The organism is Carnimonas nigrificans ATCC BAA-78, assembly GCF_000526695.1.
Lineage (GTDB): Bacteria > Pseudomonadota > Gammaproteobacteria > Pseudomonadales > Halomonadaceae > Carnimonas > Carnimonas nigrificans.
Genome location: NZ_JAGO01000012.1, coordinates 115,343 through 173,013, shown reverse-complemented (window position 1 = coordinate 173,013; position 57,671 = coordinate 115,343). Strand labels below are relative to the sequence as shown.

Below are 57,671 nucleotides of genomic sequence, written 5' to 3'. Positions count from 1 at the left end.
TTGTGAGTACCTGTCGTACATGCCGTTGCAATGGCAATATTGGGGCCGGTCAGACCGTACTGAATCGCCAGGTTACCCGCCACCATGTTCACAATGGAGCCAGGCACGAAGAAAGGAGAAACGCGACGTGCCCCACCATCAAGCAGCGCCGAATGGTTGACTTCGATCATCGGCAGGCCGCCAATCCCGGAACCGATAGCGGTACCGATACGGTGGGCGTTCTCTTCGGATATCTCGATGCCCGAATCCTTGATCGCTTCCGCAGAGGCTGCCAATCCATACTGGATGAACAGATCCATCTTGCGTGCTTCCTTGGGATCAATAAAGGGCGACGCATCGAAGTTCTTGACCGCACCACAAAAACGCGTTTTGAACGTGGACGCGTCGAAGTGCTCGATGGGGCCGATGCCACTTTTGCCAGCAACAATGCTTGACCAGGTATCTGCCACGTTGTTTCCAACCGGCGTAAGCATTCCCAAACCGGTTACCACGACTCTCCTTCGAGCCATCCTTTCCTCCAAACTGAATTTTGCGGTGCGCTGGCTAGCGATTGATGCCAACGAGCGGCACCTCAGGATCGGTAGCTATTCACACGCGGTTCTACCACACGACAACGCTCTCTTGAAACCGCAGCGCAAGTACGAAAGGACAAGCGTGCAAGGCAGGTGACCTGCCCGAGCGTCGGCAAGCGCTTGATTCTCGCCTGCATTACGCATGATACAAAGGCCCCAGTATACCCCATCTTCGAGTAATGCGATGGTTGAGCCATTACTTTTCATCAATGCCTCAGGTACATGGGCGCATTTATCAATGCCCGATCAAACGCATTCGTATTACATGAAAAAGCCGCCCCTTGCTTGGAGCGGCTGTTTTCGCGTACCGGACTGCGCCTTTCATCAGAAAGGCGCTGCCCGGTGACTACATCAGGTCTTACTGATGAGAATTGATGTAGTCGATAGCTTCTTGCACGGTGGTGATCTTTTCTGCTTCTTCGTCAGGAATTTCAGTATCAAATTCCTCTTCGAGAGCCATTACCAGCTCAACAGTGTCGAGCGAGTCGGCGCCCAGATCTTCAGTGAAAGAAGAACTGTTCTGGATTTCTTCTTCTTTAACGTTCAAACGCTCGGCAACAACCTTTTTGACGCGCTCTTCAATGGTACTCATGTTGTCTGTGCTCCTAGTGGTACGTAATCCGCCTTAAAGACTGACGGTAGTTTATAGACCGCGAATGAACGGCGCAACAGCACCGCTCTCGATCATCGCATATTCATGCCGCCGTTAACGTGTAACGTCTCGCCGGTGACATACCCCGCCGCATCGCTGGCGAGGAAGCCAACTGCGGCTGCGATCTCTTCTGGCTGCCCAAGACGGGCAACCGGAATTTGAGCCAGTAGCGCATCACGCTGTGCTTCAGGAAGCACATCCGTCATGTCGCTGGCGATAAAGCCGGGGGCAACACAATTGACGGTGATATTACGTGATGCAATCTCGCGCGCAAGCGAACGGCTGAAACCTTCCATGCCCGCCTTCGCAGCAGCATAGTTCGATTGTCCCAGATTTCCCAAGGTGGCGACAACTGAACTGATGTTGATGATACGTCCAAAGCGCGCCTTGGTCATGCCACGCAGGCATGCCTTGGAGAGGCGGTAGACAGACTTCAGATTGGTGTCGATAACCTCATCCCACTGATCTTCCTTCATACGCATCAGCAGGTTGTCGCGAGTGATACCGGCGTTGTTTACCAGCACCAGCGGAGCACCGTGCTCACTGGTCAGGCGCTCCAGTACGGCTGCAATAGAGTCAGGATCATTGACCTGTAGCTGGAACCCTTCGCCAGCCACGCCCTGCTCGGCCAGATCAGCGGAGATGCGCTCGGCACCTTCGGCGGAGGTCGCGGTTCCTGCGACGTAATAGCCTTGCTGCCCCAATTGACGGGCTACCGCACGACCAATACCACGGCTCGCACCTGTGACCAGCGCCACTTTCCTTTCGTTTGTCATGTTACTGCTCGCTATCTGAGTCTTCGCTGCGCGCACGCTCCAGCGCTGCGCTCAAACTATCGGGATCGTTCACCGCCAAACTTACCAGTGAGCGGTCGATGCGCTTGTTCAGGTTGGTCAGCACCTTGCCAGGACCACATTCGATGCACACTTCAACACCGCTCTCGGCCATGCGGGTCACACAGGATGACCAGCGCACCGGACGATAAAGCTGCTCAACAAGGCGCTCACGCAGTACATCAACGTCCTGATGCACTTCAGCATCGACATTTTGCACTACCGGATAGCGCGGTGTCTTGAGGTCGATATCGCTGAGCGCCTGAGCCAGCTTTTCGGCTGCCGGACGCATCAGCTCACAGTGGGAAGGCACAGAGACAGGAAGCGGCAGCGCACGCTTGGCACCCGCTTCCTTGCACAAGGCAATGGCGCGCTCGACAGCATCACCTTCACCGGCAATCACGACCTGACCGGGCGAATTGAAGTTGACTGCCGAAACGATCTGCCCCTGAGCTGCGTCGGCACAGGCCGCTTCTACCTTGGCGTCATCCAGACCGATGATAGCGGCCATGGCGCCAGCACCTTCAGCCACCGCTGACTGCATCGCTTCACCGCGCAGTCTGACCAGCCTGACACCATCGGCAAAGCTGATCGCTCCCGAGCACACCAGGGCGCTGTATTCGCCCAGGCTATGTCCGGCCAGCACTTCAGGACGAACACCCTCAAGCTCCTGCCACACGCGCCAGATGGCAACGCTGGAGGTCAGCAACGCAGGCTGCGTTACTACCGTTGCATTGAGCTCTTCGGCACTGCCCGACTGCACCAGCTGCCACAGGTTATACCCCAACGCAGTAGAAGCTTCTTCAAATGTGCTTCGAACGACACTATAACGCTCGGCCAGTTCACGCAGCATACCAATATGCTGAGAACCCTGACCGGGGAAGACAAACGCAATCCTGGCGGTCATCTATTCATCCTTCCGTTTTATTTCGCATCGACACTGCTGACTGGCCAGGTTCGATACCTCTCTCCAAAAGCCCGCCACGTGCCCCTTAAACCGCGAGGCTCGCCTTCAGGCGCTGTGGCAGCTGTTCGTGAACTTCCTTTACGGCACGCTCGACAGCGTAGAAGAAGCCCCGTGAATCGGCAGCACCGTGGCTTTTCACCACCGTACCTGCAAGCCCCAGTAACGAGGCTCCATTGTAGCGCACCGGATTCATCTCTTCGCGAAAACGCGCGAGCGCCGGACGCGCCAACAAACTTACAAGGCGTGCCACCAAACTGGTGCTGAAGGCAGCCTGCAAACGATCAGCCAGCAGGCGAGTCAACCCCTCACTGGTCTTGAGCGCGACATTCCCTACGAAGCCATCACACACCACCACATCAATGGCGCCATTGAATATTGCATCACCTTCGATAAAGCCACAGTACTCAAAGCAGTGCTCAGTACGGGCATTCAGCAACTCATGGGTGGTTCGCTGCAATCTTCCACCCTTGTGCTGCTCGGAGCCAATATTCAATACCGCCACGCGGGGGCGTTCAACGCCATCAAGCAAACGCACCATTTGACTACCCATCTCGGCAAACTGCACCAGATGGCGCGGCTGGCAGTCAACATTGGCACCCAGATCAAGCAGATAACAGCGCTTTCCCAACGTTGGGATCGGCGAACTGATCGCCGGACGCGCAATACCTTCCAGCATCCCTACCCGCTGGCGGGAGAGTGCCATCAATGCCCCCGTATCGCCACCACTGACGCAGCCGTCGGCATCACCATCGGCAACTGCTCCTACAGCAGCATGCAGACTGGTCATTTCAGTCGTCGTACAGGAAGTATTACGGAGCACTGCGGAGGGTGACATCGACGTCGAAAGCACACCAGCGATGTGTTTCAGCGTGATACGTTTGCCAAGCGCTGACAGGGAGGACGAGGACAAATAGTGCTCAAGCGCGGCCTGCTGCCCATAGAGGGTGAGGGAGAGGCTGGGATATTGGCGCAATGCCTGAAGGCACCCTCCGATAGCAGCGCGGGGACCTTGGTCCCCGCCCATCGCGTCAATCGCGAGATGCATATATCGACTGCCCCAGCGTGTTCAGTCGAAACGTCGAATCAGGACTCGACGTCAACAACCTTGCGGCCACGGTAGAAACCGTCAGGCGCAACGTGGTGGCGACGGTGAGTAGTACCGGTTTCCTGGTCAGTGGCCAGTGCTGCGGTGCTAAGGCTATCGTGAGCGCGACGCATGTTGCGCTTGGAACGGGATTTGCGGTTCTGTTGAACAGCCATGTTAAATCTCCTGCAAGTAAATTCCGGGAACAACCCCGGCACATCAGTTTTTTGACTTCAACGCATTCAGTACGCTGAAAGGATTGTGCGTTTCTATCTCATCACCGCTTTGCAACTGCTCTTTCGACACCGGGCACTCACCCTCCTGGTGATAAGCCACTTGCGGAAGATCAAGCAACAGCTCTTCTTCGACAATCGACCAGAGATCCAGTTGATCATTCTCAATGATCACGGGATCGTAGCGTTTCGGAAGATGAGCCGCCTGGCTATCGCCGGCCAAAAGCCCGAGCAGGAAGTCGGCACTGATATCTACCGGCAGCTGCTGCAGACAGCGCTGGCACTCCATCATCACCTGAGCTTCAATAGCTCCTTCGATGTAGCGCTGCGCCTGCTCATCGACGCCGAACTGCAACCGCACAGCACATTCCCCTTGCTGCTCGCCCACGGCTTCAAGAAGACGCGGCATCTTCTCAAGGGGGACATTACCCTCAAGGTATTCTGCTGCGGCCGCTAGCCGATAAGGCTCAACGGTGTGAGGAATTCGCGTGATAGACATAGGCGCGCAATGATAGGGACTCCCCCCTTTCCTGTCAAAGTTTACATGCGTTTAGTGTTCAGGCAAGCGTGCCATTTTCCGGCACGCAAACATTCTTATATAGAAGCGGCTAATAGCGGCGGCTAAAAGTACCGCACGTCTTCGCCGCTTAAAAGGCACCGTAAAAATTCGAATGCGTTCTATTTAATCGGCAAGTAAACACGCTCTTCTTTAGCGAATTTCCACAGATTACCGCACCTTCTGCAAGAAGCCTTATAGAGTGCGCTATTTCCTTGCTGTTTCCCCTCTCATCTTCTAAAGGTAATGTTCAGCCAGTTTTTCTACCGACATACCCTGCCCAGCACAGCACAACAGCACTCAGCGCATCACCTCGATAAAAAAGGCGGCCCTTCTCAGGCCGCCTCATTCACCACTATTCGCTATATAGCTATGACTATTTCATTTCGGCACGCAGCGGTGTCACTGATGAAGCAGTACCAAGGCCAAGCGCCGACGACGCCATCACGCCGAGACGTTTGCCAATACGCTCGAAAGGATCGGAGTTCGGGGTGAAGTCAACGGTATTGTCCAGACTGCCCACCTGCTCACGGATCACCTGATCGAAGGTTTTCACTTCATCAATCAAGCCAAGCTCGCGCGCCTGCTCTCCACTCCATACCAGCCCACTGAACAGCTCGGGGTCATCTTTCAAGCGATCACCACGGCCTGCTTTTACATCGTTAATGAACTGCTGATGGGTAATATCCAGCAAATGCTGCCAGAACTGCTGTTGCTGCGGTGTTACGCCCTTGAAGGGATCGAGGAAATCCTTGTTCTCACCGGCAGTGAATACGCGACGCTCCACACCTGCCTTTTTCAGGACATCTTCAAATCCAAAGCCAGAGTAGATCACGCCAATCGACCCAACCAGACTCGATGGAGAGGCGTAGATCCTGTCGGCCCCAGAAGCGACATAGTAGGCACCGCTCGCACCGATATCTTCGATGACCGCGTAAATGGGCTTGTTGCCCTCCTTACGCAACCGCATGATTTCATCGTAGATTCTGGCGGCCTGCACCGGTGTACCGCCGGGGCTGTTGATGTGCACCACTACCGCCTTGGCATTGCTGTCGTAGGCTTTATCAATGCCTTTTATCATGCGCTGGGCACTGGCTTCAGAGTCGCTTGAAATAACGCCTTCCAGCTCAACGACACCGACAAAATCGCCGCCATCGGGAGACGAACTCGATCCTGAACGTGTCGCGGTGTAGATACTCGCCGCCACCGCTACAATCACCAGCAGCCACACCAGCCGGAAGAAAATCTTCCAGCGGCGGCTACGGCGTTTTTCCTTCAACGCTTCCTGCGCGAGCGAATAGAGCGCTGCCTGAGCTTCACGCTCTGCCCTTGAGTAGGATGGAGCGGCCTCAGGCTGCCGCTCGCTACCTTCGTTCCAATGATCGTTACTCATCGTCGTAATACACTTCCCGATGTAGGCGACATAACACCTTGCCATGCCGCAAAGTCATATAAAGGCAAGCAGAATACGCCACGCGCTTCCTCACTACCTATGGCCCGACGCTGAATACGGAGCCTGTAGCGCCCCTGCATCATGTCATTACGCTGAAGCAGTGAGCCACGCTGACAACTCTTCTGGCGTGCCGGCCACGCGCTGCACACCGTTTTCAAGCAGTTGGCCGCTGCCATGTACTCCCCAGGAAACACCGATGGCGGCAGTTCCCGCACGGACAGCCATCTGCATATCGTACATGCTATCGCCAACCATCACCGCCTCGGCAGGCGCCACGCCAGTTTCATCAAGCAACTGCTGCAACATCAACGGATCTGGCTTTGAACGGGTAATATCCGCGCTCTTCAAGGCGCTAAACAGCGGCTGTTGAGCAGGATGCGCCGCCAGTGCCCGCTTCAGCCCCGGCATTCCTTTACCGGTAGCGATTGCCAACCGTACGCCCTGCTCAGAGAGCGCAGCCAGCATGGTGTCGATACCGTCGAAGAAACGATCGGCAGCCTCGTTGGCTGCAATTTCACCGAAACGCACAACATAGCGTTGGCGCAATTGATCCGCCTGATGGGCATTCAGCGTCGGTGCCAGCATGGCAATGGCCTCCGGCAACCCAAGGCCGATGATATCCCGCACCTGGCGGTCGCTGAACACGTCGATACCGATATCCCGGGCGGCCCACTGCATCGCCTTGACAATACGCGGCACCGAATTCATGAGCGTGCCGTCCCAATCAAAGACTACCAACGAATATCGCATCGTGAATCACGCTCCCTTTTCCAGCGCTATCCGGCACATCGTCCTCCCCTTCATCCGCATCCTTTTCACCTGCACCCACCCGCTATTGCGGCTGGCGCGCCCGCTCGATCACGGCTTGCAACGCTGGATCAAGGCGCGCTTTCAGCTCGATGCGTTTTCCCGTAAAAGGATCATCAAAGGCGAGGGAGCGTGCATGCAGAAACAGCCGCTCCAACCCCCACTGGGCGGCCAGACGCTCACCCTGGCGACTGCCATATTTGGCATCATGCAGAAGAGGATGACCGCTATGAGCAGCATGCACACGAATCTGGTGAGTACGCCCGGTAATCGGCGACGCTTCAATCAAGGTGGCGCCTTCAAAGGTTTCGATCACATTGAAGGTAGTGCGTGAGCGTTTGCCGGTTTTATCAACCTTGACCCGACGCTCGCCATTGCCCGATTCGTAACGCAACAGCGGCGCCGACACCCACTCCCGCGTAGCAGGCCAGCGGCCTTCTACCAGCCCCATATAGCGCTTGTCCATGCGTTTGTTCTTGATATCATCGCTTAAGCGCAACAATGCCTCGCGGCTTTTGGCAATCAGCAGACAGCCCGAGGTATCGCGATCAATGCGATGCACCAGTTCGATAAACGACAGATCGGTTCGTACCTGACGCAGCGCTTCGATCAGACCGATCTTGACGCCGGTCCCACCGTGCACCGAAAGCCCCGAGGGTTTGTTGACCGCCAGCCAGCCATCGGTTTCGGCAATAACGCTCGAGAGCAACACCCGCCGCAGGTTATCCGACACCTCCTGCACTGCCTCCTGAGGCGCCATGCGCAGCGGCGGTACGCGCACAACATCGCCTTCGGCAATACGGGTATCTGCCTTGGCCCGCGACTTGTTAACGCGCACTTCCCCCTTGCGGATGATGCGATACACCAGGGTGCGCGGCACCCCCTTGAGGCGCGCCATCAGAAAATTATCAAGCCGCTGCCCTGCTTGATTGCCATCTACTTCGAGCCACTGAACCTGTTGACCCGTTCCTGCTTGTTTAGCGCTATCATTTAGCGACATACCGACACCCTGCACCGCATTCATTTGGCGACATCACCGACATTCGATCGCCGCAAGCTGGCTATCTTCCCTGAAAACGCGCCTCATAGACAACTCGCCGCCCAACTTCTTTTACGCATGGCAAATAACGCCACTTTCGTTAACCTTTATAAACATTGCTCGACGTAACAAAGATTGCTATATTCCGAAGGCCTCGGAAAGCACATCGAAATACGTGCCAAATACCGGAAAGCGCCCACGAAACAAGCACATGCGGGCCAGGCAACAGATACAACAGCACGCCAAGTGCGTGGATACCAGCAACGCCGATTGCAGGCTGGATAGTTATCGAAAATATCAATGCTGAAGGCGTCACCCACTGTACGCCCTTGCCCACACAACGCCGCCAGCTCGCCAAACAAGCAGCGCTCGGGTCGCGATGGGCCAGCATCGAGTCATTTTCGCGTTCACTAAAGGTAAGGAACGCCCCGCCTGTCATCAGCATTGGTCGGTCCACGTAGACTGGGTGCCAACGACCGGTTTCGACAATCACGGAACTCAACTTTTATTTCCGTACCGGAATCGGCGTCTTCGAATCGACAGATGCCAGGTGTCTGGCGGCAAGCACTGAAACCGGTTGGCCAACTGCCACCGCATCATGTTTCTGGTGCCGCTGCGTACTCAACATGACCATATTTGAGCGCTTGTGACCACCTCGTTAGATTAGCCAAACAGCGCTAACGGTGTTTTCACAAGGCCACTGACCAACATGCACTGAGCACAACACAAAGCAAGTAGCGGTTCGCCGACGCCCTCGCCCGGTGCGACAAGTCAGCGAGACGACATGAAAAGAATGCTCATCAACGCGACCCAGCCGGAAGAGCTGCGCGTCGCCCTGGTGGATGGACAACGCCTTTACGATCTTGATATCGAATCCGGCGCTCGTGAGCAAAAGAAAGCCAATATTTACCGAGCGCGCATTACGCGTATCGAGCCTAGCCTGGAAGCGGCCTTTGTTGACTTTGGTGCCGATCGCCACGGCTTTTTGCCGCTCAAGGAAGTAGCACGCGAATATTTCGTCAAGGAGCCTTCGGGCAATGGCCGTCCCAGCATCAAAGAGGTGCTGAAGGAAGGCCAGGAAGTCATCGTTCAGGTTGACAAGGAAGAGCGTGGCAATAAAGGAGCCGCACTCACTACCTTCATCAGTCTGGCGGGACGCTTTCTGGTACTGATGCCCAACAACCCTCGCGCTGGCGGTATCTCACGCCGTATCGAAGGGGATGATCGTGCCCAGCTCAAGGAAGCGATGGGCGAGCTGAACCTGCCCGAACGCATGGGCGTCATCGTGCGCACCGCAGGCATTGGCCGCTCCACCGAAGAGCTGCAATGGGATCTCGACTATCTTGTGCAGGTATGGGAAGCCATTACCGGAGAAGCACAGCGTCGCCCCGCCCCCTTCCTTATCTATCGCGAATCCAATGTGATTATCCGCGCGATGCGCGACTACCTGCGTCCTGATATCGGCGAAGTACTGATCGACGGCGAAGAGGTGCACAACGAGGCCCTGTCGTTCGTTACCCAGGTCATGCCGAGCTATCAGCAGAAGATCAAGTTCTATCAGGACGAAGTACCGCTCTTCTCGCGTTTCCAGATCGAATCTCAGATCGAAACCGCCTATCAGCGCGAAGTCAAACTGCCGTCGGGCGGCGCGATTGTCATCGACATCACTGAAGCGCTGGTCTCCATTGATATCAACTCTGCACGCGCCACGCGCGGTGGCGATATCGAAGAGACCGCCCTGCAAACCAACCTTGAAGCAGCCGACGAAATTGCCCGTCAGCTACGCTTGCGCGACTCCGGCGGTCTGGTGGTAATCGACTTCATTGACATGTCGCCGTCCAAGAATCAGCGCGAAGTCGAAAACCGCATGCGTGAAGCGCTTAAGCTGGACCGGGCGCGCGTACAGGTCGGCCGCATTTCGCGTTTTGGCCTGATGGAGATGTCGCGTCAGCGCCTGCGTCCTTCCCTTGGCGAAACCAGCGGCCATGTCTGCCCACGCTGTAACGGTCAGGGCACGATTCGCGATGTACGTTCACTGTCGCTGTCAATTCTGCGCTTGATCGAAGAAGAAGCGATGAAGGATCGCAGCGCCCAGATTCGTGCGACCCTGCCGGTGGCGGTTGCTACCTACCTGCTGAACGAAAAGCGTAATGTGCTTGCCGATGTCGAACGCCGTCAGCAGGTGCGTGTCATGCTGCTGCCCGAGCCTGAGATGGATACGCCTCACTACGATGTGCAGCGTCTGCGCGACGATCAGCTTGAAGAAGATGAAGTGGGTAAATCGAGCTTCGAGCTGGACACTCAGCATGAAGCTCCCCAGACCGAAAACTCCGTGAGCAAACTGGTGCCGCGTGCGGAAGCTGCCGTGAAGTCGGTCTCCCACAACACCCCTGCGCCCGCATCACTCAAGCAGGACACTCAGCCTGCCAGCGAAGAGCGCCAGCCGCTGCCCGAACACGACACCGGCTTCCTCTCCCGAGTAATGCGCAGCCTGGGCCGTATGCTGGGCAACGACAGCAGCTCCAGCAGCTCCTCCGAAGCGCGTAACAGCAGCGCCAGCGACACTTCTGCGCAGGATAAACAGCGCTCCGCTCAGCAGCAAAACAGCGCCAACAAGCGCAACGACAACCGTCGTACCAACAACCGTGCCAAACCGACCGAGCAGAAGCGCGCAGAGAGTCAGCCCAATCGCAGCGACAACAGTGATCAGCGTGACAAGCCCTCTGACAACCGTAACCGGTCAAAGCGTAGCGATGATGCCCAGCAGAATGGCAAGCCGCGCAATGGCAATAATCGCGACCAGAACCAGGGCAAGCAGCGCTCTGCGCAAGGCAACAAGGATAGCCAGCGCGAGGCGCCGCAGCGTGATAATCAGCGCAATGGCGGTCAGGCCGACAAGAAACGCAACGAGCAGCAGGACGCCAACGGTACGGCACAGGCGAACGCAGGCAAGGAAAACCAGCCCGCCAACGCATCGAATAACGGTGAACAGCAGCCGCACCACCCCAAGCGTACCCGCAACAATCCGCGCAAGCGCAGCCGTAATCGTGCGCTGAACAAGGATGCGGTTGCCGAGCAGCAGGCGCTGAGCGATAACGCCAATGCCCAGCAGACAGCACCTGCGACTCCTGCCGCTACTTCAACTTCCCGCGGTGCTGCTTCATCGCAGCAAAACGAAGCTAAAGCTGAAGCGAAGCAGCCCAGCAAAAAGTTTGTTGAGGAAGTCCACGAGCACGAAGACGTGCACAACGGACTGGTAGGCGTAGAAGCCAAGCGTGTCGAGCAGGTAGCACCGGCCCGCGAAGCTGCTCCGGCCACCGCAGCAGGCGGTAATCGCACCTTTGGCCGTGCCGCTGCCGAACCGGACTACCAGCCTGCCCAGCGCAGTGCCAAGGCTGTCGATAGCAGCACTGCACAAGCCGCTTCAGTGCCCACGAAACCGCAAGGTAAAGCGACACAGCAGGCTTCGGCAAGCGAGCAGCCCCACAGTGGCGCCTCCAGCGAGACCTCTGATGACAAACCAGCCAAGGACCGTCAGTCGGAAGAGCCTGCGTCAAAGACTACTGCTCACAAGGCATCTGCGCCGGTAGACACTACCACCGCTGCAACGCCATCGGCTGCCGAGCAAAAGCAACCATCCGCCGTAAACGCGAAGGGTTCAGCAGCAGTGCAGCCAGTTGCGCCCAAAGAAGAGAGCAAGGCAACTCCGAGTGCTGATACCGCTACGCCGAGTGACAGCAATGTTGAAGAGGCAGCTTCCACTGCCAAACGGGATGATACCTCCGTCAAACCAGCGACCACCGAGCAGACCGTAAGCGCCAAAGCCCCTGCTGCACAGAAGGAAGTCGCGCCAGCGCAGGCTGAAACCACTGCCACCGCTGCTGCGCCTGCCGCCAAGGCGCAGGAAAAGGCTGATGTGGCTCCAGCCAAGGCCGAGCAGATTCCGGCTAACAAGGCAGCGGAAAAGGCAGAGAAAACAGCAGCCGTAAAAGACGTGAAAGAAGTTGCCCCGTCTCAGGCTGACACTACTGCCACCGCTGCTCCGGCACCTTCCGCCAAAGCGCAGGAAAAGCCTGATGCGGCTCCGGCTGACAAGGTTGCGCAGCAGGTGAAAGTGGAGAAAACAGAAGCCGTAAAGGACGTGAAAGAAGCCGCTCCGTCTCAGGCTGAAACCGCTGCCACCGCTGCTCCGGCACCTGCCGCCAAGGCGCAGGAAAAACCTGATGCGGCTCCGGCCAAGGCTGAGCAAGCGACCAGCGAAACGAAGCCGGTTGAGGTAGCAAGCAAGCAGGAAGCCAGTGAATCATCTCCTGCGAGCGACCTTAGCAACGACGAGTCAAACGCAGCACCGACTCGCCGGCGTCGCAGTCGCGCCCACAACGATCCTCGCGAACAGCGTCGCTCTCAGGAGCACTCTTCCAGCGAGTAATGGCGTCCCGCCCGCTGCGTGCGGGCGGTTTCGTCGCACAAAAAAAGCCCCCGACTGAGCCATAAACTCAGCCGGGGGCTTCTCGTTGTGCTTATTGCATCGGATTATCGCAGTCTGAATGAGCGCATTCCTACGCGCTGCTACAGCCTCTGCACCACTGCTACCTACTCAACTGGGCGTATTCGCAGGCTAGGCTGGAAATCCCAGGAAGCGCGGCTCCTGCTCTAACTGCACCCCAAAGCGCTCCTCGACCTGCTCCGCAATAGTGTTAGCGAAAGCCCCCAGCTCCTGCGCGGAACCACCGCCAACATGCACGATCACCAGCGCCTGACGTTCATGAATGCCAAAATGACCACGCTTGAAGCCTTTTAAACCACAGCGGTCAATCAGCCAACCCGCGGCGAGCTTTACACCGCCAGCGGCGGGATAGCGCGGCATATCGGGATAACGCTCGGAAAGAGCAGCAGCCAGGGATTCAGGCACGGTAGGATTTTTGAAAAAACTGCCCGCGTTTGCCAGTTGTTGAGGGTCAGGCAACTTGTCACGCCGAATAGCGGAGACCGCATCAGCGACTGCCATTGGTGTAGCTGGCAGTGCAACGCGCTGGGCAAGATCGGCGTAGTCGAGTCTGGGCAGCGCGTTGCGACTAACGCGCAGCACAATCTCGACAATGATGGCGCGCTCTGACAGAGCGTGTTTGAAGATGCTATCGCGATAGCCAAAACCGCACTCTGCCGCCGAGAGCGTTTTGACACTAGAGTCCTCTCGATCAACGTAAACAACACGCTCGATCAATTCGCCTATTTCAACGCCGTAAGCGCCGATATTTTGCACCGGAGCAGCCCCTGCACTGCCGGGAATCAGCGCCAGGTTTTCAATGCCCCACCATCCGGCTTCCGCCGTCGTTGCCACCAGGCTAGGCCAGTCCGCTCCGGCTGAGGCATGCAGCAACCCGCTGCTTCCATCGACCTCCAGATGCGTATCGGCACCGGCATAACGAATAACAAGCCCTTCTATGTAAGGCGCAGGAATAACGTTGCTGCCGCCACCCAACACCGCAACCGGCCAGTGTTGCCTGTGCGCTTCAGCCAGCAGCTGTTGCAGCTCGCCAATAGTGGTCGGCTCGGCATAATGCGCGGCGATCACGGGCAGGCCCAGAGTATTCAGCGCGCTTAAATCAACCTGTTGCGCAATGTCCATCGAAGCTGTCACCGCCGTGTCGCCTCAATATGCTCGATCAGGCCCTGACAGCCCTGCTCCACCATGGCGAACACCTTGCTAAAACCATCATCGCCGCCGTAATAGGGATCGGGCACGGAAGCGCCGCGATACTCCGCCGCGAAATCGAGCAGCTTCACGATATGACCATGAAAGCCCTGCGGCGCGGCATTCTTGAGATCGCGATAGTTCGCGTCGTCCATGGCAACCAGATAGTCGAAACACTCGAAATCACGCTGCTCCAGCCCACGGGCACGCAGCCTATCCAGCGATAGGCCGCGCCGCTGCGCCTCTTGACGCGCCCGTCGGTCGGGCGGCTCACCAACATGGTAGGCTCCGGTACCGCAGGAGTCGATGCGATAAGCGTGCTCCTGCCCGCACTGCCTGACCAGATGACGGAAAACACCTTCCGCCGTAGGCGAGCGGCAGATATTGCCGAGACATACAAAAAGAACGGAGGTCTGCTGCACGGATTCACTCACGACTGCATCTCCAGCCAGTGGCGAACACGCTCCAGATCCGCTGGCGTATCCACGCCCGCCGGGTATTCAATGTCAGTCACTTCGACCTGAATCCGGTAACCATGATAGAGCGCGCGCAACTGTTCCAACTGCTCCATCATCTCCAGCGGCGCAGCAGCCAGTTCGGCATATTCCTGCAAAAAGGAGGCGCGATAGGCGTAAAGCCCGATGTGGCGAAACCACCCGCTCGCGGCACTATCAAAGGCAGCGCGGGCATCACTTCCCAACGGACCTTGATCGCTCCAGGCATCGCGCTGCCACGGTATAGGCGCACGCGAAAAATAGAGCGCGCGGCCGTAGGTATCACGCACCACCTTGACCACGCTCGCACGGGACAGGGTATCCAGGTCAGAGATCGGTTCGGCCAGGGTGGACATCGCTACTTCTGGATGCTCTGCCAGGCTCTGTGCAACCACATTGATCAGCGCGGGAGGCAGCAACGGCTCATCCCCCTGCACATTGACCACGCGCGTTGTCGCGGGCAGACCGAGCCTTTTCACCACTTCCGCCAGCCGCGATGTGCCGTTTTCGTGGTCAGCGGAGGTCAGCACCACCTCGGCACCCAACGCCTCAACATGACGCTGAATACGCTCATCTTCAGTGGCGATGACCACCCGCTCGGCACGCGATTGCAGGGCCTGACGCCACACCCGCTCGATCATCGTCTGGCCGGCAATATCCACTAACGGCTTGCCCGGCAACCGCGACGACGCATAGCGCGCCGGAATAACCGCTACGAAGCCCCCTGCGCCGCCCTCACTCTGCGACATGGGCTTACTCGCCTCCTGGTGCCGGCGCCTCAACGCGCGGCTTGCCCAGCTTTTCTTCCGTCTCGAGCTGACGCGCTTCGTTGACCAGCATCACCGGGATACCGTCACGAATCGGATAGGCAAGCCCACTCTGTCGGCACACGAGTTCGCTGCGTTCTTTATCATACTCAAGCGGTGCCTGACTCTGCGGGCACACGAGCATAGCCAGAAGTTCCTTGTCCATGACGATTCCTCATATCAATAAAAGAGAGAGCTGAGCGACGCCTTATTCACCGGCACCGCTCAATGACTCAAGCTGACCATCCAGCCAGTCGGAAAATCCTGCTTCCGGCATCAGCGCGACATCCAGCGCCCAGCTGGAAGCACGCCTCGTGTCGCTCAATAACGGCTGACACTTTACCGCATCCTTGGCAGTCATCACGATGGGTAACTGATCACCAAAGTCGAGATCCTGCTGAGTGAACTGATGATGATCCCCAAACGGATGGCGAATCACCTCAATACCGAGTGCTTCCAGCGCAGTAAAAAAACGCTCCGGATGGCCGATACCCGCCACCCCATGCACTTTGCCCGCAAACGGCAGCGGCGACAACGGCTGTCGCGCGCTATCGCTCAGACGCCGCAGATGCAAGGGCGTCAGGCGTGCTGACCAGGCGCCGGGGAGTTCACCCGTGCGCATAGTGCCATTGATTAACACCCCATCAACATCAACCAGCCGCGCCGCAGGCTCACGCAACGGTCCTACCGGCAGGCAGTGTCCATTGCCAAGCCCGCGTTCACCATCGACGACCACCAGCTCAATATCCCGTTCCAGCGCATAGTGCTGCAAGCCATCATCGGTCACGATAATGCTGCACCCTTGCGCTTCCAGCAGCCGAACGGCTTCTGCCCGCTGAGGCGCTACCGCCACCGGCACGCCGGTCAAGGCGCGCAGCATCACCGGCTCGTCACCTGCCTGCACGGGGGAAGTGGTTGACTCCACCAGCAGTGGATAGCTCTCGGCACGCCCACCATAGCCTCGCGATGCGATGCCCGGCTGCCAACCCTGTTCGCGCAGATGCGCCACCAGCCAGGCAACCGTGGGCGACTTGCCGGTGCCCCCCACGCTGATATTGCCGACAATGATAACGGGAAGTGGCGAGCGATAGCGCCGTTCAGGGTGCTCAGCGTAGCGCTGACGCCGCCGGCGGGCGCACGCCGTGTAGAGTAATTCAAGCGGCAGCAGCAGCCTCAATAGACCGGGCTTGCCGTACCAGCGCCGCGTGATCCACTGCTTGATGCTCATTCGCCAGTGCTGTCTTCACTGAATTGCACACGATGCAGCGCAGCATAATTGCCATCTTTGGCGAGCAGCTCTGCGTGCGTGCCCATCTCCACCAGCTCACCTTGATCAAAGACCGCGATACGGTCGGCATTTTCGATGGTCGAGAGACGGTGGGCAATCACCAGCGTGGTACGGCTTTGGCGCACGCCTTCCAGCGCATTCTGGATATAGCGCTCTGACTCGGTATCAAGCGCCGAGGTGGCTTCATCGAGGATCAGTACCCGCGAGTTGCGGTAGATCGCACGCGCGATGGCAATACGCTGACGCTGGCCGCCGGAGAGCGTGATGCCGTTATCTCCAATCACAGTGTCATAGCCGTCGGAGAGCCGTTCGATAAACTCGTCGGCGTAGGCCGCCTTGGCTGCCTCGATTACGCGCTCACGCGACGGCGATATATCTCCATAGGCGATGTTGTTCGCAATCGACACATTGAAGAGCGTGACCTGCTGGCTCACCAGTGAAATCTGGCTGCGCAGTGCCTTCAGGCTGTATTCATTGACATCGTGACCATCAAGCAGAATACGGCCTTCCGTCAGGGGGTAAAAACGCGGCAGCAAATTGACCAGCGACGTTTTACCGCTGCCTGAGCGCCCTACCAGAGCGACCATTTCACCCGCCTTCACCTCAAAGCTGACATGCTTCAAGACCGCCTTGTCATCCGGGCTATAGCGCAGCGACACATTGTCGAAGACCACGTCACCTTCGATCTGCTCGGGCGCATAGGTGCCATCGTCACGCTCCTTGGGAGCATCAATGACCGCAAAGATGGATTCGCAGGCCGCCAGCCCCTTCTGAATCTTGCCGTTGATCTCGGTCAGAGACTTGACCGGTTTGATCAGCATTGCCGCTGCCAGAATGAAGGAGATGAATTCACCCGGCGTGATATAACCCATCACCCCAGGCGTGAGCGCCAGCCACACCATGAAGGAGAGCGCCAGTGCGACCAGTGTCTGAATCAGCGGGCTTGCAATCGCGGTGGTCTTGGATTCCTTGAGGTTCTGGCGGCGCGTATTCTCGCTGGCCTTCCTGAAGCGGGCCAGCTCGTAATCTTCAGAGCTGTGGGTACGCACCACCCGATTGCCGCTCAACGCTTCCGATGCCACATGGGTCACATTGCCGACCGCATTCTGGATGCGGTGCGACAGCCGACGTACCCGCTTTCCGGCATACGCCACCACCACCCCGATAATCGGTGTAATACACAAAAATACCAGCGTCAGTCGCCAGTTGTTGTAAAACATCAGACCCATCAGAAAGATCACCGTCATTCCCTCTCTGACGGAGATGGTCAGCGCATCGGTAGCAGCACCGGTAACGCGCTCGGCCTGATAGGTCATGTGAGAAAGCAGGTGCCCCAGCGAGTTCTGATCGAAGAAGCTGCTGGGCAGGCGAATCATGTTATCGAAGACGTTGACACGCAGCGCATAGACCACCTTGCCGCCCACATAATCCATGAAATAGGAGCTAAGGAAGGTGCCCACGCCGCGCAAAATAAAGATCGCTACGAAGATCAGCGGCATAACGAAGCGGAAGCTATCGGAAGGATGCTGGATACCATCGACCATGCGCTGCATGGCCTGGGTTACCCACGCCTGCGATGACGCATACAGGATCATTCCCAAAATCGCGAGAGCAAACGCCTTCCAGTAAGGACGCACATACCGCAGCAGGCGCGAATAAAGAGCCCATGAACCGTGTTTCAAAGGTGTCTCCTGAAATCATCTCAGTCATTGGTGCGAGATGCGCATATATGAACGTATAAAGCTATGAAGCTAGCTATGAATGGTCGCATCAAAGCGCGGATGATACCTCAACACAGCTACGCTCGACAGCACGGTGACGTCGCAGCGGCAATACCCGGATACCCTGTAGGGAGATACGCGCTTCAAGAGTACCGTCTTCTGCCGTCCCCCATTGGCACGCAGCGTGATGGTCGGTACGCCTTATTACTTCCTCAGCGGGATGATGATAGGCGTTGAAAAATCCGTAGCTATGAATCACATGACGCGGTCGCGCCCGCACCAGCAACGAATAGGATGATGAGGTCTTGCTGCCATGATGGCCGCTGATGAGCAGCGCAAGGGGCCGATCAAGGCGAGAAAGCAGGTGATACTCCACCGCCTTGGGCGCATCACCGAGTATCAACGCCCGCTTCTGATGCGCTTCGATCAATAGCACGCAGGAACGATGGTTCTCGTCATCCGGCAGCGGCATACCAGGCAGCGGCCACAAGATCGTGAAGAGAACGCCATCCCACTGCCACTGCTGCCCTGCACGACAAGCGACAACATTCAGTTGATCTACCGTCTGTACCGGCAGGCCGAAGGTCGTGCTATCAGGAGCAAGCCACTGATCCACCTGATGCAGCTCATGCAGCGCCGCCACACCGCCCGAGTGATCCAGATCGGCGTGGCTGAGCAGCAGCATGTCGAAGTGCTGCCCGGGCGGCCACAGCTCGCTCAATGGCATATAGCCAGAAAAACTGCGCGGGCCGGTGTCATACAGCATGCGGTGGTGGCGTGTACGAATATCGAGCAGTTGGCCCTGTCCAATATCTTCCACACGAATCACGACATCGCCCGGCACGATAGCGCGCTGCCCGCTACTTCCCGCCAATAACGGCAACAGTGCTGCCGTAAGCATCAACCGGAAGCGACGGCTGAAACCCGGCAATAGCCACAGCAGCGCCGCAAGCATCATCGCGACGGCAATCGGCAAGCGTCTCTCCCAGGCCAGGGGCACAGCGGGAAGCGGCGTGGTCAGTAGCGATAGCCACCACTCATAGGCCAGGGTCGCCCAGTCGAATAGCTGCCAGAAGAGACCAGCCCCACACTGCCCCGGAGCCAATGCCACTACCAGCGCGATTAATCCCAATGGCAGCATCACGCTGGAGACCCAAGGAATAGCCACCAGATTGGCCAGCAGCGACACCGGCATCCAGCGGCCAAATACCAGCAATACCGCGCCGTCAAGCAGCAGCCCCAGCGTCAACTGGGTACGCAGCAATCCATACCAGCGAGAGGGCGTGGGCCGCCAGCGCCAGGCGAGCAGTAGCGCAGCCACCGCCATAAAGGAGAACCACAGCCCAGGGCGAAACACCAGCAGTGGATCGCCAAGCAGCAGCGCTCCCAGCGCCAGCCACCACCCGCTGAAAGGCGGCGGCGCATAGTGGCTTGAGACATACCACACCATCACCACTGCCATCAGCCAGGCCCTGACCGCTGGTGGCCCACTTCCCGACAACATGACATAGCCACCCGCCAGAGCCAATGCCACCAGCCAGGGCCAACGCTGAATATGCCAATGACGCGGCGCCAGCACCTTAAGCAGCCGTCGCGATAGCCACATCAGGCAGACCATCAGAATGCCCACATGCATGCCGGATACCACCACCAGATGAACCGTGCCGCTATCGTTCAAACGCTGCCAATCACTGTCGTTGAACAACGACGCATCCCCCAGCAGCAGCGCATGTGCCCAGCGCTCGGCAGGACTGTTTTCAATGAAGGGGGCAATACGGCCAGCCACGCTACTGCGCAATGAGAGCCGTGCCGCTGACAGTTTCTGCGGCGCGGGAGAGCGCTGTACGCTGCCGGTAGCTCCCAGTGCCTGTGAGAGCATCCGCGCATTGCCCACCCCACCGCCCGAATTGCTGCGACTGTGCGCCGGAATCAGGCGCACCCCAAACTGCCAGCGTTCACCTACCGCGACGGGCTGCGGGCTAAACCAGCCAAGACGTACCCGGCGCAGTTGATCGCAGCTCGGCATTGCACGCTGCTGAGGGCGGCAGCGCTCCACCTTCATCACCAGAGAAACATTACCCTGCTCACCCAACGAGACCTGCTCGATACGCCCCGCCAGCACCAGCGGCTGGCGCGCCAGCCCCAATGGTAAACGGTGATCCAGGGCGTGCAGCATATTCACCCAGCCCACAAGTAGAGCGACCAACATCAGTAAGGCCAGCCATTTTCGCCAGGCCAATAGCAGCACGCAGGCGATACACAAAACGCCAACGCCTTGACTCAGCCAGTGCGCTGCATGGGGTAATGCTCCCAGCCCTATGCCGACGATAAGTGCCACCACGCCCAGCGCCAGCCCGCCACCATGAAAATAAAGAGACATACCGATACCCGCTGCGGAAAAGCCAGTGTATCGGCAAACGGGCAGGTGGTTTTAGTGCGCCAGTCTTGCGAGGTAGACACGGATTTCTCTTGTATAGGCTTCACAGCACTATCCGCGTCTGCTTCTCCATGGTACTGACACAAAAAAACGCTGCGGGAGTCATTCCCACAGCGTTCCAATAGCTAATCTGATCGTGAAATTTTCCTGCCCGCAGCGCCAACCACGCTCACGAGGCAGCGACGGCTACTCTTCCAGAGCGGCCTCTTCGACCTGAATCAACTGTCCGGCATCAAGGCGCATCACCCGATCCTGATGCTGCGCAATGTTGGGATCATGGGTCACGATCACAAAGGCACACCGGCTTTGGGTGGCAAGCTCATCAAGCATCTCCAGAATACGTCCTGCCGTATCCTGATCGAGATTGCCGGTAGGCTCATCCATCAGCACCAGACTAGGATCAGTGACCAACGCACGCGCAATTGCCACGCGCTGGCGCTCGCCCCCCGACAGCTCGCCGGGCTTGTGCTGGCCGCGATCCGCCATGCCGACACGATCAAGCAGTTCGGCGGCCCGTTTGCCCGCCTGTTTGCGGGTCTGGCCGCGAATCACCAGAGGCATCGCGACATTTTCCAGCGCCGTAAACTCCGCGAGCAGGTGGTGGAACTGGTACACGAAGCCGATGTGCTGGTTCCTGAAACGCCCTAGCTGCGCTTCATTCAGCTCAGCGATATGGGTGCCTGACACAATCACATCACCGTGGGAAGGCGTATCCAGCCCGCCCAACAAGTTCAGCAGGGTGGTCTTGCCGGACCCCGAACTACCGATAATCGCTACGCGCTCGCCCGATTCAACCACCAGGTTCAGGCTTTTCAGCACCTCAAGATCCTGCGGCCCCTCTTTATACACGCGGGACAGTTCACGACATTCAAGCATTACATCACTCATAGCGCAGCACCTCCGCCGGACGGACACGAGAAGCGCGCCATGCCGGATACAGCGTAGACAGGAAACTCAGTACAAAGGCCACCACAATCACGGTAGCCACATCAGACATCTCAAGGCGTGAGGGCAGATAGCTGATGAAATAGACCGAGGGATCAAGGAACTGAATGCCAAAGACGTTCTGAATCCAGTTAATGATGTCAGAGATCGAGAGCGCCAGCGCGATACCGATAATCAGCCCCAGTACGATGCCGATAACACCGATGGCAATCCCCTGCACCATGAAAATGCCCATGATGGTGCGTGGCGTTGCGCCAAGGGTGCGCAGAATCGCAATATCGGCCCGCTTGTCGGTAACCACCATGACCAGCGTCGAGACAATATTGAAGGCTGCGACCGCGACAATAACCGTCAGCAGCAGCCCCATCAGGTTTTTCTCCATCTGGATGGCCTGGAACAGATTCCCCTGGGAGAAGGTCCAGTCAGAACCCATGTAACCAATCGGTAGCTGGTTGACAATATCCTGGGTAACCGGACGCGCATTGAAGATATCGTCGAGCTTCAGGCGAATGCCCTGCGGCGCATTAAGGCGTGCCAGTGCTTCCATATCTCCCAGGCTTGCGTAGGCCAGGCTGCCATCAAGCTGCGCACCCACCTTGAAAATACCGCTGACGGTAAATGAGCGCATGCGCGGGAACACCCCCGCCGGATTGACGGAAGAGCCTTGCGGAATCAGCAGGGTTACCTTGTCGCCCACGCCCACATGCAGCTGTCGCGCCAGCAATTCGCCCAGTACCACATTCCAGCTTCCCTTGGTCAGATCATTCAGGCTACCGGCCTGCATATGATCCGCAATGATCGAGACCTTCGGCTCGGACTTTGGATCGACCCCCGTGACCTGCGCCCCCGCAGTGTGGCCGCGAGCCGCCAGCATCCCTTGCTGCTCGACGTAGGGAGCCGTGGCAACCACATGAGGATTTTGCTCGATCTGCCGCGAGAGCTGCTGCCAGTTGTCGATGCCCCCTTCGTCTTTCTGAATTTTGCTGTGCGGCACCATGCCCAGTACACGATGCTGCAATTCATGGTCGAAGCCGTTCATCACCGACAGCACCAGAATCAGCACCGCAACACCGAGCGTCAGGCCCAGCATCGACGTCAGCGAGATGAAGGAGATGAAGTGATTGCGCCGCTTGGCGCGGGTGTAGCGAAGCCCTATCAAAAAAGGGATACGATCCAGCATAGGAGGAAATTCCTGCAATGGGCCAGGGAAGCAAGCCGCAAACCACACCACTTGCTGCCCTGGCTCGGGTCATCTGCTACAACAGAGCTGTAGCCGCCAAATCCATCGTCGCTTGCCGGTTTTCCAGCAAGCACCTTATAAAAGAGCGACCATGGTACGCACTTGTGCGCCACGATGCAGCAACTAGCCATGCAATGCCCGTGCGTCGCGCATTACACCTGCGCAGCACGCCCCTCATCAGCCATGCATTTGCACGCTGGCGCTCGGCTCCGCAGGCATTTCCCTCTCTACCTTCTCTGACAACCGGCATCATCTGATATCATTTGCCGTCCGTCAGGATAACGGTATATATAGCGGCTAACGCATTGAGGGCACTTTTTCATGGTATCGGAATATCATCTGACCGCGCGTCTGGAACACGCTTTCGACGCCCTGATCGAGGCAACGCAAGCACTGCTCGGCCTCTACGATCCTGAACAGCATCCTACCTGGCAATTCAACTCTTCTGCCTCTCCCCGGCAGTGGCTTGAGCTCGCACTTACCGATTACTGGTATCAGGATGGACAGGATGGTCGCACCACGCGCCCCTATATAGGAATGGTTGCCGCCGACCAGCCGCTGCTCGATGCAGTGCAACAGGTCAACCAGCACAAGACAACGCTTTCTGAACTGATAAAGCAGCTACGCCAGCACTCTCCTGCCACCATGAAAGAGATCAAGGCGACGCTGCCATTCCGCCACCCGGCCCTGCATGCTCATCTGAAAGGCGCGGGATTGACTCGCTTGCATCTCAAGCAGTGCTGGCGCCATGTGCCTATGGCCCCCGCGCCGCTTTCACGGGTCAGGTTTGCCTGGTATGCCAGCGGCCGCTCGATCACGCGCATCTCTGTTGAAGAAGCCGAGCGCCAGCTCACCACCTTTGATACCCAGGCTCCCCATATCGCGCTCCAGCTAAAGCGTCTGGCGGCACTGCCCAGCAGCGAGATGCTGGCCCAGATTCAACCGCAGGCACCGTTGATGCGCGCCAATCTGTTCTTTGCCGAACCGCTGGATGATGGCCGCCAGCGCCAGGCGCTCAACGTCGCGCTACCGCTGTTTGTTCCCGCCCAGTATGCAGAAGGCAGACTGTTGCTCCCTCACCGCAACCAGCCGCCGGAGCAGCCGTCCACTGAACGCCAGCGACTCAAGCGAAGCGATGCTCAAATCGACGACGAGGCGTGGCTGCCCAGTATTCGTGTGCATCGCTACGTCACCTCAGGCTAAGCCCAGAGACGCTATGGCGCTGCCCTGGCAGCAAAGCCCCCGTCATCAAGAGGAAAATGAGCGGGATAGGTAAGAACGCTTCACGTCAGCCGCCGCTGCCAGCACAGCGACGACTGAAGGAGAACGCAGCAGCGCTACGCGAGTCCCGCCACGCGGTTCAGGCCATTCAGGGCCGCAGTGCGATAGGTTTCGGCACGGGTGGGATAATTGAAGGTAGTGTTGACAAAGTAGTCGATCAGATTATTGCCCGAGGGCTGATTCATGATCGCTTGTCCGATGTGCACGATTTCCGACGCCTGATCGCCAAAGCAGTGAATGCCCAGCAGTTCGTGCGTATCCGGATCGAACAGCAGCTTCAGCATGCCAACCGTATCGCCGGTAATCTGCGCACGCGCGGTCTCCTTGAAGTTGGCAACGCCAACTTCATAAGGGCGACACTGCTCGGTCAGTTCACGCTCGGTCGCCCCCAGCGAGCTGATCTCGGGAATGGTATAGATACCGGTAGGCACTTCATCGACCAGCTTGAATTCAGGGCTTGAGAACATGTCAGCACAGGTGGCGCGGCCTTGCCCATAAGCGGCGCTGGCAAGACTCGGCCATCCAATCACGTCGCCCGCCGCATAGATATGCGGCACCGCAGTGCGATAATGCTCATCCACATGCAGTTGGCCGCGGTTATTCGCTTCCAGCCCGATATTTTCAAGCCCCAGATTTTCGGTATTGCCAGAGCGGCCGTTCGCCCATAGCAGTGCATCGGCGCGAATGCGCTTGCCGGATTTGAGATGCAGGGTAACGCCGCTATCGGTGGCTTCAATGCGGTCATAGGTCTCATTGTGACGCACCCGCACGTTGAAGCTATTGCTCAAGTGGTAGGAGAGCGCATCACTGATTTCATCATCAAGGAAGGAGAGCAGCCGCTCACGGTTATTAATCAGCTCTACCTTTATGTCGAGACCTGCAAAGATGGATGCGTATTCGCAGCCAATTACCCCGGCACCATAGACAATTATGGTGCGCGGCGAAGAGCTGATATCGAGAATCTTGTCGGCATCGTAGATACGCGGATGGTCGAAATCGACATCACTCGGGCGAAACGGCCGCGAGCCGGTAGCGATGACCGCATGCTCGAACTGGAGCACGGTATGCGCCTCATCATCGGACGTTTCAACACGCAGCAAATGCTCATCAATAAAGGAAGCGTGCCCTCTGTAAACATCCACCAGATTGCGTGAATAGAAGTTCGAGCGCATTTCGACCTGAGTATCGACAACGCGGAAGCTGTAATCCATCACCTTGGGCAGATCAAACACGCGGGTATCCGCGATAGTATTGCACAAGGGGCCACTGCGATAATCAATGATCTGATTCACCGCATAACGCAGCGCCTTGGAGGGAATAGTCCCCTTGTGCGTACAGTTGCCGCCGACCTTGTAGCGATCTTCGATCACCGCCACGCGCTTGCCGTGCTTCGCCGCATTAACGGCAGCGCTTTCGCCGGCTGGACCTGTACCGATCACTATCACATCGTATTGAAACTCGCTCATCTCTCGCCTCGAACCTTTATAAGAATGGTTTGCTGCTCTTCTCTACACAACCGCCGCCTCTCAAGGCAGTAGCTGTACAGAAAACTTGTCGCTCATCATGGTATGACCATCGCGCCACGTCCAGAGTGCCCGCCACTCATGTGCGTTGGCTACCTCCACCGCCTGCTGCACCGGCAAGGCCGCCAGCACCGCCGCGGCGCGTAACGCTTGCTGCGAGGAAGGCGCCAGTACCCAAAGCCGGCCCGCTTTTCCCCACTCAACGCTTGCCAGCGTGCGATGATCAATCGTTACCGAGGTGCCGGTGGGCAGCCCCACCCGCCAGTGACCGCCGCGTGCGCGCATCACCCCGTTGATTTCGATACGGTAATCGCTCAGATGAAAGGCTTCGAGCACTGCGACTACTGCATTCTGGCGCTCATTGGCAAACGCCGCCTGACGGTAGCGCTGCTGCTGAACCGCTGCGAAGGGTGTTGGCTCCGGAGCGCAGGCGTGGGGTAGCCATTGGTAGCGCGGAACAACGTGCTCTGCTTCATCATCAGCGCGTACCGCTTCATCGGTAACCGGCGCTGGCGCACTCTCGGCCAAAGGCCGCAGTGGACACGCTTCGCGACCATCGACATACCACTGCACGCGGGTAGAGGAAGCTGATTCTGCTGAAGAGGCAAGCAGAGCGGCGGCGCTCTGGGCGGTGTGCTCAAGCTGCTGAGCAGCAAACGCCTGATCGAGCGCCTGCTTGAGGGATTCCACCTGCTCACTGGAATACTTCCCCGGCAGCGTTAGACGGTAACCACCATCCGGCAGCGCACCGGCAATACGCAAGGTTTGCGGCGTTTCAGCAGGAGAATGAAGAAACCCCGCGAACCCTGCCGCCACCCCCAGATTGAGCACGACGAGAAGCACCAATGCCACTGCTAGCTTACGCATTGCACCTCTCGAACGCTGTAAAGGGTGGGGGTCATGATACGTCCTCGCTCACTATTGGCACCTTGTTGACACCTTCCTTGCGGCACAATACTAGCCGATAACGCGCCTCTCCCGCACCATTGCCAAACGCCTGTCCATTAAGGCTGGAAATGCCCGATCTCTGCTGAATACGCACGCTTCCTCCATTCACTCCCCACCCATCTGAAAGAACAGGCACCGTACAGATACGCGGTCGTCAGCGACATTACGCCAGCGGATGGGTATGATGCAGAACAATCGTAAGCAGGCAACACGCTTTCTGCCTCACGAACTCATTGCTTGCGTCGTTCCAGGCGGCGCCTTTTGTTGGAATCAACGCTCGGTATCCCATCGCCCATGTCTGTCAGCGCCTCTGATACTGTTTCGCTACTGCACCCACCTCACGCTCGCGACGCGGCCCGCGTCTGCTATTGGCAACAACCCGCCGGCAGTGCCGAGGCACTGGCGCTGGCGCGGCTGGCCGAGCAGAGCGACGGCCCGCTGCTGATCGTTACCCCGGATACGGCGACAGCGCAGCGGGTGGAGGCGGATCTCGCCTTCTATGTAACGCCTGCGCAACGTGTGCTCGCCTTCCCCGATTGGGAAACACTGCCCTACGACAGCTTCTCGCCCCACCGCGATATTGTTTCTGCGCGTCTGCGCACCCTGCGTGCACTGCAAAACAACGCCGCCGATATTGTGCTGGTGCCGGTGAATACCCTGATGCAGCGCTTGCCCCCCACCGACTTTGTGGCGGTGCAGGCGCTACAGTTAAGGGTGGGAGAAACCCTGGATCGCGAGCAGTTTCGTGCCCAGCTGGCGCGCAGTGGCTACCGTGCGGTTGAAACGGTATTCGAGCCGGGGGAGTACGCCTTTCGCGGGGCGTTGATCGACCTCTACCCCATGGGCGCGGAGCATCCGCTACGCATCGACCTGTTCGACGACGATATTGATACCCTGCGCACCTTCGACCCGGAAACCCAGCGCTCCCTTGACCGTATTGAGCAGATCGAACTGCTGCCGGCCCATGAATATCCGTTGACGCCAGAAGCGATTGCACGCTTCCGTGAAGGCTTCGAAACGATGTTCGACGTAGACCCCAGGCGCTCCCCGCTCTATGTCGATGCGCTGGCAGGTATTCCCTCACCGGGGCTTGAGCAGTATCTGCCGCTCTTTTTCGACCATACCGCCCATCTGTTTGAACACTTCGGCAAGGGCCTGAATGTCGCGCTACTAGCGGGCACCTACGAGGCCGCCGAAAGCCACTGGGCCGCCATTACCTCCCGCCATGACAATCTGGCCGTCGATCCAACCCGGCCACTGCTGCCGCCGAGCAGCGCCTTCATTCCGGTGGAAGAGCTGTTTGCTGCCGTCAAGGCGTATCCTCGTGTGCAGCTGGTCAATCAGCCGCACCCTCACGCCGCCCACTTTGCCGTGCAGGCGCTGCCGGAAGTGATGCTCGATCCACGCAGCAGCAAGCCCCTTAACAAGCTTGAGCGCTATCTTCAGCAATGTCGCGAACACCAGGCGCGCATTCTGCTGGTCGCCGAAACACGCGGTCGTCGCGAATCCCTTGAAGAGACCCTTGCGCCGCTGGCACTCAAGCTACCGGTGGTGGAGAGCTGGCACGCATTTCTCTCAAGCGACGCCGAACTGATGCTGAGCGCCGGTGCCATTACCAGCGGCATGGCGATTGATGACGAAGGCATTGTCGTCATCACCGAAAACGAGCTGTTTGGCGAAGTCGTGCGCCAGCGCCGGCGTCAAACCAGGGCCACCGATGACAACGAGCTGGCAGTACGCCACCTGTCTGAACTACAGACGGGCGCTCCGGTGGTACACCGTGCCCACGGCATCGGCCGCTATCTCGGGCTTGAGATGATCGAGGCTGGCGGCCAGCGGGCAGAGTTTCTGGCGCTGGAGTACGCGGGCGGCTCCAAACTGTATGTTCCCGTCGATGCGCTGGATCAGATTTCACGCTATACCGGTGCCTCCGATGAGCACGCACCTCTCAGCAAACTGGGCAACGACCAGTGGGAAAAAGCGCGCCGCAAGGCCGCCGAACGCATTCGCGATACCGCCGCGGAGCTTCTTGATGTCTATGCTCGCCGTGAAGCGCGCGAAGGTTTTGCCTGCCCACCGCCGGACGCTGATTACCAGCATTTCGCGGCCGCCTTCCCGTTCGAAGAGACGCCCGACCAGCGCGTCGCCATTGACGCCGTGATCGCCGATATGACCGCCCCGCAGCCGATGGATCGCGTTGTGTGCGGCGATGTCGGTTTCGGCAAGACCGAAGTAGCCATGCGCGCTGCGTTTCTTGCCGTGCACGCGGGGCGACAGGTGGCAGTGCTGGTGCCAACAACACTGTTGGCGCAGCAGCACTACGACAATTTCCGCGACCGTTTTGCCGACAGCGCCATCAATATTGACCTGCTGTCACGCTTTAACAGCGGCAAATCCCAGGAGAAAGCGATCGAGCGCCTGCGCGAAGGCAGCACCGATATCGTGATCGGCACCCATAAGCTTTTGGGACGCGGTATTGAATTCGGCAACCTGGGGCTGGTGATCATTGATGAGGAGCACCGTTTCGGCGTAGGCCAGAAGGAGCGTCTGAAGGCCATGCGCGCAGAAGTCGATATCCTCACCATGACCGCCACGCCCATTCCGCGCACGCTCTCAATGGCGATGAGCGGCATGCGCGATCTGTCGATTATCGCCACCCCGCCGCCGCGACGTTTGGCGGTTAAAACCTTCGTGCAGCAGCGCAACGATGGCATTCTGAAGGAAGCCATTTTGCGTGAGATTCTGCGTGGCGGGCAGGTGTATTACCTGCATAACGAAGTCAAGAGCATCGAGAGTGCGGCTGAAAAACTGACCGAGCTGGTGCCCGAGGCACGTATCGGCGTCGCCCACGGCCAGCTTGCCGAGCGCGGGCTTGAGCGAGTGATGAGCGACTTCTATCACAAACGCTTCAATCTACTGGTGTGCTCGACCATTATCGAAACCGGTATCGATGTCCCGAGTGCCAACACCATCATTATCGAGCGCGCCGACAAGTTTGGTTTGGCCCAGCTGCATCAGCTGCGTGGCCGTGTCGGACGCTCCCACCACCAGGCCTACGCCTACCTGCTGACGCCGCCGCCGAAACAGATCACCAGTGATGCCACCAAACGACTTGAGGCCATTACCCAGTCCGACGCCCTAGGTGCCGGCTTCAATCTGGCCAGCCATGACCTTGAAATCCGTGGCGCAGGAGAGCTGCTGGGTGAAGAGCAGAGCGGCCAGATCGAAACGATTGGCTACGGGCTTTACATGGAGATGCTGGATCGCGCCGTTAACGCTATCCGTGCGGGCAAAACGCCCAATCTGGAAGCCCCCATCAGCGAAGGGGTGGAAATTGGCCTGGGCGTGCCTGCGCTGATTCCCGATGACTATCTGCCGGATGTTCAGCAGCGACTGGTGATGTACAAACGCATCAGCAGCGCCCGAAACGACAGTGAACTGCGCGAGCTACAGGTGGAGATGATCGACCGCTTCGGGCTGCTGCCCGATTCCGTGAAGAATCTATTCCGGCAGGCGCGCCTGCGACCAGTGGCTGAATCATTGGGCATTACCCGCATTGAAGCGGGGCCAGAGCGCGGCCGCGTGATCTTCGGCAGCCAGCCGGCCATTGATCCGATGGCGCTGGTCGGGCTGATTCAGCGCGAGCCTACACGCTACAAGCTGGATGGTGCGCAAACCCTGCGCTTTTTTGAAGATATGGAAGCAGCCGAAGCGCGCTTCAAATGTGTGGAAGCCGTGATGAAAAAGCTCAGCAAGCACCGTATCGAACGCTAGCCGCTACACTGCCTGGTAGCAGCGACCCCACAGGGCACCTTACCAGGCAGTAACGGCATCCATACAGCAGATCACGAGTGCTGTTGGCTCACCAGATCAGCAATGTCATCGAGTGCCCGCGCCGGATCTTCACCAATCGGCAGAATCAGATAGCGCGGGCGAATCACAGGCGCAAAGAGCGCTTCGAAGTGCACCAGGCTCCCCTCCCTTGCCAGGGTTTCACCACGGCTCAACACATATTCGTTGACGGCACGCGCCAGACCACCGGCTCGCCCTCTGCTGATCTGCGCCACCGGCAAGGTGGCAACGCTCAGTTCAGCGAAGCCTTCATCGGCCAGTACACGCATCAGCCCACACAGCAGCCAGTCCAGCGAATGTTCGCAAAGCCCCGGACGCCAGCGCACCAGATCAATCACGACGCGGGGAGAGTGCTCGGTTTCCATGATACTGGCGAATGCCAGCACCCTGCCGCCACTGCTCACCGTCGCAATGCGAAAATGGCTCAGGTAGTCCGCATCGAAGCGGCCACACGAGTAGCGTCTTTCGTTGATCCCCTGCTCAGCGACCCATTGATCGGAGACTTCCCGCAGCGTATCAAGCGGCGCTTCACCCGCGGCGTAGCAGGCAAACGCCAGCCCTTGCTCGCAGCCTTCACGCCATACCGCAGACAGCGCCTGCTCGGTAGCCGCGCTACGCTGTGTCGAGTCCAGCATCACCAGATGCTCCTGAGCCACCTTGACGGCAATCTGACCCGCATGCAGATAAAGCCCCAGATCGTCATGATGAGCCAGATATATCAGCGGCGTTAACCCGCGCAGCTCGCCAAGATCACGGAAATCCCACACCAGCCCCGCCCGGCAAGCGGTCTCCCCGACAGGATCGCTCAGCGCCACCAGATAGCGATGGTGCTGCCGGTAAGCGATGAAGGCATCCTTCCTTTTATTGAACAGCAGCGATTTGCCGCCCGTCGCAAGCAGCATGCCTTCTGGCTGGCACGATGTCCTGACAATCGTCAGCGCCTTGTCCATCGCCTTTTGTGAAGCAGGCCCCAGCGCCTTCACCGGACGGAGCAGCCACCACAGGGTAATCCCCACCAAGAGCAGCGCACTGATCACAACGCCCTGTAGCGAGCGCGACAGCAGCACATTGTAATCAGGGTGCCACCACAACACGCTGGCAAGCGGTAGGCCACGATGCGTCAGCAGCATCAGCCAGGTACTTATTACCACCACTCCCACGCACGACAGCACAAAGCGCCATGACAGCGGCATCGTCAGCAGCGCATTATCGCGATAGAAGGTGCTGCGAAACACCAGCAGCGCCAGCAGGGAGGGAATAATGAGCGCAAGATCGACCACATCCACGCCCTTGAGCAGCGCACAGAACGCCCCTACCAGCAGCGTGAGCACCGCCCACCGCCATGCACTGGCCATGCGCCGCACCAGTCCTCGTGCCAGTACCAGGGAGATCAGCCCCAGCACGCTCAGGGCGAGCGTACTCACTTCGATAAGCGCCGTGGGTGCCCAGCGCATCACGAACCCACTGAACAGGGCGGCTTCGGGCACAACATTCGACAGCAGCTCGGCAATCCCCACCGCGAACAGCATCAGTGCCAGCAAGGGTGCCACCAGACTCACCATGGTGCTGTCCGACAGCCGGTCAGCCACCTTCCTTGCTTCATTGATCAGCAGCGCCATAAAGGCCAGCAGCAGCGGCAGCAGCACATAGATGACGCGGTACAGCAGCAAGGCAGCGGTCAATGCAGCAGCGCCCACCTGACCCGAAAAGGCCGACAGAATGATCGCTTCAAACACGCCGATACCGCCCGGTACGTGGCTCAGCACCCCGGCCGCCAGCGCCAGCAGATAGACCAGCAGGAAGGTGGCAAACGGCGGCGCATTGGGCAGCAGCAGATAGAGCACCGCCGCAGCGCAGGTGACATCCGCCAGCGTAATTACCAACTGAAACAGCGACAGCCTGAGACTGGGCAGCCGCCACAGCGATTTACCCAGCCGGTGCATGCGGGCATCAGGCGCTGGGCGCTCGGATTGTCGGGTGCGGTATAACAGTGCCAGCGCCAGCAGATACAGCAGGATGACGGTATAGCCGATCGCCGCAACAGCCCAGTGTGGAAGGTGTAGCGCCTGGGCGGCGGTATCCTGATGAACAAGCGCCGCCACCGCTGCCAGCGGCGGCAGAGTCACCCCCAGCGCCAGACTTACAAACACCGACATTCGCGCGACATCGGGCGCATGCAGGCCCTGCGGGAAGTAGAGCCGACAGCGAACTGCGCCCCCCGACAGCATCGACAAACCAATGGCATTGCCGACCGCCGTAGCGCAGCTTCCGCCCAGAATCAGCAGCGGCCAGCGTAGCCTGACACCGGCAAAGCGGGCTGCCGACCACTCATAGCACACCAGCGCCAGATAGCTGCCCACCGCGGCCAGCAGCGCCCCCAGCACCGCATAGATCGGCACCTGCATCAACGATGCACGCACGAGTCGCGCGTCGATCTCCGACAGCATATGCCAGCACACTGTCAGCGCCCCGACCAGCACGATCAGGGTGGCAAGAATACCGAGCACCTGGCGGTAAGGTGCCATACGCCGCTGCCAGCGCAGCATGCGAATACGCAGCCGCGAGCGCTTGCGGCGTCGATTGCTAATGGTTTTGCTCATCTGCGCCTGTCCCGAACATCAATCAGCGTGCCAGCAAGCCATCAGGCTTGTGTGCAGGAAGGCTCAACTACAGCCCTTTGGGAGCGTAAATACCAGGAGCGTTACGCCAGAAGCCCTTGTAGTCCATGCCGAAGCCAAACAGAAAACGATCGGCCACCGTCAGTTCACAGAAGTCGGCGCTCAGGTTCTGCTGGGCTTTGCGATCGTGCTGCTTGTCCACCAGTACCGCAGTGGTCACCGAAGCGGCACCGGCCTGTTCGCAGTGGCGCTTGATGGCGCAGAGCGTGGCCCCTTCATCGAGAATATCGTCGATAATCACCACATGACGCCCCGCCATCGGCGTTTCCGGCGAGACCCGCCAGAACAGCTCACCGCCGCGCAGCTTGTCGCGATAGCGAGTGGCGTGCAGATAATCAATCTCCAGAGGGAAATCAAGCCGCGTCAGCAAATGACCGGAGGTAATCAGCCCACCATTCATGACACAGAAAAACAGCGGCAGCTTATCGCCAAGCTGCTCGGTAATCTGCTCGGCCATGCGGTCAAGTGCCGCTTCGATGGCAGTCAGGGGAATCAGGCAGTCGGCGTGCTGTTTGAGCGACGTCATCTCATCGCGAAGGGTTTCTAAAGCAGTCATGAAAGCAATCTGGCAGTGGTTGGAAATTAAATAAAAAGACGGAGCACTGCCAGGGCAGCCTCCGTTGCGCAGCCAAGGATACCACTCAATAGCCGTACTGAGCAGCCAGCGCAGTTAATCTGTCGTGCGCCTCTTGCCAGCGCGGCAGTGTCTGAAGCTGCTCCAGTGACGAGAACGGCTGGGCGCGGCGCAATCGTTCAAGCCGCACCGCCCGCTCGCGGCAAGGGGAAACACTCTCAAGTACCGCACGCGCCGCGTCGCGATCATTGCATACCAGCACCGCATCGCACCCCGATGCCAACGCCAGTTGCGCACGCTCCACCGGCCCTCCCGCGAAACTCGCACCGTGCATCGACAGATCATCGGAGAGAATTGCCCCCTTAAAGCCGAGCGTATGGCGCAGATAGTCAAGCCAGGCAGCGGAGAAACCGGTCGGGTTGGGATCGAAGGCGGGATAGCGCACATGAGAAGGCATCACTGCCGTGAGGCGCGTGGCGAGGTCAGCAAATGGAATCAGATCGTGCGCTTTGAGCGCTTCGAGGGAGCGCTCGTCTACCGGCAGCTCAAGGTGGGAATCCGCTTCAACGCCGCCGTGCCCCGGGAAGTGCTTGCCCACCGAGGCCATACCGCCCTCATCGAAGCCATCCAGCAGCGCCCCCGCCAGTTCGCTGACCTGAGCCGGCTGTGGTGAGAACGAACGCTCACCAATCACCTTGCTGAGGGTTTCATCAACGTCGAGCACCGGCGCAAAGGAGAAGTCGAGACCACAGGCGCTTAGCTCCTGGGACATCAGCCAACCGCACTCGTGAACCAGCGCCAGCGTCTCCTGCGGCTCTTCAGGGTAGCGATGACCAAAGGCACACATGGGAGGCAACGACGTTAGTCCTTCGCGCAGGCGCTGCACGCGGCCCCCTTCATGATCAATACTGATCAGAATGTCTGGTCGCTGGACACGAATGGCGTCACACAGCGCGCGGCACTGCTCGGGGGATTCCAGATTGCGCGCAAACAGCACCACGCCCCCCACCGAGGGGTGTTCAAGCAGCGCACGATCACTGTTATCCAAGGTTGTTGAGGCCACGTCGATCATAACGGGACCGAGAGAAACGCTCATGGCCATTCTCCTGGCAAATAAATATCGCGCCATTCTAGGCGCTGACCGAAGGGGAGTCGAGGTGTCCCAAATGCCCTGGCAGGCCACAAAAGGTGCGCTGCAACAGCAGCTTGAAAAATTCTTGCCCTTCTACTGACCGCACAAAAAGCGATCCATTCCCTGAGCAAGTCATTCATCATGAAATAACCTGACACCAGGCGAGCATTCATCAAAGAAAGAGAGCCGATCACTGCCCCTTGCACCGAATAAAATACTGGATACAATTACAGTCAATGAATTCCGCTTAGGCCCATAACCGCTATGACCAAACCGCTCACTCGCCGCCAGCAAGAAGTACTGGATCTTATCACCGGCACACTGGCAAGCCATGGCTACCCTCCTACCCGCGCAGAAATCGCGCAGGCACTGGGGTTTCGTTCGGCCAATGCCGCTGAAGAGCATTTAAAGGCGCTCAAGCGCAAGGGCGTGATCGAGATGATCCCCGGCGCATCGCGAGGCATTCGCGTGGTCAACCACGAACCTGCCAACAGCGCGACTGCCAGCGAGCCAGCCACAGAGACACAAGGGCTTGCCGTCATCGGTCAGGTGGCGGCGGGCAGCCCCGTGCTGGCAACCGAGCACATTGATCACTACTGCCCACTGCCAGCCGACTTCTTTTCACCGCGTGCCGACTACCTGCTGCGCGTCAAGGGGCTTTCGATGCGCGACGCAGGCATTCTCGACGGTGACCTGCTGGCCGTACACCGCACTAGCGACGTGCGTAACGGCCAGATTGTCATCGCCCGTATCGGCGAGGATGTGACCGTCAAGCGCTTCGAGCGCAGCGCCAAGGGTATTCGGTTGCTGGCAGAAAATCCCGACTTCGAACCGATCATTGTCGATCCCAGTGAAGGCTTTGATATCGAAGGCGTGGGCGTAGGCATCATCAGAGGCGATAACGGCCAGGGGTTGCACTAGCCAATCACACCTGAACTCTCCATGCCGGGCAACTGAGATGCAGTGCCGGCTCTTTGTCTAGCAGCGAGCGAGAATTCTTGTCTCCAGCGCCTGCCAGCAAAGAGGAGCCATCCAGTAACGCAAAAAAGCAGCGTTTTCACGCTGCTTTTTTACATTTCCACCCTGTTTTTCCACCCTGGCGAAATAACGCAGAAGCCGCCTACATTTGCCTTAGTGCACGGTGGTATGGTCATCCACCTCTTCGATCACATCCCCTTCGTCCCACAGTTTGGTACGCGTAATGGCGTGATCAATCATCTCCTTGGCAACCTGAAAGCGCGAGGTACGCAGCAATTCCAGTGCTTCAGAGGAAAAACGCACCGACACCAGTGCATCTCCGGCGCCTTCGGAAGGACGGAGGACAACTTCGCCATCGGCCAATTCCACGATTTCCAGAATAGCGGTATCGGACATTTCATCACCTCGTCCTGTTGTTCAATGGGCGGTGCGGGCCAGTCGGCGAGCCAACGAACGCTGCGAAGTTGCAAAGCGCGCAGGCAATCGACGAACTCTTTACCGATCAGCGAAAACGGCTGATACAGCATTGCCCCTCACCGAGCGATGGCTCCTTTCAACAAGAAGTTGCACCACAAAAAGGAGGCGTATTCTACCACCACCCCAGGGATAGCGACAGATCACCACTCAAGGCTGCTCTCCCGCAGTTCGCTGAGCAATGCTTTCAGCCGCTGCAAACACGCCGCCAGCGAGAGCTTTTGTGCATCACTGGCGATGGTGGCACTGCCTGCGGCGTAAGCATTAGAGGATGGCTGAGGGGCATAGAGAGGATGCTCAAACAGCACCGACAGCTCACCGCCCGACAGCAGCACCTGCGCCAGACGGCGCAGTTCAGTATTGCTATCGCCATGAAGACGCAAATAAGAACGCCAGTCATCGACGGATGCCCCCACCGGCGAATACTCGATAACCGCGGAGTGCAGCGCGGCATCCACCAGTGCGGCGGCGGCTTGTTCAAGCGCCTGGGAGCGCACCGCGGCAGGCAATTCGGCATTACCTGACTCGCTGCGCCCATGGCGCTCTTTCAGCACCACTTCAGCGTGATAAAGAAGTTCATGGGTGCGGCGACGCTGCTGCATGGCGATTGACTCCCTGTTACTTGGCGGGCTTGCGCTTGTCTTCGACCTGCCAGCGTCCATCGTCGTAGGTGGCGCGCCAACCGCTCGCCTTACCCGCATCGTTTTCGGTCATCACATACTGCGCCTTCGCTTTCCGTGAAAAACGAATCTGCGCCGGATGCCCATCCGGATCGGCCTCGGGCGCGTCGAGCAGGAAGTGGTACTTCTCGGGCAGCGCCGCTTGATGCGGTTTCAGCTCCATCACCAGCGGTGCCCGCGTCTCGCGGTTTTTGGGGAAGCCGCTGGCAGCAAGGAACAGCCCGCTCGCGCCGTCGCGCAGTACATAGTGGTCATCGACCTTCTGGCACTTAAGCTCCGGCATATCAATGGGGTCCATCTTGGGCGGCGCAGGATCGCCACTGCGCAACAGCTTGCGCGTATTGGTACAGGCATCGTTGGTGCAGGCAAAATACTTGCCGAAACGCCCCGAACGCAGCTGCATTTCCGAACCGCACTTATCGCACTCAAGGGTTGGCCCTTCGTAGCCCTTGATCTTGAAGGTGCCCTCTTCGATAGCGTAATAACCGTCGTCGTCGTTGCTCAAATGCAGCTTGCGATGTTCATCAATCAGGTAGCTGTCCATCGCATTGCCGGTCTCGGGGTTACGCCAGCGGGCGCGCAACGCATCGGTTTCCGCCTCTTCACCGGCATCGGCAGGCACCACTTCATCGCCGGGAATCAGGTCGATGGTCTCCTTGCAGCGCTCCTTGGGCGGCAGGTTATAGCCTGAACAGCCGAGGAATACGCCGGTCGAGCCGATACGAATCTGCATCTTGCGACCGCATTTCGGGCAGTCGATATCGGTGGGAATCGGCAGATTGGGGCGCATGCCGTCATCGCCTTCCGCATGATCGAGCTTTTTCTTGAAGCCACCGTAGAAGTTGTTGAGCACATGCTTCCACTCCACTTCGCCGGTCGCGATCTCGTCAAGCTCATCCTCCATTCTGGCGGTAAAGCCGTAGTCGAGCAGGTCATTGAAGGATTCGACCAGACGGTCGGTCACGATCTCGCCCAGGGTTTGCGCATAGAAGCGGCGACTGTCGAGCACCACGTAACCGCGTTCCTGAATGGTCGAAATAATCGACGCATAGGTAGAGGGGCGACCGATACCGCGCTTTTCAAGCTCACGCACCAGACTCGCCTCGGTGTAGCGCGGGTTGGGCTTGGTGAAGTGCTGCTGAGGATCAAGGGAGTTGAGCGACAGTGCCGTTCCTTCGGGCAGATCGGGCAGCGCCTGATCCTCGCCACGCCCCGCCGGAGCGACTCGGGTGTAACCATCGAACTTCAGCACGCGGCCCTTGGCGCGCAGCTCAAAACCTTCGCTTTTGACGTTCAGCGTCGTAGAGAGATACTTGGCAGGCACCATCTGGCACGCCACGAATTGACGCCAGATCAACTCGTACAAGCGCTCGGTATCGCGTTCCATACCGGAGAGCTGCGCAGCCGAGAGCTGCACATTACTGGGGCGAATCGCCTCGTGTGCTTCTTGAGCGTTGTCTTTCGAAGCATAGCGGTTGGGCTGCTCCGGCAGATATTCGCTGCCGAAGGTATCGCTGATGTAATCACGCGCTGCACTCACTGCGTCAGCCGACAGGTTGGTCGAATCGGTACGCATGTAAGTGATGTAACCAGCCTCGTAGAGGCGCTGCGCCAGAGTCATGGTCTTGCGTACCGAGAACCCTAGCCGACCGCTCGCGGCTTGCTGCAAGGTCGAGGTAATAAAGGGCGCGGTCGGTTTGCTGGAAGTCGGCTTGTCCTGCCGCTCGCTGACCTTGAGCGCCGCCTTCCTCAGCGGCTCAATGGCGCTCAGCGTCTCATCTTCACTGGTAGGACGGAACGCAGCGCCATCCTTGCGCGCCACTTCGAAGCGAATCGGCTCACCGCCTTCATTCACCAGATCAGCGTGCACATCCCAGTATTCTTCAGGAATAAAGGCACGAATTTCACGCTCACGATCAACGATCAGACGCACCGCCACCGACTGCACACGGCCAGCCGATAGCCCGCGCGCCACTTTCGACCACAGCAGCGGCGACACCATAAAGCCCACCACGCGGTCGAGAAAACGGCGCGCCTGCTGAGCATAGACACGCGGCATTTGTAGCTGGCTTGGGGCGGTGAACGCCTGCTGAATGGCATTTTTGGTGATTTCGTTGAAGACCACACGCTTATAGCGCGAATCATCGCCACCAATGGTTTCGCGCAGGTGCCAGGCGATGGCCTCCCCCTCGCGGTCCAAATCGGTCGCGAGATAAACAGTGTCAGCCTTGGCCGCCAGGCGCTTCAGTTCATCGACCACTTTCTCCTTGCCAGGCAGCACTTCGTAGTGCGCCTGCCAATCGTGGTCAGGATCAACCCCCATGCGGCGTACCAGCTGGGCACGCGCCTTTTCCCGCTTGTGTTCGGCCTTTTCCTCGGCACTCATTTTACGTGTTGCCGCCGCCTGCCGAGCGCGCTCGGCGGGATCGCTCTTGCTGCTGGAGCTGGTCGGAAGATCGCGAATATGCCCGACGCTGGACTTCACGACGAAATCGTTACCGAGATATTTGTTGATGGTCTTGGCCTTGGCGGGCGACTCGACTATCACCAGTGACTTACCCATGGAACTCCGTCTCATTATGCCGCTGATTGGGCGGACTTAACTTTATTCGGGCGTAATGTGTAAAAATCAATCCGCTCACCGGTACCACTGGTACCACTGCGTTTCAATGCCCAGCGTACCTGACCGTTTCAGCGTAATGGACAACCAGTCGCTCGATGTAGATCTCAAGGGCGAGCAGCGCTTCGACACTGCCCCTTCCTTGATAACAAGCCATACGGTCAGCACACGACACAGGCAACGCCAAAAATCTGCTTTAATACAGCACAGGCTACCGCAAACCACCACTCCAGCGGCCCAATCTGACGGGGCACCGGAAGCATCGGGTAGCGCCATGCGCAGAGGGCACACGAGGTGAACAAGGCAAGCGTTAAAATTCCGCCTACCCTACCCTAGCGTCACGCAATTCGCCACAGGCAAGCCGGAATTGCAATGATTGAGCGCCCCGCTCACGCATAGGGTTAGCATAATGGCTCACTGCATAAGTAAGACAAAAGTGGGAAACTTTCGACACTCACCTCTCAGTTTCTCGCTAACCGTGCCCATTTCGGTTAGATTAATCGCACTTACTCAGTAATATTACTGACAACCGCTAACCACCTTAGCATTGAGGAGATCGCTTGATGTCGACTACCCAGCACACTCCGATTCGGCGCACCAAAATTGTCGCTACACTCGGCCCCGCGAGCGATCGCCCGGGGGTGCTTGATGCGATGGTAAAAGCCGGCGTAGATGTAGTGCGCCTGAACTTCTCCCACGGCACTGCCGACGATCACCGCAATCGTGCCGAAGCAGTGCGCAAGGCTGCCGAGCAGCAGGGCCGCACCGTTGCCATTCTTGGCGACCTGCAAGGGCCGAAGATTCGCATCGCGCGCTTCAAGGAAGGCAAGGTAGTGCTTGAGGAAGGTGCCGACTTCCGCATTGATGTCTCCCTCAACGACAACGAAGGCGATCAGCATCAGGTCGGCTGCGACTACAAGGAGCTGGCAGATGACCTTAAGGCTGGCGATGTGCTGCTGCTTGACGACGGTCGTGTGGTCTTCGAGGTAGTGGAAGTCAAACCGCCGCACATTGACTGCAAGGTCAAGGTGGGCGGCAAGCTCTCCAACAACAAGGGCATCAACAAACAGGGCGGCGGCCTGTCAGCCTCGGCACTGACCGAGAAAGACAAGCAGGACATGAAAACCGCCATCTCGATCGGCGTGGATTACCTGGCGATCTCTTTCCCCCGCTCCGGCGATGACATGCGCTATGCGCGTGATCTGATGGGCGAAGCAGGTAAAGGCATTGGTCTGGTGGCCAAGGTTGAGCGCGCTGAAGCCGTCGCTGACGATGAAACGCTCGACGGTATCATCGTCGCCTCCGACGCAGTGATGGTGGCTCGTGGTGATCTGGGCGTCGAAATTGGCGATGCCCAGTTGATCGGCGTGCAGAAACGCATGATTGCACGCGCCCGTACTCTGGATCGCGTGGTCATTACCGCCACGCAGATGATGGAGTCGATGATCTCCAGCCCGCTGCCAACCCGTGCCGAAGTGTTCGACGTTGCCAACGCCGTGCTTGATGGCACCGATGCGGTCATGTGTTCCGCTGAAACCGCCGCTGGCGACTTCCCGGTAGAAACCATTCAGGCAATGGATCGCTGCTGTCTTGGTGCCGAGCGCGAGCGCGAAGCGCAACAGTCGAAACACCGCATGAAGGACACCTTCCACCGTATCGACGAAACCGTCGCGCTGTCGGCCATGTATGCCGCCAACCACCTTGATGGTGTTGCTGCCATTTCGTGCCTGACCGAAACGGGTCACACGCCGCTGATTGCATCACGTATCCGTTCAGCGCTGCCGATTATCGGACTCTCCAATAATCCCGCTACGCTGCGCCGCATGGCGATGTTCCGCGGCGTTATTCCGCTGCACTTCGATGCCGATAACTTCGACAATACCGAAGTGAACGCACGCACGCTCGACACCCTGAAAACACGCAAGCTGCTACAGGATGGCGACTTCGTGATCTTGACCAAGGGTGATCACAGCGCCGCACAAGGTGGCACCAACACCCTGAAAATCGTTCAGGTCGGCGGTAACCTCGGTTAAGAGGTTAAGTGTCAGCTAGACTGCAAAAACGCTGCGAGCTTGATGCTTCGCAGCGTTTTTTTGTGCCTGCTTCATGCGTAACAATCGCTAGTCAGAAACCACTTCTGTAATATCACCGCACCAAAATGCGTGAAGGTGATGGATATCCTTCTCCAGCGTGCGTGGGGTCGAGAGCGGCGGTAAATCATTGATGGCGAAGAAGTCGGCACCGTCGGTTTCATTGTTGACCGTAAACTCTGTGGCGCTGAAACGCTCCTCAGGTGCTTCATCACACACATAAAACAGCTTGTAGATATGGCTCGGTGACTGGTGCTTGTAATCGTGCAGGTTGCGATCACGCAGCAGTGCAAGTCGTGGATTGACCGCGCGCATCCCCGCTTCTTCCCAAATCTCGCGGATCGTTCCAGGCCCCGGGGGTTCAGCTACATCAGCCCAGCCACCGGGCAGTGTCCAGCAGCCATCACGGCGCTCACGCACCAGCAGCACGCGATCATCGCGAAATACCGCCCCTCTCACATCAATCTTGGGCGTGGCATAGCCGTGCTCGGGGAAGAAAAAGTTATCAACCTTTTCGACAGGAGAGCCGGAGAGCGCGGCAAACATTTGGTGCGCCAATCGTTCCAGCTCTTGATATCGCTCCAGCTCAAAATGGTTGTCGGTATAGGTTTGCCCGGTTTGCGCCAGCGCTCTCAAGCGTTGCGCGAAATCCACCCAGTTCTGCGCCATGCCTTTCGAAGCCTCCAGTAAATAACGACCATTGCACTCAGTGTACGACCAATAACGTCGCGGCGATACCGCCTACGTCATCGCTATCCTCATGAAATCATGGGCTTTAAACGCAACGAGCGCGGCCCGATGGCCACGCTCGCTACACATCCATACCTTCAAGGGATAGCCCTCAAAAGAGAGGCTTCCCGCTATTTTACCTGACCACCGTGGGCCTGCTTGTCGGCGTGGTAGCTTGAGCGCACCAGCGGCCCTGAGGCTACGTGGGTAAAGCCCATTTCATACCCTTTGTCGGCGTACCACTCAAAGGTTTTGGGCGGCACCCAGCGGTCAATGGGTAGGTGACTGCGCGATGGCTGCATATACTGCCCAATTGTCAGCATATCCACGTCATGTGCGCGTAGATCGCGCATCACTTCAAGAATCTGCTCGTCGGTTTCGCCTACCCCCACCATCAGACCGGATTTGGTCATGATATCGGGGCGAACTTCCTTGTAGCGTTTGAGCAGATCCAGCGACCACTGGTAATCGGCCCCCGGGCGCACCTTGCGATAGAGCGACGGCACCGTTTCGAGATTGTGGTTGAACACATCCGGCGGCTCTTGCGCAAGCACCTCCAGCGCGACCTCCATGCGCCCACGGAAATCGGGCACCAGCGTCTCGATTTCGATGTTGGGGCTGCGCTTTCTGATCTCGCGAATACACTCCAGGAAGTGATTGGCACCTCCGTCACGCAGGTCATCGCGGTCTACCGAGGTAATCACCACATAGCGCAGACGCATGTCGGCAATCGCTTCGGCCAGCTCACGCGGCTCGTTTTCATTCAGCGCATTGGGACGCCCGTGCGCCACGTCACAAAACGGGCAGCGACGGGTGCAGATATCCCCCATAATCATGAAGGTGGCGGTGCCGTTGCTGAAGCACTCGCCCAGGTTGGGGCACGACGCCTCTTCGCATACCGAATGCAGGCCATGCTCGCGCAGCGTATTCTTGATGCGCGTGACTTCCGGCGAGATCGGCATTCTAACCTTCAGCCAATCAGGCTTTTTCGGCAGCGTTTCGGTCGGAATGACCTTGACCGGAATACGCGCCATCTTGTCGGCGCCACGCAGTTTTACACCACGTTCAACGCGATTGGCGCGCGCGTTTGTCCTGTTGGCGGTTGTCTCACTCATCGGCTTGTCCTGGCTCATCTGTTGTGTGGACTACGCTGTCGGGCAGCCCGTCACGGTGATTCATGATAAGGCGTTGCGTCACGCCCTGCTGCGCCAATGCTGCGGTGAAGGCAGCCAGCCATCGTGGCGCTTCGCTGGCACAGCTCGGTGCATCGCTGACCCACTCACTGAGCTGGGTCATCTTCATTCCTGCATAACCACAAGGGTCTATACGCAGGAAGGGGGCCAAATCCATCGCGATATTGTACGCAACACCGTGAAAGCTGCACCCTCTTCTGATGCGCAGCCCGAGCGATGCAATTTTCATTTCGCCCTGCTGCGGATGCTCAACGTAGACACCGGGCGCATCGGGACGGGCATAAGCGGTCAGATTATGGGCGGCACAGGCTCCCACAATAGAACCTTCCAGCGCCGAGACCAAGGCCCGCACGCCAATTCCCAGACGCTTGATATCCAGCAGCACGTAGGCCACCAGCTGACCGGGGCCATGATAGGTCACCTGGCCGCCGCGGTCGGACTGCACCACGGGAATATCCCCGACATCAAGCAAATGATCGGGGCGCCCTGCCTGCCCTTGGGTAAAGACCGGCGGGTGCTGCACCAGCCAGATCTGATCGCGGTCGGCAGCATGTCGCTGGGCCGTGTAGTGGTGCATGGCCGCCAGCGTCAGGCTATAAGGCATCACCCCAAGCTGATAGACATCAACAGGGTGTTCAGCCTCGCTCTCGGCCTGTGGCACTGGTGTGCTCATGCTAGATCACCATATGGACGTGACCGGTCGCCTTCAACGCAGCGAACAGCTCCTTGAGCTGCTGCTCGCTGGTCGCACGAATGGTGACGCGCAGCGAACGAAAGCGGCCGTTGCGGCTATCCTGCGCCGAGACCGTGCGCGGATCAACACCAGGCGCGAACTGCTCCACCACCGCAAGCATCTGCACTTTGAAGTCGTCGCTGGCATCGCCCACGATCTTGATCGGATAGTCGGTGGGGAAATCTATTTTCGGCGGAAGCTGTCCTTGCGCTGAGGCATCCACCTTCGCGCTGTCAGGCATCACGACCGGCTTGTCTGAATTGGGGAACTTCATGAATAAATCTCCTGACGGAAACGCCAGTGTTAAACGCAATGAGCAGCGCCTGGCGCTGCTCATTGATGACCGGTTTAGAACCAGCCAGTGACGGTACGAACGATGCTATCCCAGCCCTTGCGGATAAAGCCACCTTCGTCATCGGCTTCAAGCGCGACCAGCGGACGCGAAGTGACCACTTCGCCATCATGAACAATGGAGAGCTTGCCCAGCACCTGCCCTTTGCTGATGGGCGCATCGAGATCGGATTCCATTTCAACCCGCTGCGACAAACCTTTCATCTTGTTCTGCGGCAGGGTGACATAGACATCCTGCGGGAAGCCAACCGGCACAGTGGTATTGGCACCTCCCCACACGCGCGCGTTCTGCACCACATGGCCTGCATCAAACAGCTTGCGGGTGTGGAAGTAGCGGAAGCCGTAGGAGATCAGCTTGAGCGTTTCCTGAGCGCGTGCGGCTTCGCTGGTGGTCCCCAGCACCACGGCAATCATGCGGCTGCCATTCTCGGTGCCCGAAGCCACCATGCAATAGCCCGCAGCGTCGGTATGACCGGTTTTAAGGCCGTCGATGCGCTTGTCACGCCACAGCAGCAGGTTGCGGTTGGGCTGACGGATGCCGTTGTAGACGAATTCCTTCTCTTTATAGAGCTTATAGTGCTCGGGATAGTCGTCGGTGATGTGCCGCGACAGCTCCGCCAGATCATAGGCTGAAGAGTAGTGGTTATCGTGCGGCAGGCCAGTAGCGTTGACGAAGTGGGTATCTTTCAGGCCCAGCATTTGCGCATGCTGATTCATCAACTGAGCGAAGGAGTCTTCGCTGCCACCGATATGTTCAGCCATGGTGACCGCAGCGTCGTTACCCGACTGCACCACAATGCCGCTCATCAGCTCGTCGATGGAGACGCGTGTGTTGGGCTTGAGGAACATCCGCGAACCGCCGGTACGCCATGCGTGTTCGCTGACCAGCGCCTGATCGTCGCCGTGCAGACGGCCAGCGGCCATTTCGTACTCGGCAAGGTAAGCGGTCATCAGCTTGGTCAGGCTGGCGGGCGGCAAACGCTTGTGCTCATCATGGGCATAAATGACATCGCCACTGGCAGCATCCATCAATACCCAGGAAGTTGCGGCTATCTTGGGGGGATCAGGCATGAAATCCTGCGGACTGATGGAAGGCTGCTGTGAGTCGGGTACCGGCCCGTCAGCGGCATTTGCAACAGAAGCGCCGGCAAAGGTGAGCAGCGCCACAAATCCCAGGTTGCGCCAGCGTTTTACTAGAAGTGCGTTTTGCATCATGGCGAATATTTTCTCTCTATCGTGATAGTGAAGCAGCCAGCGCTCCCGCCTGGGCCATCCCGGCAACGGGCATGCGCGCTTCATCTGTTATGGCGTATCGGCCACCGTCATGGGCCGAGCGTAACCCAATGCTTCAAGCTGGCGCCGTGCACTCTCGACATCGGCAGATGAGGCCCAGGGGCCGATCTGCACACGGTACATGCCGTTGAACGGCACTACTCTGCCGCTAACGCCCAGCTTGCTCGCCAGCGTTTGACGCAGCTGTTCGGCAGCGGAGACATTGCCCACTGCCGCAACTTGCAAATAGGTGCTACCACTGCCTGAACCGGCAGTAGCCTGCGGCTGCGATGAAGCACCTGGCGACGACGCTGCCGCAGGCGTACTCGCTTCATCGCGGGCATTCCAGTGCCGTGGATCAATCGCTTCTACCTTCACCCGAGCCGTGCCCTGGTCAAGATAGCCAAGCTTGTAGGCCGCAGCATAGGAGAGATCAATGATGCGGTCACTATGAAAGGGACCGCGATCGTTCACCTTGACAATGACATGGCGACCATTGGCAAGGTTGGTAACCCGCACATAAGTGGGGAGCGGCAACGTCTTGTGAGCGGCGGACATGCCATACATGTCGTAACGCTCGCCATTGGAGGTCGCATAACCGTTGAACTTGGTGCCGTAAAACGACGCCAGCCCCACTTCACTGTAGCCGTTGGCATCATCCAGCACCCGATAGGTTTTCCCCAGCACATTATAGGTAGGGCCATTGCCCCCCTTTGAGCGCGGTTCAACGCGGGGGACCGCATCCTTCACGCTGGAGAGATCCTTGTGCCCACTCGGGTAGGCATCGGTATCGCTGGCGTAACGCCCTGCGTTTGGCCCACCTCCACCACCCGCACAGCCAGCCAAAACCAGTACCGTCAGCGCAGCGCTCAGCGCCCCCAAAAGTGTCGTGCGAAAACCCATTAGTGCTTAAGTGCCTCTTTAATCTGCTCGGCCAGCTCGGCCACTGCCATGGCGTAAAGGTGGCTGCGATTATACAGCGTGATGACGTGGAAATTGGTGGTACCCAGCCACCAATCAAGATGCCCATCCGCGTAGTCGAGCGCTATCGGCGTGACTCGCTCGTCGCGCTCAAGGGGCACCAGCGGCTGAACGCCGTTATCCCTCAACTCGGCGTTGGTGGCGCTGGGCGCATCAATCGAGTTGACTGGCAGGTCGCTGGGCATCTCGCGCTCGGGGCCGCGCGCGGGCAGCGCTACCGGCACACCGTGCACCCAGCCATGCTCGGCAAAATAGTTGGCGACACTGCCTATCGCATCGCTCGGCTCATCCACGAGATCGCGCACGCCGTTACCGTTGAAATCCACCGCATAGGCTGAATAGCTTGAAGGGATGAACTGTGAATAGCCAAAGGCACCGGCATAGGAGCCTTTGATGGCAAGGGGATCAAGGTGCTGCTGCTGTGTCAGCGTCAGGTAGGCTTCCAGCTCCTTGCGGAAGAACTGGTGACGAGGTGGGTAATCGAAGGCAAGCGTCGAGAGCGCATCAATCACGCGAATATTGCCCTTGCTCCTGCCGTAGGAGGTTTCAACGCCGAGAATGGCCGCAATGATTTCACGCGGCACACCGTATTCACGCTCGGCGCGTTCGAAATCATCGAGATGTTCGGCGATAAACTCCACCCCCTGATTCACCCGCTGCGGCTGAATGAATATCTTGCGATATTGATCCCAGCGCAGGTGATGCTCGGCAGGCCGTGACATGGCATCAAGCACCTTCTGGCTGCGCTGGGCATGGCTCATGATCTCCGCCAGCCTGTCAGCGTCCAACTGCTGATGCTCGGCAAGCTGATCAATCATTGCCGCTACCCTGGGGTGAGTATCGGGAGCGTAATTTTCTGTCTGGGCCGACGCCAACGGAGCTGCCGACAGCAGCACAACGGGCAGTAGCCAGCTACGCAGCGCACGACGCCGAGCAGTGGCTACCGGCGAGGCAACCCGATGTGTGGTCGCCGCATCATCAATCATGGTGGGAAATTGCCTCAACAAACCGACATTCCTGTCACTTGATAGGGATACCCACGCCCTGCTTCCTTGCAGGGCCTGGCGCATTACCGCGACACCAGCCGACGCTGGGTGCCAATCGACATCAGGATACCGAACCCGGCCAGCAAGGTCACGCTGGCGGTGCCCCCGTAGCTGATTAATGGCAGTGGCACCCCGACAACCGGCATAAGGCCACTGACCATGCCGATATTCACCACCACATAGATGAAGAAGATCAGCGCCAGACTGCCCGCAGCAAGTCGGCCAAAGGTATCCTGCGCGCGCGAGGCCAGTATCATGCCACGGAACACTACCACCAGATACCCAAACAGCAACAGACACACGCCCACCAGCCCGAACTCCTCGGCCAGCACCGCCACGATGAAATCGGTATGACTTTCCGGCAGAAACTGCAAGTGGGATTGAGAACCGTGGGTCCAGCCCTTGCCGAAGATGCCGCCAGAGCCGATCGCGGTTTTCGACTGAATGATATTCCACCCAGCGCCCAGTGGATCGGTTTCCGGACTCAGGAAGGTCATGACCCGCTGCTGCTGGTAGTCATACATGTTGAACCACAGCAGGGGCAAGGCAGCCGCGATAACCAGCACGCAGAGACCAATCAGCCGCCATGAAATACCGGCAAACAGAATCACGAAACAGCCACCGAAAGTCACCAGCATGGCGGTGCCCAGGTCGGGCTGGTCCATGATTAGCGCCACCGGCACCATCAACAGGATCAGGCACACCAGCAGATCCAGCCAGGAAAGCGGCAGACTGCGGCGCGACAGATAGGTCGCCAGGGTCAACGGCATCACGATCTTCATCAATTCCGACGGCTGAAAACGCCCTATGCCGGGAATAATCAGCCAACGCTGCGCGCCCATGGCGTGATAGCCGAGCGCCGCCACTGCCACCAGCAGCGCCACCACCACCACATAAATCAGCGGCGTCCAGCGCACCATCACTGAGGGAGGAATCTGCGCAATGGCGATCATCAGCACCAGCGCCATCGCAAAACGCAGCGCTTGCGCCTCGACCATGAAGGTACTTTCGCCCGCAGCGCTATAGAGCACCACTAGACCGCCCAGCATAATGACGCACAGCGCCCCTACCAGCCACAGATCAATATGCAGCGCATCCAGGCCAAAAAAGCGCGAGCGCCGTTGTTTGCGCCGGATCACGCGCGTGACAGCATCAAGCATGGTTATCTAGCGCCCCCCTTCATCGCCCAGCGGCGGCAGCGAATGCATATCATTGGATGTTTCCGGTGTTTTGCCCGACGGCATGCGAGTATCCGGCAGCGTCACTTCGCGGGAGCGCGTCGAGTGCATCCACTCATCGACCATCCGCTTGCCGATGGGCGCGGCTGCCGAGTTGCCCCAGCCGCCATTCTCAACGATAACCGCAACCGCAATCTGCGGATTGTCCACGGGAGCAAATGCCGAGAACAGCGAGTGATCGCGCAGCCGCTCCGCAACTTCATGGGCGTTGTAGCGGGCATTCTGCCCCACCGTGAAGACCTGCGCCGTGCCGGTTTTCGCAGCCATGGAGTAATCACGGTTGCGCAGGGTGGCCGAATTGTCCGCCACCGATTTCATGCCGTCGATAATCACATTCCAATCACTGGGATTGTTGAGCTTGATATCAGGGGGCGTGCCTTCAAACGGCGGATTGACGGGGGCATCGTTGACCCCGGCCAGCAGATGCGGACGCACCCAATGGCCGCGATTCGCCAGCACCGAGAGCGAAGTCGCCATTTGCAGCGGCGTCGCCAGAAAATAGCCTTGCCCTACGCCGACCGACAGCGTTTCTCCGGAATACCAGGGCTTGTTAAAGCGCTTGCGTTTCCACTCAGGACTGGGCAACACCCCAGGGCGCGCGCCATAGACATCCAGCGCGGTATCGGTGCCGTAACCGAAATGTTGCAGGAAGTCGTCGATCCCCTGGATACCCATCAAATGCGCGAGATTGAAGAAATAGGTGTCGTTGGAGAGCGCGATGGCGCGGTGCATGTTGAGCGTGCCGTGCCCGGGACGAAACCAGTTGCGGTAGCGATGGGGATCGTTGGGCAGCCGGTAATAGCCAGGGTCAAAGACCGTATCCTGAGGGCGGATCACCTGCTGCTGAAGACCCGCCAGCGCCATGTAGGGCTTGACCGTCGAGGCCGGCGGATACTCACCGCGCGAGGCTCGGGTATAGAGCGGCAAATCCTTGTCATTTTGCAGACGCTGGTAATCCTTGGTGCTGATGCCGGTGACGAAGGCGTTGGCATCAAAGCCCGGTGACGACACCATGGCGATAATCTGCCCGGTCGCTGGCTGGATCGCCACGATCGCACCACGTCTGCCTTCCAGCAGATTCATGCCGAGCTGCTGCATATGGCTGTCAACGGTCAGGGTCAAATCCTTGCCCTTGACCGGCGCGGTACGGTCAATTTCGCCCAGCACGCGACCGTGGGCGTTGGTCTCCACCCGCCTCATGCCCACCTTGCCATGCAGAATATCTTCATACTGGCGTTCGATACCGAGCTTGCCGACAAAGTGAGTACCGGCGTAATTGCTGTTATCGAGGCGATTCATGTCATCGCGGTTCATCCGCCCGACGTAGCCAAGCACATGGGACATCGGCACGCTTTGGGTGTAATGACGCAACAACTGGGGTTCGACATCAACGCCGGGCAGGCGGTAGCGATTGAGCGACAGGCGCGCAATTTGCCACTCGTTCAGATCACTGAGCAGAAGCGCTGAATCGTAGGGCCGCTGGCGCTGGCGGGAGCGCTCGATCAGGGTCGCGCGCATGGTATCGGGAAGCGCGAGCACATTGACAATGCGATCAATGGTGGCATCGGCATCTTCAGCCTGCTCGCGCGTAATCATCAGGTTGTAGGTGGGCCGGTTTTCGGCAAGCAGCAGCCCATTGCGGTCATAGATCAGCCCGCGCGAAGGGGGCAGCGGCTCCACACGAATGCGGTTGCTGTCAGACTGCATCACGTAGAGCTTGTGCTGATATATTTGCAGGAACACCATGCGCCCCACCAGTACGGCCGCAAGCGCGACAACCGCTACCGAGGCGACTATGCAGCGTCGCCGAAATAACGCAATCTCGGCGGCGGAGTCCTTGATCTCCGGGGGCTTGCCGCGCCGCCCGAAGAACAATTGGCGTAAACCTTCAAACATTCACCAATACCATTTCATAAGCCGTGCGCCCTTTTCATCAGCAGAAAAGAGCGCACGGCGTCTCGCCTCAAGTATGTCGCACTAGCGGTGATACGGATGCCCGATGGTCAGGGTCCAGGCGCGATAGAGCTGCTCGGCCAGCACAATACGCACCAGCGGATGCGGCAAGGTCAGCGGTGACAGCGACCAGCGGCGATCGGCCCGCGCCAGGCAGCGTTCATCAAGGCCATCAGGCCCACCGATGAGAAACGCCACATCGCGCCCACCCAGTTTCCACTGTTCCAGATTGTCGGCCAGATCGTGGGTGCTCCACGGCTTGCCCTTGACATCCAGCGCCACCACTTCGGGGTTGCCCTTCAGCCTTTCAAGCACGGCATCGCCTTCGCTGGAAATCGCTCTGGCAATGTCAGCGTTCTTGCCGCGTACGCCCGGCGCGATCTCCTCGATGTCGAGGGTACACTCACGCGGCATGCGTTTTTTGTATTCATCCACGCCGCTGACCACCCATGCGGGCATGCGAGTGCCCACCGCCAGCATCCTCAGCTTCATTGCTGAATGTCGCTACGATCCAGAGGCAGATCGCTCCACAGTTTTTCGAGATCGTACAGCTTGCGCGTATCGGGCAGCATGACGTGCACCACCACATCGCCCACATCCACCAGCACCCAATCGGCACCGCCGCGCCCTTCTACGCCGAGGGGCTGAACGCCGGCTTCCTTGAGCTTGGTTACCACGCTGTTCGCGATGGCACTCACATGGCGGCTGGACGTACCGCTGGCGATAATCATGACATCCGTCACGCTGGTCAGTTCGGCAACGTCGATTTCGACGATATCCTGAGCCTTGAGATCGTCGAGCGCATCGACCACCAGGGCCGCGAGAGATTCTTTTTGCATAGTAGTCAGGACGGTATCCTATGAATAAGTCTTGGCATTACGAGGAGGAGCGGCGGGATCAATGGTCACCTTGAGCGGCAATACCCGCTACACAGCGCCTTGCAGTTGCCCGCCCCTGAATCAAGGCGCGTATTCTATATCATTTATAGCAGCGCGACTTGCTTCATTGTGACAGCTATGGGGAAGAAGCGATATCCATTCGGGCTGCTGCGTCTTTTTACCAGCGAAGTGTGCACACTTGAAGTCTGGGAGCAGGCCCCCTCCGGGGAATTGCCTGCTGCTCAGATAGTGTACGAAGGCTACTCGGCGGCACGGTAGAAGCGCTGTTGCGAGATCAGCTCCTCAACTTGCTCAGGAACCAGATAACGAATGCTCTGCCCTTTGACAATTCGCCCACGCAGGTCAGTAGCGGAAACATCCATGGGAGAAGGCAGCGTAAGCCGCATGAAATGACCACAGGGCGCGGAAAAAAGCGCTTCTACCGAGTCAACCTGGCGAGGTTCGACCAGATTCAGCAACGCTTGCGAGGGTGAAAAGTCGCTGCCCGGGCGATCAATCACCACCACATGCGCCACGTCGAATAGCGCTTCCACCTGATACCACTGATCAAAATGGCGATAGCTGTCCATGCCAATCGCCATCACCAGCCGTGCGTTAACGCCATATTCTTCGCGCAGTGATTGCAGCGTCAGCAGCGACCACGACGGCCCGTCACGCTCCACTTCCCGCGCGTCGGCGATCAAGCCGGGGGTATCGCCTACCCCCGCCCTGACCATCGCCAGGCGATCGTCAGCCGAGATGCCGGGCGTTTCACGGTGCGGCGGCAGCCGGTTGACGATCATATGGACATTCTCGATGCCCAAAACTTCGCGCAACTCAACCGCCGAGCGCAGATGCCCGATATGAATGGGATCGAAGGTTCCGCCGAACATGGCAACACGATGCTCAGCCACGCAGTTGCCCTCGCCCTGTGACCAGGTATTTCTGGGTGGTCAATCCTTCCAGACCGACCGGGCCACGCGCATGGAGTTTGTCGGTGGAGATGCCGATTTCCGCGCCCAGTCCATACTCTGCACCGTCAGCGAAGCAGGTAGGAGCGTTGACCACCACCGAGCTGGAGTCCACTGCGCGGGTAAAGCGCTGCACATTGCCGAGATGATCGGAGACGATGCTGTCGGTGTGGTGAGAGCCATAACGGTTGATGTGCTCGATCGCAGCATCGACATCCGCGACAACCTTGATGGACAGGACCGGCCCCAGGTATTCGCTTGACCAGTCGCTGCCACTGGCCGCCACCGCATCGGGATAGAGGCGCTGCACCTGTTCACAGCCGCGCACTTCGACGCCGTGCTCGCTCAGACGCTGGGCAATTACCGGCACGAATGCCTCGGCGACCTGCTGATTCACCAGCAAGGTTTCCATCGCGCCGCAAATGCCATAACGATATGTTTTAGCATTGAAGGCAATATCAGCGGCGCTGTTCAGATCAGCATCTTCATCGACATACACATGACAGATTCCATCAAGGTGCTTGAGCACCGGCACCCGTGCTTCATTACTGATACGCTCGATCAGCGAACGGCCACCGCGAGGAATAATCAGGTCGATATAATCGCTGGCGCGTACCATTTCACCGACAATTTCGCGGTCGGTATACGCCACCACCTGCACCGCTGCTTCGGGCAGACCCGCTTCCTTCAGCCCTTGAGAGATACAGGACGCAATCGCCGCTACCGAATGGCGAGCCTCGGAACCGGCGCGCAAAATGCAGACATTGCCTGATTTCAGGCACAGCGCTGCCGCATCAATGGTGACGTTGGGGCGCGATTCAAAGATGATGCCGATCACCCCGATCGGCACGCGCATCTTGCCGATTTCAAGGCCGTTGCGTTGGCGTTTCACGCCATCCAGCTGCCCGACAGGATCATCAAGCGAGGCCACCGTCGCCAGACCGCTAATCATGCCGTCGATGCGGCCATCGGTCAGCTCAAGCCGATCCACCAGCGCGCTTTCAAGCCCCCGCGCCCGCGCAGCTTCAAGATCACGCTGGTTGGCTTCCTTGATTTGCTGGCGCGCCTGATCGAGACGCTCGGCAATTTTATCCAGTGCCAAATTCTTGGTGCGTGTATCTGCAATCGCCAGTGTACCCGCTACCTGCCGTGCCTGTTGGCCCAGCTCTTTTACATACGTGGCCGCATTTACGTGCTGCTCAGTCATCCGGGATCTCCTGGTGCGTTCATCGAACCACAAGCGCTGTTGCTCGCTCAACGTCAATGACCTCACTATAAGGCACAGCTCGCACAGGTACAAAAACGCCACTGATGACAGCGACTTGAGAGGCTTCTTTCGTATACACTGGAGCGCTATAAAGACGAGCGAACGTGTGGCATGACCACCTCTTCCACATCGCCACAGTAGCCAAAGGCGCTCGATAACGCATGGATATTGCAGGAAACAACGCATGAGTCTCGCTTTCTGGACTGACTACCTGACTCAAGCGCCCTGGGCGCTTCTCATCGTGATTGCACTGTTTGCTGCACTGGAATCTGTTGCCATTATCGGATTGATACTGCCGGGCACGGTGATGATGACCATGGTCGCATCACTGGCGGGCACCGCCGGCCTTTCAGTGCCGGGCGTGCTGATCAGCGGTGCCATTGGTGCCGTTATCGGCGATGGTATCAGCTACTGGCTGGGCAAAAGCCAGCGTCATCGTCTGCATCGGGTGTGGCCGTTTTCCAAAAACTCAGGCTGGCTTGATCGCGGACAGCAGTTTTTCCAGCGCTACGGCGCACTGTCGGTGCTGCTGGGGCGCTTCGTGGGGCCGGTGCGCCCTATCGTGCCGATGATCGCGGGCATGCTAAACATGCCGACCTGGCGTTTCACGCTGGTCAATGTACTTTCCGCCATCGGCTGGGCACCGCTTTATATCCTGCCGGGCTACTATCTGGGCCATGCCTGGCAGGAGACCCAGGCCCTGTCGCAAGACACCACCATGTGGCTGATTCAGTTTGTCTTTATTGCCTTCATCGCGCTGCTGAGCTTTTCATGGCTGCGCAACCTGTTTTCGCGCCCACGCATCGGCTATCGCAGCGTTCTGAACTGGGCGCGTCACACCCGCTTTGGCCGGCGCTTATGGCGGCGCAGCCAGCGGGTCTGCAACAGCCACGAGCCACCGGTAGCCGCTGCCCTGCTGCTGCTGATCAGCCTGATTACTTTTATTGCCTGGACCTGGATCGTCATTGCCCATCGCGATCAACCGCTGGCAATTGATGTGCGCAGCTATCGGCTATTCACCGAACTGGCAACTCACCACTGGACGCAGCAGGTGGCCCATACCATCGACCTGATGGCTGACCGTATCGGGATTGGCATGTTCATGCTGCCGTGGATGCTATGGTGGCTCTACCGTCGCTACTATGCGCTGGTGCTGCACTGGCTGGCTGCCGGCATCCTGCTCAGTATCAGCGTGGTGCTAATCAAGCACGGCATTGGCCGCGTTCGCCCTGGCACCGCCGACTATCTTGCCCACTCATTTTCCTACCCCAGTGCGCATACCGCGGTGGCCGTGGTCGTGCTCGGTCTCGGGGCAGCCTTTGTTGCTGCGCGTCTTCCCGCCGCCTGGCGCAACTGGCCCTACTGGTGCGCTACGCTGGCCGCCATGACCGTGGCGATATCGCGGCTTGCCTATGGGGTGCACTGGGCGAGTGATCTGATTGGCGGCGCCTTGCTCGGCCTGACCATCTGTGCGGCGATACGCAGCAGCTATCCCTTCTTTGCCAAACAGCGTATTTCAAGGGCGCGCTGGGGCTGGGTGCTGGCGCTCTCCATTGTGCTGCTTGCGCTGCGTCTGGCCTTTCCCACGCTACACTGACCGCCACGCATTCAGCGGAGTAGCGCAATAACAGCGACTTCACGGCGCTGCCCTTCTTCCGCATACGAAAAAGGGAGTGCCTGAGCACTCCCTAAGCGACTGATTTCCTGCTTTTCGACAGGGCATTTATCATTTGAGAAGCCTTCCCGGCTCTCTATTCGTCCTTCCTTCTGCCTTCCTTCCCTTATCACAAGCAGGGAAACTCTCTAGAGAAGCCTCTGTTACTGCTGCGCCAAGGCATCCAGCAGCTTTTGATGGAAGCCGTCGAAGCTGCCGTTGCTCATGCCGACGATCAGATCACCAGGCTGTGCCTCTTCAATCAGCGCCGCAATCAATGCCTCGATAGAGGTAAATACCTGCGCGGGCACCTTGCTGGCATGGGCAACCTCATCGAGGGACCAGTCGAGGTGCGGTGGCTGATACCAGTACACCGCATCGGCGTTGGCAGCGGCATCTGCAAGACGGTCGCGCATGGCGCCAAGTTTCATGGTGTTGGAGCGCGGCTCAATCACTGCAAGCACCCGCCCCTGCTGATGGCGAGCTTGAAGCCCCTCAAGCGTCTGGGCGATGGCCGTGGGGTGATGCGCGAAGTCATCCATCACCGTGACGCCTGCAACGCTGCCGCGCACTTCCTGGCGCCGACGGGGTGCCTTGAAATGGCAGAGGGCCTGCGCTGCGGTAGCCAGCGGCACACCCACTGCATATGCCGCCGCCGCTGCCGCGAGCGCATTATGCTGATTGTAGCTGCCGCTTAAATTCCACTCGACGCTGGCTGTCTGATCGCCATAACGCAGCGTGAAGCACTGGCCGCCAGCCGTTGCATTCAGAAGCTGCCAGTCGCTGTCAGGGGAGTCGCCGAAGCGCGCGACGGGTGTCCAGCAGCCCATTTCAAGCACCCGCTCAAGCGCTGGCTGTTCAGCGGCGACCAACAGCTGACCGCTGCCGGGCACCGTGCGCACTAGATGATGAAACTGCCGTTTGATAGCAGCAAGATCAGGAAAAATATCGGCGTGATCGTATTCAAGGTTATTGAGCACCGCCACATCAGGGCGATAGTGAACAAACTTGGAACGCTTATCGAAGAAGGCGCTGTCATACTCATCCGCCTCGACCACAAAGGGGGCCTGCTGATCGCCAATACGCGCCGACACCTCAAAATTGCCAGGCACACCACCGATCAGAAAACCGGGCTTCATTCCTGCAAACTCAAGAATCCACGCCAGCATGCTCACCGTCGTGGTTTTGCCATGCGTACCGGCAACCGCCAGCACCTGACGATCACCGAGCACCTGTTCACGCAGAAGCTGTGGGCCGCTCACATAGTGCAGGCGCTGATCAAGCACGGCTTCCACTTCCGGATTACCGCGCGAAAGCGCATTGCCGATCACCACAAGGTCGGGGCGCGGCGACAGATTGTCCGCGCTGAAACCGTCGATCAGGGTAATGCCCTGCTCTTCCAGCTGAGTACTCATTGGCGGGTAGACATTGGCATCGGAGCCGGTCACCCGATGCCCTTGAGCGCGCGCCAACAGCGCGAGGCTGCCCATAAAGGTGCCACAGATCCCCACCACATGAATGTGCATTAACCAAAACCTTAACGTTGAATTTCTATTGCAAAAAACCTGGCGAGGCGATTCGAGCACACTGCCAGGCGTTGCTCAACCCTATCGTTACCAGTACCACCAGCTAATCAGCCAGCCCAGCATCAACGATAGCGCAATCAACCGCCATATCAGCAGTTGCCGCGAGCTGCTCAGTCGCGATTGGGTAGTTTGCGCATCGGCACGCCGCAACCCTACCAGCAGCTCAT

At 58.6% G+C, this 57,671-nt stretch carries 49 protein-coding genes (2 of these 49 running past the window's edge); 6 read left to right on the top strand and 43 right to left on the bottom strand.

What is annotated here, in order from left to right; all coding sequences use genetic code 11:
* The 11 genes from fabF to L881_RS13760 all read right to left on the bottom strand — a co-directional run.
* Window positions 1-509, bottom strand: the beginning of a protein-coding gene (fabF, locus tag L881_RS0106815; protein ID WP_025732953.1) for a beta-ketoacyl-ACP synthase II. The gene continues 724 nt to the left of window position 1, outside the view; 509 of the gene's 1,233 nt are visible here — the first part of the coding sequence; the start codon lies at window positions 507-509; its stop codon lies off the left edge, out of view.
* Between the two features lie 421 nt (window positions 510-930).
* Window positions 931-1,164: an acyl carrier protein gene (gene acpP / locus L881_RS0106810; RefSeq protein WP_025732952.1), complete on the bottom strand. Its 234-nt coding sequence runs from the start codon at window positions 1,162-1,164 to the stop codon at window positions 931-933.
* Between the two features lie 92 nt (window positions 1,165-1,256).
* Entirely contained in the window at window positions 1,257-2,000 is a 744-nt protein-coding gene (gene fabG / locus L881_RS0106805; RefSeq protein WP_025732951.1) for a 3-oxoacyl-ACP reductase FabG, read from the bottom strand.
* A 1-nt stretch (window position 2,001) separates the two neighbouring features.
* Complete coding sequence (fabD, locus tag L881_RS0106800) at window positions 2,002-2,964, bottom strand: ACP S-malonyltransferase (RefSeq protein ID WP_025732950.1); 963 nt, start codon at window positions 2,962-2,964, stop codon at window positions 2,002-2,004.
* An 85-nt stretch (window positions 2,965-3,049) separates the two neighbouring features.
* The gene (plsX, locus tag L881_RS0106795) at window positions 3,050-4,069 is read right to left on the bottom strand and encodes a phosphate acyltransferase PlsX (protein WP_025732949.1); all 1,020 of its coding nucleotides are present in this window, start codon (window positions 4,067-4,069) and stop codon (window positions 3,050-3,052) included.
* A gap of 38 nt (window positions 4,070-4,107) precedes the next feature.
* Window positions 4,108-4,284, bottom strand: coding sequence for a 50S ribosomal protein L32 (gene rpmF, locus L881_RS0106790; protein WP_025732948.1), 177 nt, complete (start codon window positions 4,282-4,284; stop codon window positions 4,108-4,110).
* Window positions 4,285-4,327: 43 nt separating this feature from the next.
* Complete coding sequence (locus L881_RS0106785; protein ID WP_025732947.1) at window positions 4,328-4,840, bottom strand: YceD family protein; 513 nt, start codon at window positions 4,838-4,840, stop codon at window positions 4,328-4,330.
* A 433-nt stretch (window positions 4,841-5,273) separates the two neighbouring features.
* Entirely contained in the window at window positions 5,274-6,290 is a 1,017-nt protein-coding gene (sppA, locus tag L881_RS0106780; protein ID WP_025732946.1) for a signal peptide peptidase SppA, read from the bottom strand.
* Window positions 6,291-6,437: 147 nt separating this feature from the next.
* Window positions 6,438-7,100 (bottom strand): HAD family hydrolase, encoded by a 663-nt coding sequence (locus L881_RS0106775; protein WP_025732945.1) that lies wholly within the window; start codon window positions 7,098-7,100, stop codon window positions 6,438-6,440.
* Window positions 7,101-7,182: 82 nt separating this feature from the next.
* A complete protein-coding gene (locus tag L881_RS0106770; RefSeq protein WP_051464834.1) occupies window positions 7,183-8,157 on the bottom strand; it encodes an RluA family pseudouridine synthase in 975 nt (324 codons plus the stop codon).
* A gap of 139 nt (window positions 8,158-8,296) precedes the next feature.
* Complete coding sequence (locus L881_RS13760) at window positions 8,297-8,698, bottom strand: hypothetical protein (RefSeq protein WP_156926514.1); 402 nt, start codon at window positions 8,696-8,698, stop codon at window positions 8,297-8,299.
* A gap of 282 nt (window positions 8,699-8,980) precedes the next feature.
* Between L881_RS13760 and rne the strand changes: the two genes are divergently transcribed.
* On the top strand, window positions 8,981-12,625 hold the full coding sequence (gene rne / locus L881_RS0106765) for a ribonuclease E (RefSeq protein WP_025732943.1): 3,645 nt from the start codon (window positions 8,981-8,983) through the stop codon (window positions 12,623-12,625).
* 189 nt (window positions 12,626-12,814) lie between these two features.
* Here the strand turns inward: rne and murB are convergent, their stop codons facing one another.
* The 9 genes from murB to L881_RS0106720 form a co-directional block, all read right to left on the bottom strand.
* The gene (gene murB / locus L881_RS0106760; protein WP_245587942.1) at window positions 12,815-13,837 is read right to left on the bottom strand and encodes a UDP-N-acetylmuramate dehydrogenase; all 1,023 of its coding nucleotides are present in this window, start codon (window positions 13,835-13,837) and stop codon (window positions 12,815-12,817) included.
* Entirely contained in the window at window positions 13,834-14,325 is a 492-nt protein-coding gene (locus tag L881_RS0106755) for a low molecular weight protein-tyrosine-phosphatase (RefSeq protein WP_245587941.1), read from the bottom strand. The genes murB and L881_RS0106755 overlap by 4 nt, the downstream gene beginning before the upstream one ends.
* The gene (gene kdsB / locus L881_RS0106750; protein WP_025732940.1) at window positions 14,322-15,134 is read right to left on the bottom strand and encodes a 3-deoxy-manno-octulosonate cytidylyltransferase; all 813 of its coding nucleotides are present in this window, start codon (window positions 15,132-15,134) and stop codon (window positions 14,322-14,324) included. The genes L881_RS0106755 and kdsB overlap by 4 nt, the downstream gene beginning before the upstream one ends.
* 4 nt (window positions 15,135-15,138) lie before the next feature.
* Window positions 15,139-15,357, bottom strand: a complete 219-nt coding sequence (locus tag L881_RS0106745) for a Trm112 family protein (protein ID WP_025732939.1) — start codon at window positions 15,355-15,357, stop codon at window positions 15,139-15,141.
* A 42-nt stretch (window positions 15,358-15,399) separates the two neighbouring features.
* Window positions 15,400-16,419 carry a tetraacyldisaccharide 4'-kinase gene (gene lpxK, locus L881_RS0106740; RefSeq protein ID WP_025732938.1) on the bottom strand — a complete coding sequence of 340 codons (1,020 nt, stop codon included), beginning with the start codon at window positions 16,417-16,419 and terminating at the stop codon, window positions 15,400-15,402.
* Window positions 16,416-18,161 carry a lipid A export permease/ATP-binding protein MsbA gene (gene msbA / locus L881_RS0106735; RefSeq protein ID WP_025732937.1) on the bottom strand — a complete coding sequence of 582 codons (1,746 nt, stop codon included), beginning with the start codon at window positions 18,159-18,161 and terminating at the stop codon, window positions 16,416-16,418. Before msbA ends, lpxK begins: the two co-directional genes overlap by 4 nt.
* Window positions 18,162-18,249: 88 nt before the next feature.
* Window positions 18,250-20,580, bottom strand: coding sequence for a DNA internalization-related competence protein ComEC/Rec2 (locus tag L881_RS0106730; protein WP_025732936.1), 2,331 nt, complete (start codon window positions 20,578-20,580; stop codon window positions 18,250-18,252).
* 243 nt (window positions 20,581-20,823) lie between these two features.
* A complete protein-coding gene (locus L881_RS0106725) occupies window positions 20,824-21,525 on the bottom strand; it encodes an ABC transporter ATP-binding protein (RefSeq protein ID WP_025732935.1) in 702 nt (233 codons plus the stop codon).
* Complete coding sequence (locus L881_RS0106720; RefSeq protein WP_025732934.1) at window positions 21,518-22,762, bottom strand: lipoprotein-releasing ABC transporter permease subunit; 1,245 nt, start codon at window positions 22,760-22,762, stop codon at window positions 21,518-21,520. Before L881_RS0106720 ends, L881_RS0106725 begins: the two co-directional genes overlap by 8 nt.
* Window positions 22,763-23,143: 381 nt before the next feature.
* On the opposite strand from L881_RS0106720, the gene L881_RS0106715 reads away from it, so the two are divergent.
* Entirely contained in the window at window positions 23,144-24,025 is an 882-nt protein-coding gene (locus L881_RS0106715) for a hypothetical protein (protein ID WP_025732933.1), read from the top strand.
* 134 nt (window positions 24,026-24,159) lie between these two features.
* On the opposite strand, the gene sthA is transcribed toward L881_RS0106715, so the two are convergent.
* The gene (sthA, locus tag L881_RS0106710) at window positions 24,160-25,569 is read right to left on the bottom strand and encodes a Si-specific NAD(P)(+) transhydrogenase (protein WP_025732932.1); all 1,410 of its coding nucleotides are present in this window, start codon (window positions 25,567-25,569) and stop codon (window positions 24,160-24,162) included.
* Window positions 25,570-25,629: 60 nt separating this feature from the next.
* A complete protein-coding gene (locus tag L881_RS0106705) occupies window positions 25,630-26,493 on the bottom strand; it encodes a hypothetical protein (protein ID WP_025732931.1) in 864 nt (287 codons plus the stop codon).
* A gap of 375 nt (window positions 26,494-26,868) precedes the next feature.
* Here L881_RS0106705 and mfd point away from each other — a divergent pair, with 375 nt between their 5' ends.
* Complete coding sequence (gene mfd, locus L881_RS0106700; RefSeq protein WP_025732930.1) at window positions 26,869-30,348, top strand: transcription-repair coupling factor; 3,480 nt, start codon at window positions 26,869-26,871, stop codon at window positions 30,346-30,348.
* A gap of 71 nt (window positions 30,349-30,419) precedes the next feature.
* On the opposite strand, the gene L881_RS0106695 is transcribed toward mfd, so the two are convergent.
* From L881_RS0106695 to nagZ, 3 genes are all read right to left on the bottom strand, one after another.
* The gene (locus L881_RS0106695; RefSeq protein ID WP_025732929.1) at window positions 30,420-33,026 is read right to left on the bottom strand and encodes a phosphatidylglycerol lysyltransferase domain-containing protein; all 2,607 of its coding nucleotides are present in this window, start codon (window positions 33,024-33,026) and stop codon (window positions 30,420-30,422) included.
* Window positions 33,027-33,093: 67 nt separating this feature from the next.
* A complete protein-coding gene (locus tag L881_RS0106690) occupies window positions 33,094-33,660 on the bottom strand; it encodes a hypoxanthine-guanine phosphoribosyltransferase (protein ID WP_025732928.1) in 567 nt (188 codons plus the stop codon).
* 85 nt (window positions 33,661-33,745) lie between these two features.
* Window positions 33,746-34,774 carry a beta-N-acetylhexosaminidase gene (gene nagZ, locus L881_RS0106685; RefSeq protein ID WP_025732927.1) on the bottom strand — a complete coding sequence of 343 codons (1,029 nt, stop codon included), beginning with the start codon at window positions 34,772-34,774 and terminating at the stop codon, window positions 33,746-33,748.
* A gap of 300 nt (window positions 34,775-35,074) precedes the next feature.
* On the opposite strand from nagZ, the gene lexA reads away from it, so the two are divergent.
* Window positions 35,075-35,731 (top strand): transcriptional repressor LexA, encoded by a 657-nt coding sequence (lexA, locus tag L881_RS0106675; protein WP_025732926.1) that lies wholly within the window; start codon window positions 35,075-35,077, stop codon window positions 35,729-35,731.
* 210 nt (window positions 35,732-35,941) lie between these two features.
* On the opposite strand, the gene L881_RS0106670 is transcribed toward lexA, so the two are convergent.
* The 3 genes from L881_RS0106670 to topA all read right to left on the bottom strand — a co-directional run bounded on the left by L881_RS0106670 (window position 35,942) and on the right by topA (window position 39,505).
* Window positions 35,942-36,184, bottom strand: a complete 243-nt coding sequence (locus L881_RS0106670) for a hypothetical protein (protein ID WP_025732925.1) — start codon at window positions 36,182-36,184, stop codon at window positions 35,942-35,944.
* A gap of 221 nt (window positions 36,185-36,405) precedes the next feature.
* Window positions 36,406-36,864 carry a DUF6586 family protein gene (locus L881_RS0106665; protein WP_025732924.1) on the bottom strand — a complete coding sequence of 153 codons (459 nt, stop codon included), beginning with the start codon at window positions 36,862-36,864 and terminating at the stop codon, window positions 36,406-36,408.
* A gap of 16 nt (window positions 36,865-36,880) precedes the next feature.
* Window positions 36,881-39,505, bottom strand: a complete 2,625-nt coding sequence (gene topA / locus L881_RS0106660) for a type I DNA topoisomerase (RefSeq protein ID WP_025732923.1) — start codon at window positions 39,503-39,505, stop codon at window positions 36,881-36,883.
* 620 nt (window positions 39,506-40,125) lie between these two features.
* Between topA and pyk the strand changes: the two genes are divergently transcribed.
* A complete protein-coding gene (gene pyk, locus L881_RS0106655; RefSeq protein ID WP_025732921.1) occupies window positions 40,126-41,595 on the top strand; it encodes a pyruvate kinase in 1,470 nt (489 codons plus the stop codon).
* A gap of 87 nt (window positions 41,596-41,682) precedes the next feature.
* On the opposite strand, the gene L881_RS0106650 is transcribed toward pyk, so the two are convergent.
* The 13 genes from L881_RS0106650 to L881_RS0106590 all read right to left on the bottom strand — a co-directional run bounded on the left by L881_RS0106650 (window position 41,683) and on the right by L881_RS0106590 (window position 54,204).
* Entirely contained in the window at window positions 41,683-42,321 is a 639-nt protein-coding gene (locus tag L881_RS0106650) for an NUDIX hydrolase (protein WP_025732920.1), read from the bottom strand.
* A 191-nt stretch (window positions 42,322-42,512) separates the two neighbouring features.
* Window positions 42,513-43,496 carry a lipoyl synthase gene (lipA, locus tag L881_RS0106645; protein WP_025732919.1) on the bottom strand — a complete coding sequence of 328 codons (984 nt, stop codon included), beginning with the start codon at window positions 43,494-43,496 and terminating at the stop codon, window positions 42,513-42,515.
* Window positions 43,489-44,247, bottom strand: coding sequence for a lipoyl(octanoyl) transferase LipB (gene lipB, locus L881_RS0106640; protein WP_034578778.1), 759 nt, complete (start codon window positions 44,245-44,247; stop codon window positions 43,489-43,491). Before lipB ends, lipA begins: the two co-directional genes overlap by 8 nt.
* 1 nt (window position 44,248) lies before the next feature.
* The gene (locus L881_RS0106635; RefSeq protein WP_342664099.1) at window positions 44,249-44,581 is read right to left on the bottom strand and encodes an HP0495 family protein; all 333 of its coding nucleotides are present in this window, start codon (window positions 44,579-44,581) and stop codon (window positions 44,249-44,251) included.
* Window positions 44,582-44,655: 74 nt separating this feature from the next.
* Window positions 44,656-45,873 carry a D-alanyl-D-alanine carboxypeptidase family protein gene (locus L881_RS0106630; protein WP_025732916.1) on the bottom strand — a complete coding sequence of 406 codons (1,218 nt, stop codon included), beginning with the start codon at window positions 45,871-45,873 and terminating at the stop codon, window positions 44,656-44,658.
* A gap of 87 nt (window positions 45,874-45,960) precedes the next feature.
* Complete coding sequence (locus L881_RS14055; protein ID WP_025732915.1) at window positions 45,961-46,833, bottom strand: septal ring lytic transglycosylase RlpA family protein; 873 nt, start codon at window positions 46,831-46,833, stop codon at window positions 45,961-45,963.
* Window positions 46,833-47,918 (bottom strand): lytic murein transglycosylase B, encoded by a 1,086-nt coding sequence (mltB, locus tag L881_RS0106620; protein WP_245587939.1) that lies wholly within the window; start codon window positions 47,916-47,918, stop codon window positions 46,833-46,835. Before mltB ends, L881_RS14055 begins: the two co-directional genes overlap by 1 nt.
* Window positions 47,919-47,980: 62 nt before the next feature.
* Complete coding sequence (rodA, locus tag L881_RS0106615; RefSeq protein WP_025732913.1) at window positions 47,981-49,117, bottom strand: rod shape-determining protein RodA; 1,137 nt, start codon at window positions 49,115-49,117, stop codon at window positions 47,981-47,983.
* Between the two features lie 6 nt (window positions 49,118-49,123).
* A complete protein-coding gene (gene mrdA / locus L881_RS0106610) occupies window positions 49,124-51,091 on the bottom strand; it encodes a penicillin-binding protein 2 (protein ID WP_025732912.1) in 1,968 nt (655 codons plus the stop codon).
* A gap of 81 nt (window positions 51,092-51,172) precedes the next feature.
* On the bottom strand, window positions 51,173-51,640 hold the full coding sequence (rlmH, locus tag L881_RS0106605; protein ID WP_025732911.1) for a 23S rRNA (pseudouridine(1915)-N(3))-methyltransferase RlmH: 468 nt from the start codon (window positions 51,638-51,640) through the stop codon (window positions 51,173-51,175).
* The gene (gene rsfS, locus L881_RS0106600; RefSeq protein WP_025732910.1) at window positions 51,637-51,987 is read right to left on the bottom strand and encodes a ribosome silencing factor; all 351 of its coding nucleotides are present in this window, start codon (window positions 51,985-51,987) and stop codon (window positions 51,637-51,639) included. The genes rlmH and rsfS overlap by 4 nt, the downstream gene beginning before the upstream one ends.
* Window positions 51,988-52,286: 299 nt before the next feature.
* Window positions 52,287-52,940, bottom strand: coding sequence for a nicotinate-nucleotide adenylyltransferase (nadD, locus tag L881_RS0106595; protein ID WP_025732909.1), 654 nt, complete (start codon window positions 52,938-52,940; stop codon window positions 52,287-52,289).
* Window positions 52,933-54,204 carry a glutamate-5-semialdehyde dehydrogenase gene (locus L881_RS0106590; RefSeq protein ID WP_025732908.1) on the bottom strand — a complete coding sequence of 424 codons (1,272 nt, stop codon included), beginning with the start codon at window positions 54,202-54,204 and terminating at the stop codon, window positions 52,933-52,935. The genes nadD and L881_RS0106590 overlap by 8 nt, the downstream gene beginning before the upstream one ends.
* 244 nt (window positions 54,205-54,448) lie before the next feature.
* Here L881_RS0106590 and L881_RS0106585 point away from each other — a divergent pair, with 244 nt between their 5' ends.
* Entirely contained in the window at window positions 54,449-55,861 is a 1,413-nt protein-coding gene (locus L881_RS0106585; RefSeq protein WP_025732907.1) for a bifunctional DedA family/phosphatase PAP2 family protein, read from the top strand.
* A gap of 221 nt (window positions 55,862-56,082) precedes the next feature.
* On the opposite strand, the gene mpl is transcribed toward L881_RS0106585, so the two are convergent.
* Complete coding sequence (gene mpl / locus L881_RS0106580; RefSeq protein ID WP_025732906.1) at window positions 56,083-57,444, bottom strand: UDP-N-acetylmuramate:L-alanyl-gamma-D-glutamyl-meso-diaminopimelate ligase; 1,362 nt, start codon at window positions 57,442-57,444, stop codon at window positions 56,083-56,085.
* An 87-nt stretch (window positions 57,445-57,531) separates the two neighbouring features.
* Window positions 57,532-57,671, bottom strand: partial view of a protein kinase domain-containing protein gene (locus L881_RS0106575; RefSeq protein ID WP_051464817.1) — the 3' end only. The gene runs 1,615 nt beyond the window's last position; only the last 140 of its 1,755 coding nucleotides appear in the window; the start codon falls outside the window, past its right edge; it ends in the stop codon at window positions 57,532-57,534.

Excerpts from the sequence above, each read along its gene's own strand:
- acpP (WP_025732952.1), bottom strand. The coding sequence starts at position 1,164 with ATGAGTACCATTGAAGAGCGCGTCAAAAAGGTTGTTGCCGAGCGTTTG.
- fabG (WP_025732951.1), bottom strand. The coding sequence starts at position 2,000 with ATGACAAACGAAAGGAAAGTGGCGCTGGTCACAGGTGCGAGCCGTGGT.
- fabD (WP_025732950.1), bottom strand. The coding sequence starts at position 2,964 with ATGACCGCCAGGATTGCGTTTGTCTTCCCCGGTCAGGGTTCTCAGCAT.
- plsX (WP_025732949.1), bottom strand. The coding sequence starts at position 4,069 with ATGCATCTCGCGATTGACGCGATGGGCGGGGACCAAGGTCCCCGCGCT.
- rpmF (WP_025732948.1), bottom strand. The coding sequence starts at position 4,284 with ATGGCTGTTCAACAGAACCGCAAATCCCGTTCCAAGCGCAACATGCGT.
- L881_RS0106785 (WP_025732947.1), bottom strand. The coding sequence starts at position 4,840 with ATGTCTATCACGCGAATTCCTCACACCGTTGAGCCTTATCGGCTAGCG.
- sppA (WP_025732946.1), bottom strand. The coding sequence starts at position 6,290 with ATGAGTAACGATCATTGGAACGAAGGTAGCGAGCGGCAGCCTGAGGCC.
- L881_RS0106775 (WP_025732945.1), bottom strand. The coding sequence starts at position 7,100 with ATGCGATATTCGTTGGTAGTCTTTGATTGGGACGGCACGCTCATGAAT.
- L881_RS0106770 (WP_051464834.1), bottom strand. The coding sequence starts at position 8,157 with ATGTCGCTAAATGATAGCGCTAAACAAGCAGGAACGGGTCAACAGGTT.
- rne (WP_025732943.1), top strand. The coding sequence starts at position 8,981 with ATGAAAAGAATGCTCATCAACGCGACCCAGCCGGAAGAGCTGCGCGTC.
- kdsB (WP_025732940.1), bottom strand. The coding sequence starts at position 15,134 with ATGTCGCAGAGTGAGGGCGGCGCAGGGGGCTTCGTAGCGGTTATTCCG.
- L881_RS0106745 (WP_025732939.1), bottom strand. The coding sequence starts at position 15,357 with ATGGACAAGGAACTTCTGGCTATGCTCGTGTGCCCGCAGAGTCAGGCA.
- lpxK (WP_025732938.1), bottom strand. The coding sequence starts at position 16,419 with ATGAGCATCAAGCAGTGGATCACGCGGCGCTGGTACGGCAAGCCCGGT.
- L881_RS0106730 (WP_025732936.1), bottom strand. The coding sequence starts at position 20,580 with ATGTCTCTTTATTTTCATGGTGGCGGGCTGGCGCTGGGCGTGGTGGCA.
- L881_RS0106725 (WP_025732935.1), bottom strand. The coding sequence starts at position 21,525 with ATGAGTGATGTAATGCTTGAATGTCGTGAACTGTCCCGCGTGTATAAA.
- L881_RS0106720 (WP_025732934.1), bottom strand. The coding sequence starts at position 22,762 with ATGCTGGATCGTATCCCTTTTTTGATAGGGCTTCGCTACACCCGCGCC.
- L881_RS0106715 (WP_025732933.1), top strand. The coding sequence starts at position 23,144 with ATGGTATCGGAATATCATCTGACCGCGCGTCTGGAACACGCTTTCGAC.
- sthA (WP_025732932.1), bottom strand. The coding sequence starts at position 25,569 with ATGAGCGAGTTTCAATACGATGTGATAGTGATCGGTACAGGTCCAGCC.
- L881_RS0106705 (WP_025732931.1), bottom strand. The coding sequence starts at position 26,493 with ATGCGTAAGCTAGCAGTGGCATTGGTGCTTCTCGTCGTGCTCAATCTG.
- mfd (WP_025732930.1), top strand. The coding sequence starts at position 26,869 with ATGTCTGTCAGCGCCTCTGATACTGTTTCGCTACTGCACCCACCTCAC.
- L881_RS0106695 (WP_025732929.1), bottom strand. The coding sequence starts at position 33,026 with ATGAGCAAAACCATTAGCAATCGACGCCGCAAGCGCTCGCGGCTGCGT.
- L881_RS0106690 (WP_025732928.1), bottom strand. The coding sequence starts at position 33,660 with ATGACTGCTTTAGAAACCCTTCGCGATGAGATGACGTCGCTCAAACAG.
- nagZ (WP_025732927.1), bottom strand. The coding sequence starts at position 34,774 with ATGAGCGTTTCTCTCGGTCCCGTTATGATCGACGTGGCCTCAACAACC.
- lexA (WP_025732926.1), top strand. The coding sequence starts at position 35,075 with ATGACCAAACCGCTCACTCGCCGCCAGCAAGAAGTACTGGATCTTATC.
- L881_RS0106670 (WP_025732925.1), bottom strand. The coding sequence starts at position 36,184 with ATGTCCGATACCGCTATTCTGGAAATCGTGGAATTGGCCGATGGCGAA.
- L881_RS0106665 (WP_025732924.1), bottom strand. The coding sequence starts at position 36,864 with ATGCAGCAGCGTCGCCGCACCCATGAACTTCTTTATCACGCTGAAGTG.
- topA (WP_025732923.1), bottom strand. The coding sequence starts at position 39,505 with ATGGGTAAGTCACTGGTGATAGTCGAGTCGCCCGCCAAGGCCAAGACC.
- pyk (WP_025732921.1), top strand. The coding sequence starts at position 40,126 with ATGTCGACTACCCAGCACACTCCGATTCGGCGCACCAAAATTGTCGCT.
- L881_RS0106650 (WP_025732920.1), bottom strand. The coding sequence starts at position 42,321 with ATGGCGCAGAACTGGGTGGATTTCGCGCAACGCTTGAGAGCGCTGGCG.
- lipA (WP_025732919.1), bottom strand. The coding sequence starts at position 43,496 with ATGAGTGAGACAACCGCCAACAGGACAAACGCGCGCGCCAATCGCGTT.
- lipB (WP_034578778.1), bottom strand. The coding sequence starts at position 44,247 with ATGAGCACACCAGTGCCACAGGCCGAGAGCGAGGCTGAACACCCTGTT.
- L881_RS0106635 (WP_342664099.1), bottom strand. The coding sequence starts at position 44,581 with ATGAAGTTCCCCAATTCAGACAAGCCGGTCGTGATGCCTGACAGCGCG.
- L881_RS0106630 (WP_025732916.1), bottom strand. The coding sequence starts at position 45,873 with ATGATGCAAAACGCACTTCTAGTAAAACGCTGGCGCAACCTGGGATTT.
- L881_RS14055 (WP_025732915.1), bottom strand. The coding sequence starts at position 46,833 with ATGGGTTTTCGCACGACACTTTTGGGGGCGCTGAGCGCTGCGCTGACG.
- rodA (WP_025732913.1), bottom strand. The coding sequence starts at position 49,117 with ATGCTTGATGCTGTCACGCGCGTGATCCGGCGCAAACAACGGCGCTCG.
- mrdA (WP_025732912.1), bottom strand. The coding sequence starts at position 51,091 with ATGTTTGAAGGTTTACGCCAATTGTTCTTCGGGCGGCGCGGCAAGCCC.
- rlmH (WP_025732911.1), bottom strand. The coding sequence starts at position 51,640 with ATGAAGCTGAGGATGCTGGCGGTGGGCACTCGCATGCCCGCATGGGTG.
- rsfS (WP_025732910.1), bottom strand. The coding sequence starts at position 51,987 with ATGCAAAAAGAATCTCTCGCGGCCCTGGTGGTCGATGCGCTCGACGAT.
- L881_RS0106590 (WP_025732908.1), bottom strand. The coding sequence starts at position 54,204 with ATGACTGAGCAGCACGTAAATGCGGCCACGTATGTAAAAGAGCTGGGC.
- L881_RS0106585 (WP_025732907.1), top strand. The coding sequence starts at position 54,449 with ATGAGTCTCGCTTTCTGGACTGACTACCTGACTCAAGCGCCCTGGGCG.
- mpl (WP_025732906.1), bottom strand. The coding sequence starts at position 57,444 with ATGCACATTCATGTGGTGGGGATCTGTGGCACCTTTATGGGCAGCCTC.